This window comes from Cupriavidus sp. HY129, from assembly GCF_059492215.1.
This window is the reverse complement of sequence record NZ_CP083254.1, coordinates 2,059,584-2,117,254: the sequence shown is the minus strand read 5'-3', so window position 1 is coordinate 2,117,254 and position 57,671 is coordinate 2,059,584. Positions and strand designations below refer to the sequence as shown.

General features: G+C 63.7%; 48 protein-coding genes (2 of these 48 cut by a window edge). 26 read left to right on the top strand and 22 right to left on the bottom strand.

What is annotated here, in order from left to right; all coding sequences use genetic code 11:
* The 3 genes in view from rnr to K6G35_RS09550 are tightly spaced (at most 43 nt apart) and all read left to right on the top strand, a layout consistent with a single transcriptional unit that may run on beyond the window.
* Positions 1-205 carry the 3' portion of a ribonuclease R gene (gene rnr, locus K6G35_RS09560; protein WP_008643780.1) on the top strand. Its footprint begins 2,426 nt before the window's first position, so the window shows 205 of its 2,631 coding nt (coding positions 2,427-2,631); its start codon lies beyond the left edge, outside the window; it ends in the stop codon at positions 203-205.
* Positions 206-248: 43 nt separating this feature from the next.
* Positions 249-992: a 23S rRNA (guanosine(2251)-2'-O)-methyltransferase RlmB gene (gene rlmB / locus K6G35_RS09555; RefSeq protein WP_008643782.1), complete on the top strand. Its 744-nt coding sequence runs from the start codon at positions 249-251 to the stop codon at positions 990-992.
* 2 nt (positions 993-994) lie between these two features.
* Positions 995-1,729 (top strand): SIR2 family NAD-dependent protein deacylase, encoded by a 735-nt coding sequence (locus tag K6G35_RS09550; RefSeq protein ID WP_495675612.1) that lies wholly within the window; start codon positions 995-997, stop codon positions 1,727-1,729.
* Positions 1,730-1,792: 63 nt separating this feature from the next.
* Here the strand turns inward: K6G35_RS09550 and tal are convergent, their stop codons facing one another.
* Positions 1,793-2,749, bottom strand: a complete 957-nt coding sequence (gene tal / locus K6G35_RS09545; RefSeq protein ID WP_495675611.1) for a transaldolase — start codon at positions 2,747-2,749, stop codon at positions 1,793-1,795.
* Positions 2,750-2,868: 119 nt separating this feature from the next.
* Here tal and rpiA point away from each other — a divergent pair, with 119 nt between their 5' ends.
* Complete coding sequence (gene rpiA, locus K6G35_RS09540; RefSeq protein WP_286882170.1) at positions 2,869-3,555, top strand: ribose-5-phosphate isomerase RpiA; 687 nt, start codon at positions 2,869-2,871, stop codon at positions 3,553-3,555.
* Between the two features lie 60 nt (positions 3,556-3,615).
* On the opposite strand, the gene K6G35_RS09535 is transcribed toward rpiA, so the two are convergent.
* The gene (locus K6G35_RS09535; RefSeq protein WP_186425011.1) at positions 3,616-4,269 is read right to left on the bottom strand and encodes a response regulator; all 654 of its coding nucleotides are present in this window, start codon (positions 4,267-4,269) and stop codon (positions 3,616-3,618) included.
* A complete protein-coding gene (locus K6G35_RS09530; RefSeq protein ID WP_495675610.1) occupies positions 4,266-6,281 on the bottom strand; it encodes a type IV pili methyl-accepting chemotaxis transducer N-terminal domain-containing protein in 2,016 nt (671 codons plus the stop codon). Before K6G35_RS09530 ends, K6G35_RS09535 begins: the two co-directional genes overlap by 4 nt.
* Positions 6,282-6,533: 252 nt before the next feature.
* Here K6G35_RS09530 and K6G35_RS09525 point away from each other — a divergent pair, with 252 nt between their 5' ends.
* Entirely contained in the window at positions 6,534-6,980 is a 447-nt protein-coding gene (locus K6G35_RS09525) for a hemerythrin domain-containing protein (RefSeq protein ID WP_186425013.1), read from the top strand.
* A 16-nt stretch (positions 6,981-6,996) separates the two neighbouring features.
* Positions 6,997-8,331, top strand: coding sequence for a hypothetical protein (locus K6G35_RS09520; RefSeq protein ID WP_186425014.1), 1,335 nt, complete (start codon positions 6,997-6,999; stop codon positions 8,329-8,331).
* 3 nt (positions 8,332-8,334) lie between these two features.
* Here the strand turns inward: K6G35_RS09520 and K6G35_RS09515 are convergent, their stop codons facing one another.
* From K6G35_RS09515 to argA, 15 genes are all read right to left on the bottom strand, one after another.
* Positions 8,335-9,516, bottom strand: a complete 1,182-nt coding sequence (locus K6G35_RS09515; protein ID WP_008643802.1) for an NAD(P)H-dependent flavin oxidoreductase — start codon at positions 9,514-9,516, stop codon at positions 8,335-8,337.
* A 118-nt stretch (positions 9,517-9,634) separates the two neighbouring features.
* Positions 9,635-10,594, bottom strand: coding sequence for a radical SAM/SPASM domain-containing protein (locus tag K6G35_RS09510; protein ID WP_495675609.1), 960 nt, complete (start codon positions 10,592-10,594; stop codon positions 9,635-9,637).
* Between the two features lie 2 nt (positions 10,595-10,596).
* Positions 10,597-11,088, bottom strand: a complete 492-nt coding sequence (ahbB, locus tag K6G35_RS09505; RefSeq protein WP_286882164.1) for a siroheme decarboxylase subunit beta — start codon at positions 11,086-11,088, stop codon at positions 10,597-10,599.
* The gene (locus K6G35_RS09500; protein ID WP_008643806.1) at positions 11,085-11,534 is read right to left on the bottom strand and encodes an AsnC family transcriptional regulator; all 450 of its coding nucleotides are present in this window, start codon (positions 11,532-11,534) and stop codon (positions 11,085-11,087) included. The genes ahbB and K6G35_RS09500 overlap by 4 nt, the downstream gene beginning before the upstream one ends.
* Positions 11,535-11,536: 2 nt before the next feature.
* Positions 11,537-12,709, bottom strand: coding sequence for a cytochrome D1 domain-containing protein (locus K6G35_RS09495; RefSeq protein ID WP_495676341.1), 1,173 nt, complete (start codon positions 12,707-12,709; stop codon positions 11,537-11,539).
* Complete coding sequence (locus K6G35_RS09490; RefSeq protein WP_008643808.1) at positions 12,709-13,062, bottom strand: c-type cytochrome; 354 nt, start codon at positions 13,060-13,062, stop codon at positions 12,709-12,711. The genes K6G35_RS09495 and K6G35_RS09490 overlap by 1 nt, the downstream gene beginning before the upstream one ends.
* A 38-nt stretch (positions 13,063-13,100) precedes the next feature.
* A complete protein-coding gene (locus tag K6G35_RS09485) occupies positions 13,101-13,835 on the bottom strand; it encodes a carbonic anhydrase (RefSeq protein ID WP_495675608.1) in 735 nt (244 codons plus the stop codon).
* Between the two features lie 12 nt (positions 13,836-13,847).
* Positions 13,848-14,531, bottom strand: a complete 684-nt coding sequence (gene narI, locus K6G35_RS09480; protein WP_024570135.1) for a respiratory nitrate reductase subunit gamma — start codon at positions 14,529-14,531, stop codon at positions 13,848-13,850.
* 37 nt (positions 14,532-14,568) lie between these two features.
* On the bottom strand, positions 14,569-15,228 hold the full coding sequence (narJ, locus tag K6G35_RS09475; protein ID WP_186425021.1) for a nitrate reductase molybdenum cofactor assembly chaperone: 660 nt from the start codon (positions 15,226-15,228) through the stop codon (positions 14,569-14,571).
* A gap of 17 nt (positions 15,229-15,245) precedes the next feature.
* A complete protein-coding gene (gene narH, locus K6G35_RS09470) occupies positions 15,246-16,799 on the bottom strand; it encodes a nitrate reductase subunit beta (RefSeq protein ID WP_008643816.1) in 1,554 nt (517 codons plus the stop codon).
* The gene (locus tag K6G35_RS09465; RefSeq protein ID WP_495675607.1) at positions 16,799-20,557 is read right to left on the bottom strand and encodes a nitrate reductase subunit alpha; all 3,759 of its coding nucleotides are present in this window, start codon (positions 20,555-20,557) and stop codon (positions 16,799-16,801) included. The genes narH and K6G35_RS09465 overlap by 1 nt, the downstream gene beginning before the upstream one ends.
* A gap of 31 nt (positions 20,558-20,588) precedes the next feature.
* Positions 20,589-21,971, bottom strand: coding sequence for a NarK family nitrate/nitrite MFS transporter (locus tag K6G35_RS09460; protein ID WP_495675606.1), 1,383 nt, complete (start codon positions 21,969-21,971; stop codon positions 20,589-20,591).
* A 36-nt stretch (positions 21,972-22,007) separates the two neighbouring features.
* Positions 22,008-23,291: an MFS transporter gene (locus K6G35_RS09455; RefSeq protein WP_008643822.1), complete on the bottom strand. Its 1,284-nt coding sequence runs from the start codon at positions 23,289-23,291 to the stop codon at positions 22,008-22,010.
* A 264-nt stretch (positions 23,292-23,555) separates the two neighbouring features.
* Complete coding sequence (locus K6G35_RS09450; protein WP_008643825.1) at positions 23,556-23,831, bottom strand: oxidative damage protection protein; 276 nt, start codon at positions 23,829-23,831, stop codon at positions 23,556-23,558.
* Positions 23,832-23,930: 99 nt separating this feature from the next.
* Complete coding sequence (argA, locus tag K6G35_RS09445; protein ID WP_186425025.1) at positions 23,931-25,367, bottom strand: amino-acid N-acetyltransferase; 1,437 nt, start codon at positions 25,365-25,367, stop codon at positions 23,931-23,933.
* Between the two features lie 23 nt (positions 25,368-25,390).
* Between argA and hrpA the strand changes: the two genes are divergently transcribed.
* From hrpA to K6G35_RS09415, 6 genes are all read left to right on the top strand, one after another.
* Positions 25,391-29,341, top strand: coding sequence for an ATP-dependent RNA helicase HrpA (gene hrpA, locus K6G35_RS09440; protein ID WP_495675605.1), 3,951 nt, complete (start codon positions 25,391-25,393; stop codon positions 29,339-29,341).
* 133 nt (positions 29,342-29,474) lie between these two features.
* On the top strand, positions 29,475-30,461 hold the full coding sequence (locus K6G35_RS09435; protein ID WP_024570139.1) for a YVTN family beta-propeller repeat protein: 987 nt from the start codon (positions 29,475-29,477) through the stop codon (positions 30,459-30,461).
* Positions 30,462-30,474: 13 nt separating this feature from the next.
* Positions 30,475-31,350 (top strand): polysaccharide deacetylase family protein, encoded by an 876-nt coding sequence (locus K6G35_RS09430; protein WP_008644234.1) that lies wholly within the window; start codon positions 30,475-30,477, stop codon positions 31,348-31,350.
* Positions 31,350-32,345, top strand: coding sequence for a sterol desaturase family protein (locus tag K6G35_RS09425; RefSeq protein ID WP_035882340.1), 996 nt, complete (start codon positions 31,350-31,352; stop codon positions 32,343-32,345). Before K6G35_RS09430 ends, K6G35_RS09425 begins: the two co-directional genes overlap by 1 nt.
* A 111-nt stretch (positions 32,346-32,456) precedes the next feature.
* Positions 32,457-33,332 (top strand): EI24 domain-containing protein, encoded by an 876-nt coding sequence (locus K6G35_RS09420; RefSeq protein WP_008644236.1) that lies wholly within the window; start codon positions 32,457-32,459, stop codon positions 33,330-33,332.
* A gap of 23 nt (positions 33,333-33,355) precedes the next feature.
* Positions 33,356-34,156 (top strand): competence/damage-inducible protein A, encoded by an 801-nt coding sequence (locus K6G35_RS09415; RefSeq protein WP_035882341.1) that lies wholly within the window; start codon positions 33,356-33,358, stop codon positions 34,154-34,156.
* 28 nt (positions 34,157-34,184) lie between these two features.
* Here the strand turns inward: K6G35_RS09415 and K6G35_RS09410 are convergent, their stop codons facing one another.
* Entirely contained in the window at positions 34,185-34,649 is a 465-nt protein-coding gene (locus K6G35_RS09410) for a rhodanese-like domain-containing protein (RefSeq protein WP_035882342.1), read from the bottom strand.
* Between the two features lie 527 nt (positions 34,650-35,176).
* On the opposite strand from K6G35_RS09410, the gene K6G35_RS09405 reads away from it, so the two are divergent.
* The 4 genes from K6G35_RS09405 to ntrC all read left to right on the top strand — a co-directional run bounded on the left by K6G35_RS09405 (position 35,177) and on the right by ntrC (position 40,119).
* Positions 35,177-36,592: a 3-hydroxylaminophenol mutase gene (locus tag K6G35_RS09405; protein ID WP_008644239.1), complete on the top strand. Its 1,416-nt coding sequence runs from the start codon at positions 35,177-35,179 to the stop codon at positions 36,590-36,592.
* A gap of 121 nt (positions 36,593-36,713) precedes the next feature.
* Positions 36,714-37,295 carry a DUF4124 domain-containing protein gene (locus K6G35_RS09400; RefSeq protein ID WP_286882156.1) on the top strand — a complete coding sequence of 194 codons (582 nt, stop codon included), beginning with the start codon at positions 36,714-36,716 and terminating at the stop codon, positions 37,293-37,295.
* Positions 37,296-37,300: 5 nt separating this feature from the next.
* Positions 37,301-38,464, top strand: a complete 1,164-nt coding sequence (gene glnL / locus K6G35_RS09395) for a nitrogen regulation protein NR(II) (protein ID WP_035882344.1) — start codon at positions 37,301-37,303, stop codon at positions 38,462-38,464.
* A gap of 95 nt (positions 38,465-38,559) precedes the next feature.
* Complete coding sequence (ntrC, locus tag K6G35_RS09390) at positions 38,560-40,119, top strand: nitrogen regulation protein NR(I) (RefSeq protein WP_008644242.1); 1,560 nt, start codon at positions 38,560-38,562, stop codon at positions 40,117-40,119.
* 81 nt (positions 40,120-40,200) lie between these two features.
* Here the strand turns inward: ntrC and K6G35_RS09385 are convergent, their stop codons facing one another.
* The 3 genes from K6G35_RS09385 to K6G35_RS09375 form a co-directional block, all read right to left on the bottom strand.
* On the bottom strand, positions 40,201-40,509 hold the full coding sequence (locus K6G35_RS09385) for a hypothetical protein (protein ID WP_495675604.1): 309 nt from the start codon (positions 40,507-40,509) through the stop codon (positions 40,201-40,203).
* Positions 40,510-40,555: 46 nt separating this feature from the next.
* Complete coding sequence (locus K6G35_RS09380) at positions 40,556-42,259, bottom strand: M30 family zinc metallopeptidase (RefSeq protein ID WP_495675603.1); 1,704 nt, start codon at positions 42,257-42,259, stop codon at positions 40,556-40,558.
* Between the two features lie 118 nt (positions 42,260-42,377).
* Positions 42,378-43,184 carry an HAD-IIB family hydrolase gene (locus K6G35_RS09375; RefSeq protein ID WP_495675602.1) on the bottom strand — a complete coding sequence of 269 codons (807 nt, stop codon included), beginning with the start codon at positions 43,182-43,184 and terminating at the stop codon, positions 42,378-42,380.
* Between the two features lie 205 nt (positions 43,185-43,389).
* Here K6G35_RS09375 and ugpB point away from each other — a divergent pair, with 205 nt between their 5' ends.
* The 10 genes from ugpB to K6G35_RS09325 form a co-directional block, all read left to right on the top strand.
* Positions 43,390-44,700 carry a sn-glycerol-3-phosphate ABC transporter substrate-binding protein UgpB gene (gene ugpB, locus K6G35_RS09370; protein ID WP_008644248.1) on the top strand — a complete coding sequence of 437 codons (1,311 nt, stop codon included), beginning with the start codon at positions 43,390-43,392 and terminating at the stop codon, positions 44,698-44,700.
* A gap of 76 nt (positions 44,701-44,776) precedes the next feature.
* Positions 44,777-45,658, top strand: coding sequence for a sn-glycerol-3-phosphate ABC transporter permease UgpA (gene ugpA / locus K6G35_RS09365; RefSeq protein WP_008644251.1), 882 nt, complete (start codon positions 44,777-44,779; stop codon positions 45,656-45,658).
* A gap of 10 nt (positions 45,659-45,668) precedes the next feature.
* The gene (gene ugpE, locus K6G35_RS09360; protein ID WP_008644254.1) at positions 45,669-46,517 is read left to right on the top strand and encodes a sn-glycerol-3-phosphate ABC transporter permease UgpE; all 849 of its coding nucleotides are present in this window, start codon (positions 45,669-45,671) and stop codon (positions 46,515-46,517) included.
* A 9-nt stretch (positions 46,518-46,526) separates the two neighbouring features.
* Complete coding sequence (locus K6G35_RS09355; RefSeq protein ID WP_008644255.1) at positions 46,527-47,630, top strand: sn-glycerol-3-phosphate import ATP-binding protein UgpC; 1,104 nt, start codon at positions 46,527-46,529, stop codon at positions 47,628-47,630.
* Positions 47,627-48,364 carry a glycerophosphodiester phosphodiesterase gene (gene ugpQ / locus K6G35_RS09350; protein WP_008644256.1) on the top strand — a complete coding sequence of 246 codons (738 nt, stop codon included), beginning with the start codon at positions 47,627-47,629 and terminating at the stop codon, positions 48,362-48,364. Before K6G35_RS09355 ends, ugpQ begins: the two co-directional genes overlap by 4 nt.
* Positions 48,365-48,644: 280 nt before the next feature.
* Positions 48,645-51,497 carry a 2-oxoglutarate dehydrogenase E1 component gene (locus K6G35_RS09345; protein ID WP_008644258.1) on the top strand — a complete coding sequence of 951 codons (2,853 nt, stop codon included), beginning with the start codon at positions 48,645-48,647 and terminating at the stop codon, positions 51,495-51,497.
* 94 nt (positions 51,498-51,591) lie between these two features.
* A complete protein-coding gene (gene odhB / locus K6G35_RS09340; RefSeq protein ID WP_495675601.1) occupies positions 51,592-52,836 on the top strand; it encodes a 2-oxoglutarate dehydrogenase complex dihydrolipoyllysine-residue succinyltransferase in 1,245 nt (414 codons plus the stop codon).
* Positions 52,837-52,961: 125 nt separating this feature from the next.
* Entirely contained in the window at positions 52,962-54,386 is a 1,425-nt protein-coding gene (lpdA, locus tag K6G35_RS09335; RefSeq protein WP_008647468.1) for a dihydrolipoyl dehydrogenase, read from the top strand.
* Positions 54,387-54,470: 84 nt separating this feature from the next.
* Positions 54,471-55,568 carry a cell division protein ZapE gene (gene zapE / locus K6G35_RS09330; RefSeq protein ID WP_008647467.1) on the top strand — a complete coding sequence of 366 codons (1,098 nt, stop codon included), beginning with the start codon at positions 54,471-54,473 and terminating at the stop codon, positions 55,566-55,568.
* A gap of 146 nt (positions 55,569-55,714) precedes the next feature.
* Positions 55,715-57,671, top strand: the 5' portion of a protein-coding gene (locus K6G35_RS09325) for a heavy metal translocating P-type ATPase (protein WP_035882351.1). Its footprint extends 629 nt past the window's final position; only the first 1,957 of its 2,586 coding nucleotides appear in the window; the start codon lies at positions 55,715-55,717; its stop codon lies beyond the right edge, outside the window.

Sequence of the window (57,671 nt, the reverse complement as noted above, 5' to 3'; positions counted from 1 at the left end):
GGTCATCACGCCGCTCAAGCCGCGCGACGCCCATGTCGGGCATACGTCGCATGGCCGTGGGTCGGCGAAGAAGGCGCAGTCAGGCAAGCCCGCGAAGCGAGCGGCCAAGCCAAAGCCGACGCATTTGAAGACCGAACGGCAGCCGACGACCAAGCGCGCGCCCAAGCCCGCTGGCAAGAGCACGCGGCCAGCCCGCAAGCGCTAATCTGGCGCGTTTGAAGTTGGCCATGGCGGGTACAATGCGCGCCATGGCCAAACACAAACTCCTGATCGGCTTTCACGCCGTCAACGCACGCCTGCGCCAGAACGCGCAGAGCGTGTCCGATATCTACATCGAAGCGAATCGCCGTGACCGGCGCATGCAGGACTTTATCCGCCTGGCGGAGAGTCTTGGCGTGACGCTGCATCCGGTCGATGCCGAGCGCCTGCGCGGCATGGCCGGCACTGATCGCCACCAGGGCGTAGTGGCGCGGGCCGAAGATGTTTCGCTTGCGCTCAACCTCGACGAACTCCTGGATGGCATCGAAGGCACGCCGCTGTTGCTCGTGCTCGATGGTGTCACCGATCCGCACAACCTCGGCGCATGCCTGCGCGTGGCCGATGGCGCTGGCGCGCACGCGGTGATCGCGCCGAAGGACCGTAGCGTCGGTCTGAATGCCACGGTAGCGAAGGTTGCCAGCGGCGCGGCCGAAACCGTGCCGTACATCACGGTGACGAACCTTGCGCGCACGCTGCGCGAACTGCAGGAGCGTGGCATCTGGGTGATCGGTACGGCTGACGGCACCGAGAAAGCGCTGTACGACGTCGAGCTGAAGGGACCGACCGCCATCGTCATGGGCGCGGAAGGCGAGGGTATGCGCCGCCTGACGCGCGAAACTTGCGATGAATTGGTGGCGATTCCGATGGCGGGGGGCGTCGAGAGCCTGAACGTGTCGGTGGCCAGCGGCGTGTGCCTGTACGAAGCGGTGCGTCAGCGCCGTCTGCCGCGCTGATCATGGATAGCCTCGCCCTTGAGCAGGCGCGTGGCTGGGTTGCCGAGGCCCGTCAGATCTTTGTGCTGACGGGTGCCGGGATTTCCGCGGAGTCGGGTGTGCCGACGTTCCGCGATGCGCTGACCGGCCTATGGGAGCGCTTCGATCCCGAGGAACTGGCGACGGAAGAAGCGTACCGTCGTCAACCAGCGCTGGTGTGGCAGTGGTATCAGCATCGGCGCGAGCTGGTGGCGGCGGCCCGGCCGAATCCGGCCCACCATGCGCTTGCGGTGCTGGCCCGGCTGAAGCCGATGACGCTAGTGACGCAGAATATCGACGGCCTGCACCAGAAGGCGGGCAGCGAGCAGGTGGTGGAACTGCACGGCAACCTCTTCGCCAACAAATGGCTTGATGGCTGTGGTCGTTGCGACACCGTGCCGCCGATTCCGGGCGATCCTCCGCGATGCGCGATATGTGGTGCGATGATGCGCCCTGGCGTGGTGTGGTTCGGCGAGGACCTGCCGCGAGTGGCCCGTTTCCGCGCCGACCATGCGGCCGAGTCCTGTGACCTCAGCCTGGTTGTGGGCACGTCGGGGCTGGTGTATCCGGCGGCGGCGCTGCCGGGGGTGGCGAAGGAGAACGGCGCGCGCGTGATCGTGGTGAATCCGCAGCCGTCAGCACTGGACGAGACGGCGGATATCGTACTGGCCGCGCCGGCGGGTGAATGCCTGCCGTTGCTCTGGCCGCAGGCAGTCTGAACGACTGTTCGACTGCGGATCCGCGGCCCCCTCCAAGATGTTGGATAGAGCCGCGATCCCGACTCAACCGGCCAGTTCGCCGACGAGTTTTTCCAATTTCACCGCATCGGCCGCGAACAGGCGGATACCTTCGGAGAGCTTCTCCGTTGCCATCGCGTCTTCGTTGAGTTGCCAGCGGAAGGCGGGTTCATCTGCGGCGATTCGTGCGACGTTGCCGGCTTGAGCCTGCTCCACGGACAACTTGCGCGCAACGGCACCCTGTCCGCCTGCAAGCTGCTCGAGCAGTTCCGGACTGATCGTCAACAGGTCGCAGCCGGCCAGCGACAGGATCTGATCGGTGCTGCGGAAGCTGGCGCCCATGACCTCGGTCGCATAGCCAAACTTCTTGTAATAGTCATAGATCTGACGCACCGAGCGCACGCCGGGATCGTTATCGCCGCCGTTCGCCACGGGGTCCCATTTCTCGCCAGCCTGCTTCTTGTACCAGTCGAGGATGCGGCCCACGAACGGGGAGATCAGCTGCGCGCCGGCCTCGGCACAAGCCACTGCCTGCGCCAGCGAGAACAGCAGCGTCATGTTGCAGCGGATGTTTTCGCGTTGCAGGACCTCGGCGGCGCGGATGCCTTCCCATGTCGAGGCGATCTTGATCAACACGCGCTCGCGTGCCACGCCACGTTGCTCGTACAGGCCGATCAGGTGGCGCGCCTTGGCAACGGTGGCCTCGGTATCGAACGACAGACGGGCGTCGACCTCGGTCGACACGCGGCCGGGCACGATGGCCAGGATCTCGCAGCCGAATGCAATCAGGAGCTGGTCCATAACGCCATCGAGCCCCGAATTGCCGTGGTGATCGCGCACGGCCTGTTCCAGCAGCGGGCGGTATTCCGGCTTCTGTACCGCCTTGAAAATCAGCGACGGATTGGTGGTCGCGTCCTGTGGCTTGTATTGCTTCATCAACTGGAAGTCGCCGGTGTCGGCCACTACCGTGGTGAACTGCCTCAGTTGTTCAAGCTCGTTCATGATTGGGTTCCGTCGGAGGGAGAGGTCATTGTAACGGCGTGGCGCGTGGCGTAAACGTCGGAGATGGGGAACCAATCCGCTACACTACGCGTTTCCCCAACGCTTTTCTGGCTGTAGTCATGACTCAGGATGAACTCAAGGCGCTGGTCGCGCAAGCTGCCGCTGACTATGTGAAGCAGGAAGTGCCCGAAGGCGCCGTTCTTGGCGTGGGCACCGGCTCCACCGCCAATCTCTTCATCGACGCCGTGGCGGCGTTCAAAGAGCGCTTTGCGGGCGCGGTGTCGAGTTCCGAGGCCTCCACACGCCGCTTGCAACAGCACGGTTTCAATGTGCTCGATCTGAACGAGGTCGACAGCATTCCCGTCTATGTGGATGGCGCTGACGAGATCGACAACTCCGGCGCGATGATCAAGGGCGGTGGCGGCGCGCTGACGCGCGAGAAGATCGTTGCCTCGGTGGCGGATCGATTCGTGTGCATTGCCGACGGCAGCAAGCTGGTGCCGACGATGGGCGCATTTCCGCTGCCGGTCGAGGTGATCCCGATGGCACGCGCGGCGGTAGCCCGAAGCCTGGCGGCGCTAGGCGGTCAGCCGCGTCTGCGCATGACCAAGGAAGGCGGTATCTACAAGACCGACAACGGCAACGTCATTCTGGATGTCTCGGGCCTGAAGATCGAGAACCCGAGGGCGCTGGAGCAGCAAATCAACCAGCTACCCGGCGTGGTGACCGTTGGTCTGTTCGCCCTGCGCGGAGCAAATGTGCTGTTGCTGGGTACCGATCAGGGCGTGCAGCGCTCGGATTACTGAATCGCATGAGCGCCGTATAAGTGAGAGGCCGGGCGCCCATGGCCCCCGGCTTCGATTGCCTCACGCGGTGAGCCCATGCTCCACCGCGTAGACGGCCACTTGCACGCGGCTGGCCAGATTGAGCTTCTTCAGAATGTTCTGCACGTGAATCTTGACCGTGCTCTCCGCCACGCCCAGCGCGCGCGCAATCATCTTGTTGCTTTCGCCGCGTACCAGTCCGCGCACAATGTCCCGCTCACGCGCCGTCAGAGGGGCCGCGTCGCCACGCTCTAGCAGGGCAGGTGCGGCCGCCGGAGCCTTGAATTGCTGCACGAGCTTGGCGGTCATCGTGTCGGAGATCACCGGCTCCCCTGCGGCAGCCCGCCGGATCGCGCTCGTCAGCGCTTCGGTCTCGATGTTCTTGATCAGGTAACCCCGCGCGCCGCTGCGCAGGGCGCTGGCCAGTTCTTCTCCTTCCTCGGATACCGTCAGCACAATCACCGCGCATTCCGGCAGATCCTCCGTCAGCAGTTGAAGGGTTTCGAGTCCTGACAGGCCGGGCATATTCAGGTCGAGCAGAATCACGTCCGGTCGATGCTGCTTGGCCCGTTTGATGCCTTCCACGCCATCGGCGGCTTCGTCGACCACTTCGAAATCGCTCTGCCGCTGCAGCAGCGCGCGAACACCCGAGCGGAACAATGTGTGATCGTCGATCAGTAGGATACGGATGGTCATTGGGAAGACTCCTGCGCCGCCAGCAACTCGTCTGGCTGCGCCATGGTTTCGCCGCGCGGCAATGATAGGGCGACGCGGACGCCAGCCCCTGGGCGGGCGTCGATCGTCAGGGTCGCGCCAAGCCGCGATGCCCGTTCCTGCATGATGTGCAGACCGACGTGCGCGCTGTCCTGGCCGTCGAATTCGGAAGGATCGAATCCTTCGCCATCGTCCTGGACGACGAGTCGGAAGTCGCGCCCCTGCGTGAGCGAGATCGTGACATGCTCGGCCATCGCATGTTTGCGCACGTTCGACAACGCCTCCTGCAGGATGAACAGTACCTGTAGCTGCTGCTCCGGCTGCAGCGGCGGTCCGCTTCCTTCGATCGTCAATGTGGCGTCCGTGCGGCATTGACGGCGGAAGCGCGCGACGGTGTCCTCCACCGCTGGGCGCATGTCGCCCGTCGTCAGCCGGGAGCGGAAGTTGTGCAGCAGTTCGCGCACGTCCTGGTAACTTTCTTCCACGCCGTGTCGCAGCAGTGGCACGATCTCGCGCGTTTCCGCGTTGTCGTTCCGTTCCACCGCATCGCCGAGCAGTTGTACCTGAAGGTTCAGGAAATTCAGGCCTTGCGCGATGCTGTCGTGCAATCCTTGCGCCACCAGATTGCGCTCTTCGACGACCGCAAGCTGGCGCGCGCTGGCGGCAAGCCGCAGGTGCTCCAGTGCCGTGCCAAGGTGGCGGGCGAGGGTTTGGAGCAGTTGGCGATCGGAAGGTGGCAGTTCGCGCGGATTGCGGAAATGCAGCGTGAATGTGCCGAGCGTGCCGCGCGGAGAGTCGAGCCGGAACGCCGCCATGCCCGTGAAACCTTCGCGGCCACAGGGAGACTCCGGTGTTTCGGAGCCCTGACGCACGAACTGGCGCAGGTCCGTCACCGTAATCATGCCCGCTTCAGCTGCGGCCCCGCAGTGACAGTCATGGATCGCGCTACAGCGGCTGTTGTCCGCCAGTTCATCCGAAAGTCCCACTGATGCAAGTCGGTGGAGCTTCCCGTGCGTGGCATCGATCACACGAACGGTCCCGCCGTCGGCCTCGAACTGGCGCATCACGCGTTCCAGGAATCCGCGTGCCATCGCCTCGGCATCACTGGCCCGGTTCAGGAAGGCGGTCATGTCGTAGAGGGCTTCCAGATCCCGATTTTGCCGCGCCAACTCGGCAGTCTTGCTGTCCACGCGTGCCGCCAGATCCTGATAGAGCTCCTGAAGTTCGTCGGCCATGCGGTTGAAGCCGGCGTTCAGCGTGCCGAATTCATCACGTGTGGCGATGGGCAAGCGCAGCGAGAACTCGCGGGCAGCCATGCGCTGCAGGCCATCCTGCAGACGCAGCACGGGCAGAATGATCCAGAGATAGAGCAGATAGATCACAGCGACCGTGCCAACGCACGCGATGATCGCAAGGCTTGCCTGAGAGAGTCGCAGCAGATCGGTTTTACGCGCGTTATCGCGTTCGATCAGCTTTACCAGACTGTCGGCCTCATTGACGAAAACCGGCAGGGCATCGATGTAGGCGTTTGCAGGCGTGGTGCTTGCGGTGGCCACCGCAAGCGGCTTCAGGCGCTGCTGCCAGTCCGCGACGACGAGGTCAAGCTTGGCCCGGATCGCGGGTTCGTCGGGCAGGAATAGCGGGCGGGCCGGATTGCCACGGCGCAACTGCGCGAGCGTGGCGTCCAGCGCCGCGACTTGCCCTGCCAGATCGTTGGGACTGCCGCTCTGGGCACGGGTCAGTTCAATGGCGACCCGGTTTGCGCGCATCCGCAGGCTTCCGGCGTCGTTGATGGCGGCACCGGCTCCTTCCAGCTTCCAGGAGAGATACAGCGTGCCTGAAATCATTCCCAGCACCACCATCAGTGACGCGAACGACAGCAGGATGATCCGCGTGGAAAGCCGGTGGCGCAATGGTGTCAGCCGGACCGCTTCCGGCACGTGGCCGTTGTCAGGCAAGGGGGCGGTGGTATCTGGAGTCGTAGGGGCTAGCATTGGGAAGGTGCGGCCCGGCGGGTGATATTGCAGGGTGATGCTGCAGTATGAGTGTGGGGACGGGCGGCCCTGCCGCGGATTGTGCCAGCGTGTGATGGTGGCTCTACTGCGCTAGATCAAGGAAGTTTTTGGTTTCAATATGCTTAGCGAGGCACGTGGTAAGTCAGCGAGTTTTGGTCCCGATCAAATCCATGCCGTTAACGTGGCCCTAGCATCGTTGCCATATCAAACCATGAGATCGGGAGAAGCGATATGTCCACGACCATCACCACCCTGGTGCGGCAACACCGTGATTGCGACGAAGCCATCGAGCAGGTTGAAGCCTGCGTGCGCGCGAAAGACTGGGATGCCGCAGCCGGTGCGTTTGCGCGCTTGGAATCCGCCCTGCAGGGCAATTTCAGTACCGAAGAACAGCGCTTGTTTCCGGCGTTCGAACAAGCCGTGGGATTCAGCAATGGCCCCACCGCCGTGATGCGCCACGAACACGATGAGGTGCGTGGCCTGCTGGACAACGCGCGGGAATGGTTGGAACTGAAGGATGTTGGCGCGCTGGCGGCCGAACTCGATACCCTGGTCGTGCTTCTGCAGCAGCACAACGTCAAGGAAGAGAATGTACTGTTCCCGATGTGTCAGGCCCAGGTGAAGGGGCTGGATACGCTGTTGGCGGATTTCGCATCGGGACAAGCCGCTCACCCTTGAGACCTCGAATCGTGCCATGGTGAAAGCCGTCAACCTTGACTACGCGAGTGCGCCGCGTCCCGGCTTGGTGTTTGGCTGCCTGATGCCTGCCCCCTGGCTTGGCGTGGTAGCTGGCTTGCTGCTGGTACTTGGCCCGGTCGACGCGCTGCCGGATCGCTTTGCGCCATTGGCATTGGCGGCCGTCCACGCACTGGCGCTAGGGATGTTGTTGCCGGTCATGCTCGGCGCCCTGTTCCAGATGATGCCGGTCGTTGCGGGGGTATCCGTTCCGTTCGCGGGCTTGGTGTCACCATTCGTCGCCGTAGCGGGAGCCGGGACCGCCGCCGCGCTCGCGGCCGGATTCCTTGGTAGCGGCGCCACGGCATTTCGCTGGGCCGTCGCGACCGGCGGGACGTTCCTGACGCTCGTAGGCCTCTTGTTGCTGGCGGCGGGCTTCAGGGTCGCCGCAGTCGATGCAACCACGCGGACGTTGGCATGGATCGGCGCCCCGTTGATCGTTACGGCACTGGGCGGTGCGGCGCTGGCTGGCCTGTTCGGTGGAATGTGGACGGTGGCGCCCGAACAGGTGCTGGCGCTGCATGTCGCGTGGGGGCTAGGCGGCTGGCTGGCGGCGCTGGTGAGCGGCGTAGCCACCACCGTACTACCGATGTTCTGGCAGACGGAGCGTTTGCCGTCCTGGCTCGAACGCTGTTTGCCTTACGGGCATTGGCTACTGCTGCTGGTATTCAGCATCGTCGTGATTGCGCGGCCGGGCGGGGCGGTTGAGCGATTCGCGCTCGTGCCCTGGCTGCTGTTCGCCATGGTGCTCGGCGCCTGCGCATTGAAGGCCGCATGGCGCGCGAGGCGGCGACATGACCCACAGTGGGTGCTTTGGCCAGTGTCCGCCCTGAGCCTGCTGCTGGCTGCATTGCTGACGACTGCCAGCGCTCTGGCGCCGAATCAGATGCCGGCTGCAGCGCAGTGGTACATCGGCGTGCTGGCGCTGATTGGGGGAGGGGTGCTGCCCGTGAACGCGATGCTGGGCAAGATCGTGCCGTTCCTCGTCTGGTTGCATCTACGCCGGCTGTTGCCGCCGCGCGCGCGCGTCCCGGCGATGCAGGTGATCATCTCGCCGGACAGTCAGAAGAGGCAGGGGTGGATGGTGCTGGCGGCATTCCTCGTGCTGCTGGCCGTGCCGTTGGCGCCGGGGTTGCTGGCGAAGGTTGGCGGTGTGCTGTTCGCCATCGCGAACGGATGGCTGGGCGTGCAGTTGTTGCGTGCCTTGCGCTGTATGCGAGTCATGCGCAAACAGGGTGGGCTGCCACCACGGGTGGCGGCAGCCGTGGCGGAACATGGCGTCCCGCCGAACTGAGCATCAGGCCATGCTGACGGCGCGGGCGGTATCTTCCGTCAGATCCGCCGGCTTCTCGCCTGTCAGCAGATAGTGCATCAGGTCCGCAACCGGACGGATCGCCTCGCCGAAGGGTAGCGTGCCCTTGCCACGGAAGAACAGGCCACGCTCCACATCGCCGCGCACTGCCTGCGCCAGTTTGAGATCGATGCAGAACTGGCCGATACGGGCGATACCATCGCGCAGGCCGCACGCCTGCAGACAATCGAATCCTTCCAGACAATCGCGCGTTTTCGCGCGGCGCTGCAAGCGGCTCTCTGTTGACAGGTACTTCGCCAGCCAGGGCGTCAGCACGGCACGAGCGGGCAGACCGGCTACGCTGGTGAATTCGCGCAACGTTTCCGGGCGCGCCGTGGCCAGAACGTGCTTGAAGGCTGGATGCGCGTCGGATTCCTCTGTGACGGCGAAGGCGGTGCCGACCTGCACCGCGGCAGCGCCTTTGTCGAGCCAATGCCGGATCTTGGTGTGGTTGTTCATGCCGCCGGCAAGAATCAGCGGGATGCTGCCCCACGTCAGGCCCAGCGTCTTGAACAACTCGCGGCACTCGTCCAGTACACGGTCGAACGAAAAGCGGTCGTCGCCAATATCCTCGATGGCTGACGCACCGAGGTGGCCACCCGCATGGGCGGGATGCTCGACCACGATGGCGTCCGGCAGTCGGCCTTTCTTCATCCAGCGGCGGATCACCAGCCCGATGCCGCGCGATTCCGAGAGGATCGGAATCAACGCAACTTTCGGGTGGTCGGCGGCGAGATCGGGCAGGTCCAGCGGTAGGCCGGCACCCATGACGATCGCGTCGGCGCCGCTCTCGCAAGCCTGGCGAACCAGTTGCGCGTGCGAGCCGACGGCCTTCATCACGTTCACGGCGATCAGGCCGCGTCCTTCCGAGAGTTCGCGCGCGGCGCGGATTTCGCGGTCCAGCGCCACCAGGTTGGCGGCCTCGATGCGTGCCTTGTCACGCGTACCGGCGGTTTGGGCCATCAGGTCGGGATGATGGTGGCGCAAGTCGATACTGGCAATGGTGCCAACGCCGTTCTGACTGGCAACGGTTCCCGCCAGCCTGTGCGCCGAAATGCCGATGCCCATGCCGCCCTGCACGATCGGCAGCAATCGCCGGCCGGCCAGCGTCAACCAATGCTCTGTCATGTTGAGTTCACCTTGTATGCGTAGTAGTGACGGGCAAGCGTGGCACAGGCTCCGTGTCCCACTCTTGTCGAATATCAAAGTAGATGCTGGCGCGTACGATCGGCGTAGCTCTGGGGAACTACGCGTGGATCAAGCGTTGCTCGGCGATGTCGCTGAACGGTCGTTCGCGTACATTGCCGCACGTTTCATCGAGCCGGGCCGAGCCCCGATGGACGTGGCCGAGCGCATCGATCAGAAGGATGCCAGCGCCCTTGGCCTTGCTGGCGCACGCGATACGCTCGCGAATGGCCGCCAGATGGTGTGGCACGCGTGTTGAGGCCCAATGCAGCAGATAGGCGCTGCTGGCCGCGTGCTGGCTGGTGACGAAGTCGCCTGCATTGCCTTTCTGCGCTCGCATCCACACATAATCGAACAGCCACTCGAGCGAAGCACGCGTCATGTCACGAAGTGATGTGTTCTGGGTGGAGTCGTGCGCGCAGTCCGCAGGGCAGGGCTGAGAGAGGTGAAACCTGTCGATACGCTCGCTGTCCGCCAGGGCCACCACCGCGGGCAACTCCGCCGCGTTCATCGGGCTCAGTGCAATGCGCATCCCGACTCTCAGGTGGGCGTTGCGGGCAGCGCGCAGGCCGCGCAAGGCACGTTGGTAGGCGTGGCGGGAGCGTTGCACATGGTTGTGCGTGTACTGCAGACCATCAATCTGGATACCGACGTAGTCGAGACCATAGGCGGCCAGCTTGACGGCGTTCATGCCTGTCAGGCGGCTACCGTCGGTGGACAGCAGCACATTGAGGTCCAGCTCGCGGGCCCGGGCGATGATTTTGAAGAAATCGGAGCGTGCCATCGGATCGCTGCCGGAGAGGATCAGCGAGCGGACCCGGGCGAGATGGAGTTGCTCGAGCAACGCCAGGGCCTCGGTGGTATCGAGTTCGGTGCCGGTGCCGGTGCCGGCCGTGGACGGGTCGTGCGCACACGGATGCCAGATGACAACGGGGCTTTCATCATTCCGGCGATCGCGGGGCAGTGCGGAGGTTGGCGCGCCGTCACACAGCGCTTCCATGAATCGGGACACGCGGAGCATGATCAGACGTTTCCTGTGGCTGGCAGCCGAAGACCGGTTTTCTTGAGGATCCGGGTCGACCAGAGTACGTCGTGGGCCCGGCAGGCATCACCCAGCAACGCTGCGATCCGGGCGACGAGTTCCTGTGCTTCCTCCCGCGTATGCGCGTGGACCATCGCGAACAGGTTGTACGGCCAATCCGGGGTGTGGCGCGTGCGGCGGTAGCAGTGACTCACGAACGGCAGCGCGCCAACGCGTTCGCCGAGCGTGTCGATATGCATGTCGTCAACGTCCCAAACGGTCATGCCGTTGGCCCGCCAACCCAGCAAGTAGTGATTGGGCACCGCGCCGATGCGGCGCAAGGTGCCAAGTGTCAGCATGGCCTGCAGCCGCGCAATGACCTCGCTTTCGTCGATGCCGAGCGACGCGCCGATGGCGGCAAAGGGTTCAGGCACGAGTGGCAGCCCTTGTTGCGTGGCGCGAATCAGTGCGAGGTCGAGCGAATCGTGGGTCATGTCGGGAGATGGAGGTGCACGAAGTACTCGCGTTCCTTTGGAAACGGCAGGATCTTCACGCCCGCGGCCACCTCGATGCGTTCCAGGGTGGGGGTGACATCCTCCGCGCGCGCGACAGCCAGCACGAACCAAAGGTTCAGATGATGTGTGCGCTCGTAGTTGTGGGCGACTTCGGGAAAGGCATTGATGGCTTCGATCACGGCTTCCAGGCGATCGACGGGGGCATGGCATGCGCAGAGCATGAAACGCCCCCCAACGCGCTCGACCTGGTACATCGGCCCGAACCGGGTCAGGATTCCCGCATCCAGCAGCGCCTGCAGCCGGCCAAGCAACGTGCCCTCGTTGATGCCGAGCGACTGCGCCGCGTCGGCGTAGGGCCGAGGCGTAATAGGCAGTCCAAGCTGCAAGGCGTCGATGATGCGGCGGTCCAGGTCGTCCAGCGTCATGGTCACATCCCGAAGCGCTGCGCGCGCGAGGTGAAGAAGATGCCGCTTGGATGGTCCGCCGGCAGCGTGGTCAACGGCTCGTAGGTAGTCGTGTCGTAGACCACCACGCGATTGTCGTCGCGGCACGACAGCCAGACTGCCTCGCCTTTGGGCGTGAACTCCATGTGCAGCACGCCACGGCAAGGCTTGAGCGTGCGCACGACCTTCCGGGTGGCTGTGTCGATGACCTGGACGGTTTCGTTGTTCGGGAACGCGAAGTTCACCCAGACCTGTCGTCCGTCCGGCTGCGCCATCACGAACACCGGCTGGCCCGCAACTTCCACGCGTCCGGCTTCCTGCCAGGCGTTGGCGGTATCCGCGATGAGCACTTCATGACGCCCGATGGCGGGCAGCCAGGCCTTGCCCTGCGCCATGGCCCAGCCGCGCAGGTGCGGCATCTTGTAGACGGGCAGCGGCGCGGAGCCACGTCCGTAGCCGGACAGGACATGCCGCGCGGCGGGCGGGGTTTGCCACAGGTCCACCAGCGCCAGGCCATCTTCCCCGAATAGTCCCGCCAGATACCAGCGGCCGTCCGGCGTTACCAGCCCGTCATAAGGCTGCTTGCCTGCCGGCAGCTTGGTGACTTTGGGGTGGCGCGGATCGGCCACGTCGATGATCCAGATCTCGCCTGCGTCGAACAGGCTCGCCGCCAGCCGCTTGCCGGGCAGGTCGGCCAGACCGACAACCTTCGAGCGTCGCCCGTCCGGGCCGATGGCGGGGATGTCGGCGAGCGGTTCGAGCGTGGCGGCATCGAACAACCGGATGCCACCGGGCTCGTAATTCTGCGCGGCCACCACGCAGCCATCCTGGGTAATAGCGCCGCCGATGCTGTTGCCTGCCTGGATGGTACGGTGGGTCACCTTGGCATCCAGCAGGTCCACGCGGGTCAGGCCACCGTCGCGGCCGAAGACGTAGGCGTACCGGCCGTCTCGCGCGAAGACCACGCTGGCGTGCGACAGGTCACCGAAGCCATCTATCGTCGCCAATCGGGTCATGCCCGAGGTTTCCACGACCTGGATGCGGCCGGCGGCGCGCTCGACCACGACGCCCATATCGCCGGTGCCACGTACTGCGGTGGCGCAGCCGGAGAGCAGCACGCTCAGTGCCAGCACGACGGGAAGTGCGGTGCGGCGCATCATGGTTTCGGTACGGCGGGCACGTGCCCGGATTGGAGTCGATCGATCAGCCATCGTGCTTCGTCCTGTGTCATGAATGGTTGCCACGGCGGCATGGCGGTTCCCGGCCTGCCCTGAAGCACCGTGGCGACGAGTCCGTCGCGCGGTTTGTCGGCCAGCGCCGCAGCCGTCAGCGGTGATCCGAGCCCTCCCTGCAGCGTCATGCCATGACAGGCGCCGCAGTCATCGCGCAGCAGGCGGAAAAGCTCGGCTTGTCTGGCAGGCGCCGGGGTGGCCGCGGGTGGTTCGGCGGCGATAGCCGTGGCGGTCATACACGAAAGGATGGGAATGCAGATCCAGCGCAGGGTTGGCATGGGGTCGCCAGCAAGTGGGGCAAATGCCGACATCATTATTAAGAACCCAGTATTTCGGCTTGACCGCTGTCAATGCTGGGGCGATTCGACGGTTGACGATGCGGGCGCGCCTCCAGTGTCAGAGGGCAGACCAGCGGCAGGAAATCGTCTGCCCTTTCCGAGTAGGCCAGCAACGCGCCCGCCTGGAGGTCGAAGTACCAGCCATGCAGCGTGAGCGCACCGCGCTCGCAGGCCTCGCGGACGAACGGAAAACTCTCGAGATTGCGCAGCGACACCAGGATCGCTGCCTGTTCGCATGCGCGCTGCCGTTCAGCGGGACTGGCGTTGGGCAGCGTCTGCTCGACCATGCGCCGGGCAGGGCCTGCAATGCGGACCCAGGGCCCGATGAAGTCCTGCGGCGCGTTCGTAGCGGCGTCTTGCGGACGGGCCAGCAAAGCACGGATGCCGCCACACCCCGCGTGGCCCATGACGATGATTCGGGCCACATGCAACTGCTCCACGGCGAACTGGATCGCCGCCGAGACACCGTGGAGCCGCCCGCTGGCGCCATCCCCGCACGGCGGTACGAGGTTGGCGACGTTGCGTACCGTGAACAGCTCTCCCGGATCGCAGCCGAGCAGCAGGCCCGGGTCCACGCGCGAATCGCTACAGCCGATCAGCAGCGTCTGGGGGTTCTGACCCGTGCGCAGGGCATCGAAGAGTTCCGGCCTGGCCTCGAAGTAGCGCCGCTGGAACCGTTCGAAGCCCTTGAGCAGACGTTCGATCTCGTGCATGGGGACACGGCCTTACCGGCCCCGGACGAGTTGCCAGGCGCGTCCCAGGTAGGTCACCGAGGCAAAGCCGCTCCAGACGTGCACCAATCGCGTGAACGGGAAGATCGCGAACAGCGAGATGCCCATGAACAGGTGCGCCTTGAAGAGCAGCGGGGCCTCGGCCACATAGCTGGCCGCATCCGCGCGCAGCGTGACGATGTGCTGTGCCCAGGTCATCAGTTGCACCATCATGTGGCCGTCCATGTGGCTGGCCGACTCGAAGATCGTCGACAGACCCAGCAGCAGCGTGACCAGCAGCCACAGCAGCAGGACCTTGTCACCGAAGCGCGTGACGGCGGACACGCGTGCGTTGGTCAGGCGACGATGCAGCAGGATCAGCAGGCCGGCCAGGCACATCGTGCCCATGACGCCGCCGGCGCTCATGGCGATGGCCTGCTTGAGGCCATGCGACACGCCAAGCGTGTCCCACACCACGACCGGCGTCAGCAGGCCGACGAGATGGCCGAAGAACAGGCCAAGGATGCCCACGTGGAACAGGATGTTGCCCGTGCGCAGGTTACCGCGATAGAGCATCTGCGAACTGTCCGACTTCCAGGTGTACTGCTCGCGCTCGAAGCGCGCCAGGCTGCCGAACAGGAAGATGGCGGCTGCGATGTAGGGATAGATTCCGAAGATAAATTGATGGACCAGGTTCATGGTAGTGGCTCTGGTTGGTTCCTTGTAATGGACGGGCTCACGGGCGAGGGGACGGCGCGGCGCGCTTATGGAACGTGATCACGTCGACGGCTGGCTTCACGCCAAGCAGCGGTTCCACGCCATCGGCGCCGGGGCCGAACGTTTCCATGGCTTCATCCATGTCACGCACCGGAGGATCCTGCTGCGCGACGGGCTGCACATCGGTCAGCGTGCGCAGCACCCTGAAGACGGCGGCATATGGACTTTCCTTGCGGGCCAGGCGGTCGCCGATGGCGGCCAGCACGTGGATCGCGTCACCGAGCAACTGCTCCGCGCGCTCTTCCTTGCCATCCAGCGACAACGCGCCGAGATACTCCAGGAACAGCGGTACGTAGTCGGGCAGTTCGGTCTCCAGCGGCTCGAAGCCGTCACGACGGTACTCGTCGATCAGGTCGACCATGGCCTGGCCACGGTCGCGGCTTTCGCCATGCACATGCTCGAACAGATGCAGCGAGTGGGACGGGCTGCGATCGAACGTGGCGACGTAGTTTTCCTGCAGCTCGATCAGCGGGCGGCTGCGCAGCTCGTCGAGCAGCGGCGTCAGCATGTCCCGCGCCTGCGGCCATTCGACCAGCGCGAGGTTGGCTTCCTCGAGGCTGTCGAGCCATTCCTGTTCGGGGTAGCAGAGCAGGGTGCTGAGTACCTGATGAATGGGCATGATTCGAACTCCTTCCTTTAACCGGTGATGGCCTTGCGGCGCGAGCGCGGCAAGTCGGCGTACGACACTTCTGGCTTGGGCTTCTTCGTGCCGAACAGCGAGCCGTCCGACGTGCCACCCGAGCAGCCGTTGCCGAAGCTGAAACCGCAGCTTCCCTTCTCGTCGAAGCTGTCTTCCGCCATTTCCTTGTGGGACGACGGCACGACGAAGCGGTCCTCGTAGTTGGCGATGGCCATGATCTGGTACATGTCCTCGACCTGCGCGGGCGTCAGCCCCACCTGTTCGAGCACGGCCAGGTCCTGCAGGCCGTCTACCGATTCAGAGCGCTTGTATGCGCGCATCGCCAGCATGCGTTCCAGCGCGGACAGCACCGGATTCACATCGCCTGCGGTCAGCAGGTTCGCAAGATACTTGACCGGAATGCGCAGGCTCTTCACGTCCGGGATCACGCCGTTCATGCCCATGAAGCCAGATTCGGCGGCCGACTGGATCGGCGAGAGCGGCGGGATGTACCAGACCATTGGCAGCGTGCGGTATTCCGGGTGCAGCGGGAAGGCCACCTTCCACTCGCAGGCCATCTTGTAGACCGGCGACTTGACCGCGGCGTCCAGCCAGCTCTGCGGGATGCCCTGACGCAGCGCCTCGGCCTGGATCTTCGGATCGTGCGGATCGAGGAAGACGTCGAGTTGCGACTGGTACAGATCGCGCTCGTCAGCCACTGACGCGGCCTGCTCGATGCGGTCGGCGTCATAGAGCATCACCCCGAGATAGCGGATGCGGCCCACGCAGGTTTCCGAGCAGACCGTCGGTTGCCCGGCCTCGATACGCGGATAGCAGAACACGCACTTCTCGGCCTTGCCGGTCTGCCAGTTGAAGTAGATCTTCTTGTACGGGCAGCCCGACACGCACATGCGCCAGCCGCGGCACTTGTCCTGATCGACCAGCACGATGCCGTCTTCCTCGCGCTTGTAGACCGAGCCGGAGGGGCAGGACGCCACGCAGGTCGGGTTCAGGCAGTGCTCGCATAGGCGCGGCAAATACATCATGAAGGTGTTCTCGAACGTCGAGTACATGTCCTTCTGGATGTCTTCAAACAGCTTGTCGCGGCTGCGCTGGTCGAACTCGCCCCCGAGGTCGTCTTCCCAGTTCGGACCCCATTCGATCTTCTCCATCTTCTTGCCGGTGATCGCCGATACGGGACGCGCCGTGGGCGGCGTCTGCATCAGCGGGGCATTCTGGAGATGCTCGTAGTCGAAGGTGAACGGCTCGTAGTAGTCGTCGATCTGCGGCAGGTTCGGGTTGGCGAAGATGTTCGCCAGGATCTTCGCCTTGCCGCCCTGACGGGGCGTGAGGCTGCCGTCGGCATTGCGCTTCCAGCCGCCTTGCCACTTGTCCTGGTTCTCCCATTCCTTTGGGAAGCCGACACCGGGCTTGGTCTCGACGTTGTTGAACCATGCGTACTCGACACCTTCACGGCTTGTCCATACGTTCTTGCACGTCACGGAGCAGGTGTGGCAGCCGATGCACTTGTCGAGGTTCAGCACCATGGCTACCTGGGCACGAATCTTCATTACCTTGCTCCTTCGATCTTTTCTGCTTCGTTTGCAGAGGTACGTTCTTCTCGTAGCGGCTGGTCGAGCCAGTCCACCTTGTTCATCTTGCGCAGGATCACGAACTCGTCGCGGTTGCTGCCGACGGTGCCGTAGTAGTTGAAGCCGTAAGCCAGTTGCGCGTAGCCGCCGATCATGTGCGTGGGCTTGGTCACCGCGCGGGTGACCGAGTTATGGATACCGCCGCGCATACCGCTGGTCTCGGCCCCAGGCACGTTCACGATCTTTTCCTGGGCGTGGTACATCAGGCACATCCCTTGCGGAACGCGCTGCGATACGACCACCCGCGCCGTCAGCGTGCCGTTGACGTTGAAGACCTCGACCCAGTCGTTGTCGCGAATGCCGTTGGCCTTGGCTTCCACTTCCGAGATCCACACGTGCGGGCCGCCGCGCGACAGCGTCAGCATCCGCAGGTTGTCGGAGTACGTGGAGTGGATGCCCCACTTCTGGTGCGGGGTGATCCAGTTCAGCACCAGTTCGGGGTTGCCGTTCGGCTTCTTGCCGAGCATCGGGCTGATCGTCTTGGTGTCGATCGCCGGCTTGTACACGCACGCGCCTTCGCCGAAGTCGAGCATCCAGCGGTGATCCTGGTAGAACTGCTGACGGCCCGTCAGCGTGCGCCATGGAATCAGCTCGTGCACGTTGGTATAGCCGGCGTTGTAGCTGACTTCCTCGGACTCGAGTCCTGACCACGTCGGCGCCGAGATGATCTTGCGCGGCTGGGCCTGCACGTCGCGGAAGCGGATCTTGTCGTGCTCGCGGCCGACAGCCAGGTGCGTGTGGTCGCGGCCGGTGATCTTCGACAGCGCGTCCCAGGCCTTGACGGCCACGTGGCCGTTGGTTTCGGGCGCGAACGTCAGGATCATCTCCGCGGCGTCAATCGCGGTTTCCAGGCGCGGACGGCCCTGGCTGACGCCCGGCTCGGTCACCGTCTTGCTCAGGTGGCCGATCTCGTGCACTTCGTGCTCGGTGTTCCAGTTGATGCCCTTGCCGCCGTTGCCAAGCTTGTCGAGCAGCGGGCCGATCGACGTGAACTTCTTGTAGATGTCGTGATAGTTGCGTTCCACCACGGTCATCGACGGCGCGGTCTTGCCTGGGATCAGGTCGCACTCGCCGTGCTTCCAGTCCTTCGGCTCGAACGGCTGGCCCAGCTCACCCGGGGTGTCGTGCAGCAGCGGGGTGCAGACCAGATCCTCGCGTGTGCCAAGGTACGGGCCGGCAATCTCGCTGAATGTTTTCGCGATCGCCTTGTAGATTTCCCAGTCCGTCTTGCTTTCCCAGAGCGGCTGCACGGCTTCCGAGAGCGGGTGGATGAACGGGTGCATGTCGGACGTGTTCAGGTCGTCCTTTTCGTACCACGTGGCCGTCGGCAGCACGATGTCGCCGTAGAGGCAGGTGGTGCTCATGCGGAAGTCGAGCACGGTCAGCAGGTCGAGCTTGCCTTCGGCGGCCGGCCGAACTGTGACTTCGCTGGGCTTGATCGCATCGTTCTCATCGCCGAACACGGCGTTCTGCGTGCCGAGCAGGTACTTGAGGAAGTACTCGTGGCCCTTGCCGGAGCTGCCGAGAATATTCGAGCGCCACACAAACATGTTGCGCGGGAAGTTGGCGGGATTGTCAGGGTCGTCGCAGGCGAACTGCAGCTTGCCGGACTTCAGTTGCTCCACGGTATCCGCGATCGGGTCCTTGCCGGCGGCGCGGGCCTCGGCCACCACATCGAGCGGGTTCCGGCCCAGTTGCGGCGCGGAAGGCAACCAGCCCATCCGTTCGGACTTGGCGTTCAGGTCGAGCAGCGACAGCTTGTCGTAGCGCGCGCGGTCGGCAGTCGGCGCGAGGATTTCGTCGACACCGAGCTTCTCGTGACGCCACTGGCTGGTGTGGTTGTAGAAGAACGACGTGCCGTTCATATGGCGCGGCGGGCGCGACCAGTCCAGCCCGAACGCCAGCGGCGCCCAGCCGAACTGCGGCCGCAGCTTTTCCTGGCCGACGTAGTGTGCCCAGCCGCCACCGCTCTTGCCGATGCAGCCGCACATCATCAACAGGTTGATGATGCCGCGGTAGATCATGTCGTTGTGGTACCAGTGGTTCAGCGCGGCGCCAACGATGACCATGCTCTTGCCCTGCGTGCGGTCGGCGTTGTCGGCGAATTCGCGGGCGACCTGGATGACGAGGTTGCGCGGCACGGACGTGTGCTTTTCCTGCCAGGCAGGGGTGTAGGGCACATCGTCGTCATACGACGTGGCGACGTTCGGGCCGCTAAGGCCCTGGTCGACGCCGTAGTTGGCCATCTGCAGGTCATAGACGGTGGCCACGTGAACCGTGGTGCCGTCGGCCAGCGTCAGGCGGCGCGTGGGCACGCGGCGCTTGAGCAGGGCATCGTGTTCGCCACCGAAGTACGGGAAGCCGACTTCGACCACTTCATCCTCATGACCGATCAGCGACAGACGCTGGTCGATCTCGCGGCCACTGCCGCCATCCTTCATCTCCAGGTTCCAGCGGCCGACCTTCGCGCCGTTGTCGTGGGCGGCCTCGCCCCAGCGGAAGCCGATCGAACCATTCGGCGCGACGATTTCGCCCGTGGCGTCGTCGATCGCCAGCGTTTTCCATTCGGGATGGTTCGCCTGGTCGAGATTGCCGTCCAGGTGCGAAGCGCGGAGGAAGTGATCGGGCACCAGCGTGCCGTCCTGCTCGCGCAGCAGCACCAGCAACGGCATGTCGGTGTACTGCTTCACATAGTCGCGGAAGTAGGCCGACTTGCCGGTGGTGTGGAACTCCTTGAGCACCACGTGGCCCATGGCCATCGCCAGGGCGGCATCGGTACCTTGCTTCGGCGCGAGCCAGATGTCACCGAACTTGACCATTTCGCCGAAGTCCGAAGACACAGCCACGGTCTTGGTGCCCTTGTAGCGCACCTCGGTGTAGAAGTGGGCGTCCGGCGTGCGCGTCTGCGGCACGTTCGAGCCCCACACCATCAGGTAGGTGCTGTTGTACCAGTCGGCGGATTCCGGCACGTCGGTCTGCTCGCCCCAGATCTGCGGGCTGGCCGGCGGCAGATCGCAGTACCAGTCGTAGAAGGACAGGCAGGCGCCGCCGATCAGGCTCAGGTAGCGCGCGCCGGCGGCGTACGACACCATCGACATGGCCGGAATCGGCGAGAAGCCGATCACGCGGTCGGGGCCATACTGCTTGATCGTGTAGGCATTGGCCGCCGCGATGATCTCGGTGGCAGTCTGCCAGTCCGCGCGGACGAAGCCGCCCTGGCCGCGCACGCTCTTGTAGCGGCGGGCCTTCTCCGGGTTCTGGCTGATCGATTCCCAGGCGGAAATCGGGTCCATCGTCTTGCGGGCCTCGCGCCACATTTCCATCAGGCGGCCGCGAATCATGGGGTACTTCACCCGCTGTGCGGAGTAGACGTACCAGCTGTACGACGCGCCACGCGGGCAGCCGCGCGGTTCATGGTTGGGCAGATCGGGGCGCGTGCGCGGATAGTCGGTCTGCTGGGTTTCCCAGGTAATCAGGCCGTTTTTGACGTAGACCTTCCACGAGCAGGAACCGGTGCAGTTGACGCCGTGCGTCGAGCGCACGATCTTGTCGTGCTGCCAGCGGCCGCGGTACGTGTTTTCCCACTTGCGGTCCTCGTTGACCACCGCGCCGTGTCCGTCCGAGTAGGTGGACTTCACGCGCGACAGGAACTTCAGTCGATCGAGAAAGTGACTCATTTTGTAGGGTTCTCCTGTGGGGTTCGTTCTGTCAGCACGGCATTGCGGCGTTGCGGCGGGCGTAGAACCACCACGTCACGAGCACACAGGTCACGTAGAAGACGATGAAGCAGTAGAGCGCGGCAAGGGGCGAACCAGTCAGGTCCAGCGAGGTGCCGAAGCTCTTGGGGATGAAGAAGCCGCCGTAGGCGCCGATCGCACCCGAGAAGCCGAGCACGGCGGCCGATTCCTTGCCGGCGTCCTGCACGGCCTGCCGCTGCGAGGCGGCGTCCTTGCCGGCCGCGCGCTGGCGCTCTGTCAGGAAGATCACGGGGATCATGCGGAACGTCGAACCGTTGCCGATGCCGGTCAGGGCGAACAGCACGATGAACGCGCCGAGGAAGGCGGGGAAGCTGCCCGCGCCGCCATCGGCGGGCAGGGCGGCCAGCACGGCGCCGACTGCGAAGATCATGCCGATGAAGGTCCAGAGCGTGACGCGGGCGCCGCCGAGCCTGTCCGAGATCCAGCCACCAACCGGGCGGGTCAGTGCGCCAACGAGCGGTCCGAGGAAGGCGTAGGCCGTCGGGTTGACACCGGGGAACTGCGACTTGGTCAGCAGCGCCAGGCCGGCCGAGAAGCCGATGAACGAGCCGAACGTGCCGATATAGAGCCAGCACATCAGCCAGTTGTGCTTGCGTGTGAAGATCACGGCCTGTTCGGCGAACGATGCGCGCGCGTCGGCGATGTCGTGCATGCCGAACCATGCCGCCAGCGAGGCGACGATGATGAACGGCACCCAGATGAAGCCGGCGTTCTGCAGCCAGAGTTGTTGGGTGGCGTCGGCCGCCTTGTAGGTCTGCGGTTCACCGCCGAGCGCGCCGAACACGGCCACCGAAACCACCAGCGGCGTGACGAACTGCACCACGGAGACGCCCAGGTTGCCGATGCCGGCGTTCAGGCCGGTGGCCAGGCCTTTCTTTTCCTTCGGGAAGAAGAAGCTGATGTTGGCCATCGACGAACTGAAGTTCGCGCCGCCCAGGCCGCACAGCAGCGCCAGGATCAGCAGCGTGGGGTAGCTGGTGGACGGGTCGCGTAGCGCGAAGCCCATGCCCAGCGCCGGAATCAGCAGCAGCGCCGTGGAGATGGCCGTGAAACGGCGGCCGCCGAAGATCGGCACCAGGAACGAGTAAAAGATGCGCAGCGTGGCGCCGGACAGCGCGGGCAGTGCGGTCAGCCAGAAGAGCTGGTTCTTGGTGAACTGGAAGCCGGCGCGGTCGAGGTTGACCGCCACCACGCTCCAGAGCATCCAGATCACGAACGCCAGCATCAGCGCGGGGATCGAAATCCAGAGGTTGCGGTAGGCGATGCGCTCGCCCTGGTCGCGCCAGAAGGCCACGTTCTCGGGCTCCCAGCGGGTCAGTACGGAACTTGACATGATATGCAGTTAGGTTGGTTTGCGAGGAGACCGAACTCAGGCGGTTTGCAGGGTTTCGGGCGTCGGCCTGGCGTTTGCCGCGCGCTGGCTGTAGTGCATCCACACCAGACTCACGCAGACCGCGCCGTACATCAGCATGAAACAGCTGGTGCGGATGCCGGTCAGGTCGGCCAGTGCGCCGAACAGGATCGGGAGGATGAAGCCACCGAGGCCGCCGGCCAGACCGACTACGCCGGAGACCGCGCCGATGTTGTGTGTGAAATCGTTCGAGATGAACTTGAAGACAGAAGCCTTGCCGACCGCGAACGCGATACCGACCACGAACATCAGGATGGTGAACACCGTCGGCGAGAGCGCGATATGGAAGCTCTCCGGGCCGTTGGCGGTGTGGATCGTGAAGTCGCTCCTCGGGTAGCTGAGCAGGAAGAACGTGACCCAGCTGACCCACATGACCCACCACGTGGTGCGGTGCGCGCCGTAGCGGTCCGAGATCCAGCCGCCGATTGCTCGGAGCACGCCACCTGGCAGCGAGAAGCAGGCAGCGAGGAACGCGGCCGTCTTCATGTCGAAGCCGTACTCACCGATGTAGTACTTGGTCATCCACAGCGAGAGGCCAACGTAGCCGCCGAACACGACCGAGTAGTACTGCGAATAGCGCCAGACACGCGGATCACGCATGACGGCAAGTTGCGCACGCCAGCTGGTGGCCGACGAAACGCGGTGCGCGGGATTGCTGCGCGAGAACAGCCAGAACACGATGGCGGTGATCAGCATCGCCACCGAGTACACCTTCGGCACGATTTCCCAGGTGCCGGCGGCCAGAATCAGAGCGGGCGCGACGAACTTGGTCAAGGCGGCGCCCGAGTTGCCGGCACCGAAGATGCCCATGGCCAGGCCCTGGCGCGAGCGCGGGAACCAGCGGGCGACATACGGCGTGCCCACCGAGAACGAGCCGCCCGCCAGGCCGACGAACAGCCCGAGCACCAGCAGTTGCCACAGCGTATGCGCGTACGAGATCAGCCAGATGGGGATCACCGTCAGCAGCATCAGCACGAAGAACACGACGCGGCCGCCGTAGCGGTCCGTCCAGATGCCGAGCGGCACGCGGATCAGGGAGCCGCTCAGCACCGGCGTGGCTGCCAGCAGGCCGAACTCGGTGTCATTCAGGCCGAGTTCCTTCTTGAGCGGAATGCCGAGCACGGCAAACAGCATCCAGACGGCGAAACAGATCGTGAAGGCGAAAGTGCTGGACCAGAGCGTCGTCCAAGCACCGGAAGGGACGGGTTCTGGCTTGCTGGAGGGGAGGTTTGGGGTGGCCATGGCCGGGTTCCGAAGTCACTTTGGGGAGTGACGCCAGATTAGGCCTGTGGCGATTTGCCGACTATTCGCCGGGCGTAGAGGTAGGTGGGGGAGAGGCTATGCGGGACGGACTAGTCCGATCGGCATATGGACGGCGGGAAGTGATGGGGGAGTCGGCCAATTCCGGACCGTGCGGCCGGTGAATCCCGGCAAAGCGGGATTCGACGTGGCGGCCGTTTCCCCCGGCTCCCCTCCCGCAGGCGGGAAAGGAGCGAGCGGCAGTGCTTAAGCCGCCGGCGGGGGCACGTAGCCTGCGGCCTGGTCGGCGCCGTCGCCGAAGAAGTACTTCTCGGTCTGCTTGATCAGGTACTGGCGCGCCCGCGGGTCGGCCATGTTCAGGCGGTTCTCGTTGATCAGCATGGTCTGATGCTTGAGCCAGCCGGCCCAGGCTTCCTTGGACACGTTTTGCCAGATCTTCTTGCCGAGATCGCCCGGCAGCGGGGGGAAGTCGAGGCCTTCGGCTTCCTTGTTCAGCTTGATGCAATGGACCGTGCGGGCCATGAGGGACTCCTTGTTCGTTTGGCCGCTATTGTAGCCAAGCTGGCCGGCCGGGCGGGAGTATCCGCCCATGCCCCTGCCGACCTTGTTGTTACTGCGGCGTCAGAGCTTCTTCATCAGGACCATCGACTTGCGCTGCCAGTTGTAGAGCTTGCGCTTGTCTTCGGGCAGATCGTCGACCGTGGCGTGGACGAACCCCCGCTTGAGGAACCAGTGTTCGGTGCGCGTGGTGAGCACGAATAGGCGTTCCAGGCCCAGCGCGCGGGCGCGGCGCTCGATCCGCTTGAGCAGCCGTTCGCCGTCGCCGGTGCCCTGGGCTTCCTGCGATACGGTAAGGCAGGCCATCTCGCCCATGTTCTCGCGCGGGAATTCATAGAGCGCGGCGCAGCCGAACAGCACGCCGTCGTGCTCGATCACCGAGAACTTGTCGATGTCGCGCTCGAGCAGATGGCGGCCGCGGGGAACCAGCGTGCCATCGGCCTCGAGCGGGGCGATGAGCTGCAGAATGCCGCCGACGTCGTCGAGCGTGGCTTCACGCAGGCTTTCCAGATCGCTGTCGGACAGCATGGTGCCCACGCCGTCGTGCAGGAACAGCTCCAGCAGTACCGAACCGTCCAGCGAGAACGGGATCAGGTGCGCGCGCGGCACGCCGCCCTTGAGCGCCTTGACCAGATGCTGGAGGTAGTACGCGACGTCGGGCGGCAGATGGTTGTTCTGGAGCCGTTCCACGGCGGTGCGCAGCGACATTTCCTTCATCAGCTTGCCCACCTGGTCGGGCACGCCGGGTACCTCGGTGATGAAGATCAGCTTGTCCGCCTTGAGCGCGCTGGCCGTGGCGCTGGCCACGTCCTCCATCGACAGGTTGAATGCCTGGCCGGTCGGCGAGAAGCCGAGCGGCGACAGCAGCACCACCTTGCCGTGCGATAGCGACATGCGCATCGAGTCGCCGTCGATCTTGCGGACCAGACCGGTGTGCTGATAGTCCACGCCATTGACGATGCCCACCGGGCGCGCGGTGATGAAGTTGCCCGACACCACGGAAAGCTGGGCGCCAGCCATCGGCGTGTTGGGCAGCCCCTGGCTGAACGCGGCCTCGATGTCGAGGCGCAGTTCGCCGGCGGCTTCCTTGGCGCATTCCAGCGCGGCGTTGTCGGTGATTCGGATGCCTTCCGCGTACTGCGACTGGACATTGCGCAGCGCGAGCTGTTCTTCCACCTGCGGTCGGGACCCGAACACCAGCACAATCTGCATGCCCATCGCGTGCAGCAGCGCCACGTCGTTGACCAGTCCGTTGAGCACCCCGGCCTTGACCAGTTCGCCGCTGAAGGCGATCACGAAGGTCTTGCCCCGGAAGGCATGGATATAGGGCGCGACCGATCGCAGCCAGTCGACGAACTGCTGCTGGTCCGGGCCGGCGGGCTCGGCAAGCTCCGTGGCGACGGGCGGCTTCTGGGTGTCGGGCGCGGCCTTTACGGGCAGCGGGAGCGGGGCGGAGGCAGGATCGGGGTCCTGCTGCGGGGAGTCGGTTCTGGCGTTCATGCGGCGGATTATAATCCCGGCCAATGTCAGCACAACGCCCCGCCAAACCTGTTCCGTCCCGGCCCGCCGAGGCCAAGACTTCCCCGGTTCCTCCGAATCCCGCCAAGCGGCCGGCGGAGGCCGCCGCGCGCGCGCCTCGCCCGCCCGGCGGGCCTCGCCAACCCCGTGCGCCCCAGCCGGCACGGCTTGCCAATCCGATACCGGAAATTACGTTTCCGGAGGCCTTGCCCGTCTCGGCACGGCGCGAAGAGATCGCCCGGGCACTGCAGGCCAACCAGGTCATCATCGTTTCCGGCGAAACCGGCTCGGGCAAGACCACGCAGCTGCCGAAGATCGCGTTGTCGATCGGGCGGGGCCCGGCACGCGAGGGCAAGCCCGGCGGCGGGCTGATCGGCCACACCCAGCCGCGCCGAATCGCGGCAACCTCCACGGCCAAGCGCGTCGCGCAGGAACTGGGCACGCCGCTGGGCGAGACGGTCGGCTATCAGGTCCGGTTCAACGACACGATGTCGGCCGGTGCATCGGTCAAGCTGATGACCGACGGCATCCTGCTGGCCGAGACGCAGAATGATCCGCTGCTGCGCGCCTACGACACGATCATCATCGACGAGGCGCACGAGCGCAGCCTCAACATCGACTTCCTGATCGGCTACCTGCGCCAGATCTTGCCGAAGCGGCCGGATCTGAAGGTGATCATCACGTCGGCAACCATCGACGCCAAGCGCTTTGCCGAGCATTTCGCGCGCAACGGCAAGCCGGCGCCCGTGATCGAGGTCAGTGGCCGACTCTATCCGGTAGAGGTGCGCTACCGGCCGATCCAGGCGGATGCGCCGGCCGACGGCGCCCCGCGTACCGAGAAGGCCCGGGAGCGCGATCTGTACGACGGCATCGTTGACGCCGTGGACGAACTCTGCCGGGTCGGGCCCGGCGACGTGCTGGTGTTCCTGCCGGGCGAGCGGGAGATCCGCGAGGCCGCCGAGGCGCTGCGCAAGCATCATCCGCCGCATACGGAAATCCTGCCGCTGTTTGCGCGGCTGTCCGTGCAGGAGCAGGAACGGGTGTTCAAACCGTCGAACGCGCGGCGCATCGTGCTGGCCACCAACGTGGCGGAGACGTCGCTGACGGTGCCTGGCATCCGCTACGTGGTGGATACGGGGCTGGCGCGCGTCAAGCGCTATTCGTACCGCAACAAGGTCGAGCAACTCCAGATCGAATCGATCTCGCAGGCGGCAGCCAACCAGCGTGCCGGCCGATGTGGCCGGGTGGCGAACGGTGTCTGCATCCGCCTGTACGAGGAAAGTGATTTCCTGGGCCGCGTGCGCTTCACCGATCCGGAAATCCTGCGCTCGTCGCTGGCAGCGGTCATCCTGCGCATGAAAGCGCTGCGCCTGACCGATATCGAGGCGTTCCCGTTTATCGAGCCGCCGCTGGGCCGTGCCATCGCCGACGGCTACCAGTTGCTGCAGGAACTGGGCGCGTTCGACGAGGCCAACCAGCTCACCGGCGTTGGCCGCCAGTTGTCCAAGCTGCCGCTCGACCCGCGCGTGGCGCGGATGATCCTGGCCGCGCGCGACCAGCAATGTCTGCGCGAGGTGCTGATCATCGCCAGCGCGTTGTCCGTGCAGGACCCGCGAGACCGCCCGCAGGAGGCCCAGGAGGCCGCCGACCAGGCACATCGCAAGTTCATGGACGAGAAGTCCGAGTTTCTGGGCTGGGTCAAGCTGTGGAAGTGGTTCGAAGAAGCCGTCGCGCACAAGAAGACCAACCGGCAGTTGCAGGAGCAGTGCCGCGCCAACTTCCTGTCGCATGTGCGCCTGCGTGAATGGCGCGACGTGCATTCGCAACTGCTGACCACGGTAACGGAGCAGGGCTGGCGCCTGAACGAGAGCGAGCCGACCTTCGAGCAGGTGCACAAGGCGCTGCTGACCGGCCTGCTCGGCAACGTTGGCCTGAAGCTGGACGAGTCCGACGGCAAGGGGCGCGAGTACCTGGGGGCGCGCGGCATCAAGTTCCACCTCTGGCCGGGCTCGCTCATCGCGCGCAAGGTGGGGCGCTGGATCATCGCGGCCGAATTGGTGGAAACCAGTCGCCTGTACGCGCGCACGCTGGCCCGCGTCGAGCCGGAATGGGTCGAGCAGGTAGGCAGCCATCTGCTCAAGGTGAGCTGGAGCGAGCCGCACTGGGAGAAGAAGGCCGGGCAAGTGCTGGCGCTCGAGCGCGGCACGCTGTACGGCTTGCCCGTGTACCAGCATCGTCGGGTGCACTTTGGGCCGATGAACCCGGCCGAGGCACGCGAGCTGTTCATCCGCCACGCACTGGTGGAAGGCGAGTTCGACACACGGCTGCCGTTCTTCGCCCATAACCAGCGTCTGGTGCGCGAGATCGAGAACCTGGAGCACAAGTCGCGCCGTCAGGACGTGCTGGTGGACGACGCGCTCATTTTCGCGTTTTACGATCGCGCGATTCCCGCCGACATCCACAATCAGGTGGCGTTCGAGAAGTGGTATCAGGCGGAGTCCGCGAAGGATCGCAAACTCCTGTACCTGAATCGCGACGAGTTGATGCGGCACGAAGCGGCAGGTATCACGACGGACCTGTTCCCGAAGATCCTGTCGATCGCCGGGATCGACATGGCGCTGACGTACCACTTCGAACCTGGCAGCCATCGCGATGGCGTGACGCTGACGGTGCCGCTGTACGCGCTCAACCAGGTACGACCCGAGCGCACCGAGTGGCTCGTGCCGGGCATGATCAAGGAGAAGGTGCATCTGCTGCTGAAATCGCTGCCACAGAAGCTGCGCCGCCACTGCGTGCCGCTGCCCGACTACGCGGCTGGGTTTGTCGACCGCCAGCCGTTCGGGGAGGGAGATCTGCTCGATGTGCTGATCGCCGACGTCCGCGAGCAGACCGGCACGATGATCAAGCGTGCGGACTTCAAGCTCGAGACGCTGCCTGCCCACCACGCGATGAATTTCAAGGTGATCGACGAGCACGGCCGCCAGCTGGACATGGGCCGCAACCTGGCCCAGTTGCGTGCGGAGTTCGGCGGTCAGGCGCAGCAGTCGTTCCAGAACATTGCCGCGCGCGATGTGCCTGCGGCGGAAGCCGGTCAATTCGAGAACCTGACCTCGTGGTCGTTCGGCGAGTTGCCCGAACTGCTTGAGATCCGCAAGGGCAACCAGACGCTGTTTGGCTATCCGGCGCTGGTTGACCACGGCGATCACTGCGATGTGGAAGTCTTCGACGATCCGCAGGAGGCCGCGCGTATCCACCATGCCGGGCTGCGCCGGTTGTTCGCACTGCAACTGCGCGAGCAGGTCAAGTTCATCGAGAAGAACATTCCGAACCTGCAGCAGATGGCGATGCAGTACATGACGCTGGGCACGCAGGAGGAGTTGCGTAACCAGATCGTCATGATGGCGCTGGAACGCGCCTGCCTGCAGGCGCCCCTGCCGCGCAACGAAGCCGAGTTCAATACCCGCAAGGAAGAAGGGCGGGCGCGGCTGTCGCTGCTGGCCCAGGAAATCGCGCGGCTGGTGGGCACGATCCTCGCCGAGTTTGCGGGGCTGCCGCGCAAGCTGCTCCAGGCCAAGCCGTTCGGCTCGGCCTATCAGGATCTGGAAGGCCAACTGGCACGCTTGATGACGAAGTCTTTCGTGATCGATACGCCATATGTCCAGCTGACGCACTTTCCGCGCTACCTGAAGGGCATGGTGATGCGGGTGGACAAGCTCAAGGGCGATCCGGCCCGTGACAGCCAGCGCATCCAGGAAATGACCCCGCTGGTGCAACAGTGGCAGCGTGCGGAGAAGCAACTACGGTCGCAGGGCCGGGGCGCTGCTGATGCCCGCCTCGACGAATTCCGCTGGATGCTTGAGGAATTGCGGGTGGCCTTGTTCGCGCAGGAACTGCGCACGCCACAGCCAATGTCGGTCAAGCGGCTTCAGAAAGTCTGGGAGTCCATGCAGCGATAGGCCGGTGTCCAGGAGGGGGCTGTCCAGATTATTTGTATCTAATTGTGATATGCCCTCAAGTTTGATGATTCACGTCATCGTACTGGTCGATTGAAACGTTAGAATGCGCGATTCGTCATGATTTAACGGTCTTATGCTCGCATTGCGTCGTGTTGTGGCTGGCGCTGTTTCGGTCGGCACCCTGGCATTGGCATTGGTGTCCGCACCCGCCCGCGCGGAAGTTGTAGTAATCCTGAATTCAGGTGACGCAAGCGTTACTTTGATCGACAAGGACACGCAGAAGGTGTTGGAGACGTTCCCGATCGGGAAGGAACCCCATCACCTGATCGCCACCCCCGACGACAAATCGCTGATCGTCGCCAATGCGGTTGGCAACGATCTCGTCTTCCTCGACCCGGTGACCGGCAAGGTGCAGCAGCGCGTGCCGAACATCGACGACCCATACCAGATCGGCTTCTCGCCCGACCAGAAGTGGTTCATCGCCACCGGCAACCGGCTGGACCGGGTCGACGTCTATCGTTGGGATGGCCGCCAGCTCAAGATCGCCAAGCAGTTCCCGCTGGCCAAGACGCCGAGCCATATCGCGTTCACGGCCGACAGCAAGATTGCATTCATCACGCTGCAGGATTCGAACCAGATCGCCGCGATCGATCTGACCACGCTGACCGTGCTCTGGACCATGGAGGCTGGCTCCGCGCCGGCCGGTATCTGGGTCACGCCAGACCAGAAGTACTTGCTGGTGGGCATGACGGGGGCTGACTACGTCGCCGTGATCGACTGGCGTACCCGGACAGTGGTCAAGCAGATCCAGACCGGCAAGGGCGCGCACAACTTCCGCGCCGTGGGCGACAAGCGGCACCTGTTCCTGAGCAACCGGGTGTCTGGCTCGATAAGCATCATCGACCAGCAGACGCTGTCGAAGGTCGGCGAGATAACGGGTCTGCTGCCGGGCCCGGACGACATGGAACTGACTGCCGATGGCAAGACGCTCTGGGTGACGTTCCGCTGGGCGCGCTCGGTTGGCCTGATCGATGTGGCCAGCCGCAAGATGATCAAGACGATCCGTGTCGGCAAATCGCCGCATGGCATCTACTTCCGCACGCGCGCGCCGCTCTATTAAGAAGGTCAGCGCCATGCGCAACTGGATGATCCGGATCGGGGTAGCTGCGGCGGGGTTGCTGGCGAGCGCCTCGCTTGCTCTGGCGGCCGACGCCAGCCCCGGAGCCTGCCGAGCCGGCACGCTCTATCTGACGTTTGACACTGGCAGCATGAGCCAGGCGGAACTGATCGCTCGCACGTTGCGCAAGCACCATATCCGCGCGACGTTCTTCCTGGCCAACGAGCCCACGGTCAACCACGACAATTCGCTGGATCCAACCTGGGCGGCTTACTGGAAATCGCTGGCTGCCGACGGTCATGCCTTTGGCACCCACACGTTCGACCATGTCTACCTTCGCAGCGCGAAGGGTGGCGAGGGCGGCAAGGTCGTCATGCGGCCGCAGTTCGGGGCGCAGGGAGGCAAGGACGTGGCGATGACCGAGGAATCGTTCTGCACGGAACTGCGCCGGAGCGCGCAGGCCTTCCAGTCGATGACCGGTCAGCCGATGGTGCCGCTGTGGCGCGCTCCGGGTGGCCATACGTCACCGAAGACGCTGGCATGGGCCGAGCAATGCGGCTTCAAGCACGTGGGCTGGGCGCCGGCCGGTTTTCTCGGCGACGAACTGTCTTCCGAGCGCTACCCTAACCAGGTGTTGCTCGAACGCGCGCTGCGCGATCTGCGCGATGGCGACATCACGATGGCCCACCTGGGTATCTGGTCGCGCAAGGACCCCTGGGCGCCGGGCGTGCTGGAGCCGCTGATCAGCGGGCTCGAGCAGAAGGGCTTTTGCTTCGCCACGCTGCGCGAGCATCCGCAGTACAAGCACTGGATTGCCCAGCGTGGTCCGGTGCGAGTGGAGCAGGCGGGGGAACAACCTCAAACATCGTCTGTATCGGGAGCGAAACGGTAATGTGGGACGCGCTCGCCAACTGGCTTAACCTGTGGGTGGGCCAGATCGAAGCCACGGTCTTTCAGAACGTGGTGTTGCCCGTGGTTTATAACCTCGGCTTCGGTGGCTATGCCGAAGACGCGTTCACCGGCACGGAATGGCTGCTGGTCGGGTTGGTCCAGATCGCCGTGATGGTGCTGATCCTCGGTCCGCTCGAGAGACTGCGGCCCGTTGAGGCCGTGACCGACCGCGCGGCCATCCGCACCGATATCCTCTATACGCTCATCCATCGCCTGGGGCTGTTCCGGCTGGTGATGTTTTTCCTGCTGGCACCGTTGATGGATGGCATCGAAGGCCATCTGCGACTGCTGGGATGGCAGCGTGTCAACGTCGAGGACTGGTGGCCCGGCGTGACGTCGATCCCGCTGATCAGCTTTTTCCTCTATCTGGCGCTTTTCGACCTGCTCGACTACTGGTATCACCGGCTGTCGCATACGTACCGCTGGTGGTGGAGCCTGCACGCGGTGCACCACAGCCAGCGCCAAATGACGCTCTGGAGCGACAACCGCAATCATCTGCTCGACGATATCCTGCGCGATTTCGTTTTCGCGGCCGTTGCGCTGGCGGTGGGGGTCGAGCCGTCGCAGTACGTCCTGCTTGTGGCGCTGTCGCAACTGCTGCAGAGCCTGCAGCACGCCAATCTGCGCCTGCACTTCGGCTGGTTGGGCGAGCGCCTGCTGATTTCGCCGCGCTTCCATCGCACGCACCACGCGGTGGGGCTCGGCCATGAAAAACGCGCCACGGCGGACAAGCCCGCACGGCTCGGCGGGTGCAACTATGGCGTGATCTTCCCTTGGTGGGACATGCTCTTTGGCACTGCGGACTTCACCGACGCCTATCATCCGACCGGCATCCGCGACCAGATGCCGCCACCTGCCGGGCGTGCGCGTAGCTACGGCGATGGCTTCCTGTCGCAGCAATGGCTTGGCATCAAGCGGTTGCTTCGCCTGGGGTAGGTTTCTTTCTGCTCGGCTCCAGCGCCACTTCGCGCGCATTTCCGAGGGTTTCCGGAAACACGACCGCCGGGCTGTGCTAGGCTCCGAGGGCTTCTTTCACCTCTTTGCCGCATGAACGATATCTTCCGCTCGTTTGGCCGCGCACTGGTCAGTCAGATGCATCCACGGATGCTGATGCTGACCATCGTGCCATTCGTTCTCGCTACCGTCCTCTGGGGCGGCCTGATCTGGTGGGGCTGGGAACCAATCATGGGGACGGCCCGCGCCATCCTCGAAGGCTCGGTGTTCACGAGCTGGATCTACTCGATGCTCGACTGGCTCGGTCTGCAGTCGCTGCGCAGCGTGGTGGCGCCGCTCTTCGTGCTGACCCTGGCGATCCCGCTGGTCATTGCGTCGATGCTGATCTTCATCAGCTTGTTCTCGGTGCCGGTGGTGGTCAGGCAGCTCGAACGCAGCTATCCGGATCTGGCCAAGTCTCATGGGGGCAGCATCGTTGGCAGCGTCTTCCAGACGCTCGGCAGCACGCTGATCTTCCTGTTGCTGATCCTCATCACGCTGCCGTTATGGCTGATTCCGCCGTTCTTCGCGCTGATTCCGCCGGTATTGTGGGGCTGGCTGACGTACCGGGTGATGACCTACGACGCACTGGCGGAACATGCCACGGCCGAAGAACGCAAGACGCTCATGAAGCGCCATCGGGTGCCGCTGCTGATGATCGGTGTGGCGGTTGGCTTGCTCGGGTCCGCGCCGACGTTGCTGTGGGTCTGGTCCGCTGTCATCATCTTCCTGTTCCCGCTGGTGCTGGCCGGCACGCTGTGGCTCTACGTGCTGATCTTCATTTTCTCGGCACTGTGGTTCGGCCACTTCTGCCTGCGCGCGCTGGGGGATCTGCGTGCGGAGCGCGCGGCCGCCGCGCCGCCACCGCCCCCGGCTACCGACGTGATCGAGCTGGCGCCCTCTGATGTGCGCCGCATCGAGCCTTCCTGAAAACAATTCTGAGCGAGCGCATCATGGGTTTTGGTTTGATTGTCATCGGCGACGAGATTCTCTCCGGTCGGCGCGAGGACAAGCACATGCGCCGTGCCATCGAGCTGCTTGGCGCGCGCGGGCTGGCGCTGGACTGGGCCGAGTACATCGGGGATGACCGCGAGCGCATCACGGCCACGCTACGCCGCACGCTGGCGGGCGCGGATATCGTCTTCTGCACGGGTGGCATCGGCGCCACGCCTGACGACCACACGCGCCAATGCGTGGCCGCGGCGCTGGGCGTGGATCTGGCCTTGCACCCCGAGGCGCGCGAACTGATCGCATTGCGTATTGCGGAAACGGCCAATGGCGATCCGGTCAAGGCGGATCTGAACCAGCCAGAGAACCAGCATCGTTTCAAGATGGGGGAGTTCCCGGTCGGTGCCCGGATCATTCCGAACAGCTACAACCGCATTCCGGGTTTCTCGGTGGCCGATCACCATTTCATGCCGGGCTTCCCGGTCATGGCGTGGCCGATGATGGAGTGGGTGCTGGACAACCGGTACGCGCACCTGTTCCATCAGGATACCGAGGTGTCGCGCGCGTTCTACGTGTTCGAGGCGCCCGAATCGACGCTGACGCCGTTGATGGAGCAGGTGGAGGCGTCGTTCGCCGGTATTCGCGTGTTCAGCCTGCCATCAGTCGGGGATGCCGCGCGCGGTGACAAATTCGTGCGGCGCCATATCGACCTCGGTGTGAAGGGCCCGGCCGACATGGTCGGGCCGGCTTACGCGATGCTGCTCGACGGGGTCCGGACGATGGGCTTCGAGATCGTCGAGCAGTAAGCGGCGTATCAATGATTCGTGGCGCTGCTCAGGCGCCATGCCACGGCAGGCCGCGCACGCACCAGCCCTCCACCGTCTTGCGGTGATGGTGGTCGTCGCGGTTGCCTTCGAAGCCTTCGAGTACATCCATCGCCAGCAGGTAACCGTTTTCCGTCGCCACGCGCGCCGCGTGTTTCGAGCGGGCGGCGCTGCGGCACAGGAACAGCACCGGCGCGTCGGCCGGTACCCGGGCCTTCAGTTCAGCCACAAAGTTGGCGTTCTGGGCGCCGCCGGGATACGACATCCATTCGATATGGGCGAACTGCTCGTCGGGCAGATCCACGCCGCCCACCCAATCCAGTTCTGCCTGCGTGCGCACGTCGACCAGTACGGCCTTCGGCTCGGCCTGCAGCAGCGCATAGGCCTCTTGCGGCGTGAGGGCGCCGAAATAGGAGAGTTCGCCTTGCTGCTTGCGCGTCTGGGCGGCCTGGAGGAGTTCGTCTCGGGTAGTCATCTTTTGTGACGGAGTCAATAAGAATGGAGGGAAAGCGGGGGCTGGCCTGAGCAGGGGCAACAAGGCCAACGCGGCACTGGGAAGCCGGCTGAATCGGCGTTATTCTAGCGCGGCCATTGTGGCAGACCCGAAAAATGTCCAAGCAAGGCGCGGTGGTGGTGCTATGCGATTGCACCCATATGGTGCCTAATTTCGAGGTGAGCACATAAACGGTGCAAAACCTTGGATTGCGCACCGTTATGGTGTTTGATTGGGGTGAGCGGCGTGCGCGGGCAGTGCACTTCGCCGTGGCATCAGGTTGGCCGGCTGGATTGCATGCAATCCGATGTTTTCGCTCCGGTGCGCGCCAATCCAAGCCAGTGCACGTTTTTCGGGAAGTCGGGAGTCTGGCAGGCGGAAAGGTGGCTTCGGCTGGCACGCTTTCTGCTAACATTCGACGTCCCTTTTGGGGCGGTCCAGACAGATGACCGCACCAACTTTGGCTTACCCACTTTCCCAGTTTCAGCCCGAATTTCCAGGAGATAGGCATGGCGCAGAGCGTTGCAGATGTGATGAAGCTCGTGAACGAAAACGACGTGAAGTTCGTCGATTTCCGTTTCACGGATACCAAGGGCAAAGAACAGCACGTCTCGGTGCCGGTGTCGCACTTCGACGAAGACAAGTTCGAGAGCGGCCACGCCTTTGATGGTTCGTCCATCGCAGGCTGGAAGGGTATCGAAGCCTCCGACATGCTGCTCATGCCGGATTCGGGTACCGCCTACATTGACCCGTTCTACGAAGAGCCGACGCTGGTGCTGAGCTGCGACGTGATCGAGCCGTCGGACGGCAAGGGCTACGACCGCGATCCGCGCTCGATCGCCAAGCGCGCTGAAGCCTACCTGAAGAGCACCGGCCTGGGCGACACCGCCTTCTTCGGTCCGGAACCCGAGTTCTTCATCTTCGACGGCGTGACCTGGAACATCGACATGCAAGGCTGCTCGGTGAAGATCCAGTCGGAAGAAGCACCGTGGTCGTCGGGCAAGGAATTCGAGCACGGCAACAGCGGTCACCGTCCGGGCAAGAAGGGCGGCTATTTCCCGGTTGCCCCGATCGACACGTTCCAGGACATGCGTTCGGAAATGTGCCTGATTCTGGAATCGCTGGGCATCCCCGTTGAAGTGCACCACCACGAAGTGGCTGGCCAGGGCCAGAACGAAATTGGCACGCGCTTCAGCACGCTGGTGCAACGCGCCGACTGGACCCAACTGCAGAAGTACGTGATCCAGAACGTCGCGCACACCTACGGCAAGACCGCCACGTTCATGCCGAAGCCGATCGTGGGCGATAACGGTTCGGGCATGCACGTTCACCAGTCGATCTGGAAGGACGGTCAGAACCTGTTCGCGGGCAACGGCTACGCCGGCCTGTCGGAATTCGCGCTGTACTACATCGGCGGCATCATCAAGCACGCTCGCGCGCTGAACGCCATCACCAACCCGGGTACGAACTCGTACAAGCGTCTGGTGCCGGGCTTCGAAGCACCGGTGAAGCTGGCCTACTCGGCTCGCAACCGTTCGGCTTCGATCCGTATTCCGTACGTGGCCAACCCGAAGGGTCGCCGCATCGAAACGCGCTTCCCGGATCCGCTGATGAACCCGTACCTGGGCTTCTCGGCACTGATGATGGCCGGTCTGGATGGCGTGATGAACAAGATCCACCCGGGCGAAGCTGCCGACAAGAACCTGTACGATCTGCCGCCCGAAGAAGACGCGAAGATCCCGACCGTCTGCTCGAGCCTGGATCAGGCCCTGGAGTACCTGGACAACGACCGTGAGTTCCTGACCCGCGGTGGTGTGTTCTCGAACTCGATGCTCGACGCCTATATCGAACTGAAAATGGAAGAAGTCACGCGTTTCCGCATGACGACTCACCCGATCGAGTTCGACATGTACTACTCGCTGTAAGCCGAGTGAGTTGCCGGGTTGTGGCCGGGCAACAGTTGCACCAGGAAGGGGCGGCTTCGGCTGTCCCTTTTTGTTTTGAGGCCACGTTGATCGCTAGAATGGGGCTCTTTTCCTAACCTACATGTCGATGTTCATGGAAGCGATCTCGAGCAGGGTCTTCAGCAATGCCAGCGGTGCGTTGCCGCACCAGATGCGTGTGGGCTTCCCCATTTTGGTGATGGTCGCGGCCATGGCGTTGCCATGGGCCCGGCCTGCCGCCGCGCAGTCGTCCGACGTGTACATGTGCAAGGGCGCCGATGGCGTGCCCGAGTACCGCAATGGCAATCCTGGCAACAGCAAGGACTGCAAGCGGCTGAACCTGCCGGATGTGGTCACCGTACCCGGCTCGCGTGCTGGCGGCGCGTCTTCGGGTGGCAAGTCGGTGGCGTCCACGTCGCCGACCAGCTTCCCGCGCGTGGATAGCGCTACGCAAAAGAGCCGTGACAGCGAGCGCCGCACAGTGCTGGAAACCGAACTGCAAACTGAGGAGGCCAGGTTGGCCGGTCTGCGTGCCGAGTACAACAACGGCGAGCCGGAGCGTCAGGGCGGCGAGCGCAATTATCAGAAGTACCTGGATCGTGTCGCGCGGCTTCGTGACGACATCACCCGCAGCGAAGCCAACGTGGCATCGCTGCGCCGGGAGCTTTCCGGCCTGAAGGATTGAGTTGAATGCGCCGCCTGATTCGAGAAGTGTCCCGCAAGGTAGCTGGAACAGACCGCAAGCCGGACGCCGGCGAGCCGGCCGATCGTGATGCGGACATCCTGCCGTTGGGCGGCGCGGCCCTGCATCCGGGCCTGGATGTAGTGGCCAACCCTGTGCTGCTGGTGCGCCAGCCGGGCCTGCGGGTGATTTACGCGAACCCGGCGGCGGAGGCCAGCTTTGCCGTGTCGCGCAAGGCCATGGTGGAACTGTCCCTGCCGGACCTTTTCGGGGCGTCGGAAGAGCTCGACAGCATGTTCGAGACGGTGATGGCCCGGCAGGTGGACGTGCGCAGGCAGGATCTGGTCCTGCGGCCGCCATTGCAGGAACCGATGCACGCGCACGTGGTAATCGGTGGCGTGGAAGGCTACCCGAACACAGCAGTGGTCGAGGTGCTGCTTAACGAGCAGAAGGTGCGCAGTGACCGCGAGGAGCGCATTCTTGACCTGACCTCGGCGAACAAGGAACTGATCCGCAATCTGGCTCACGAGATCAAGAACCCGCTGGGCGGGATTCGCGGCGCGGCCCAGTTGCTCGAATTCGAGTTGCCCGAGCGTGCACTCCGGGAGTACACGCAGGTCATCATCAAGGAGTCGGACCGCCTGCAGACGCTGGTGGACCGCCTGCTGGAGCCGCATCGTCATCCGCACATCGTCTCGGACCTCAATATCCACGAGGTGCTGGAGCGAGTGCGCTCGGTGGTGCTGGCCGAGTTTCCTAACGGGCTGGAAATCGTGCGCGACTACGATGCCAGCCTGCCCGAATTGCGCGGCGACATGGAGCAACTGATCCAGGCCGTGCTGAACATCGTCCATAACGCCGCCCAGGCGCTGCACGAGCGTATTGCGCGCGGCGATGCGCAGATCATCCTGCGGACCCGGGTGGCCCGGCAGGTCACGATCGCCAAGCGGCTTTTCAAGCTGGCATTGGATTTGCATGTGATTGACAACGGCCCGGGAATCCCCGAGGACATTCGCGAGCGCATCTTCTATCCGTTGGTTTCGGGCAGGGATGGCGGTAGCGGGCTCGGTCTCACACTCGCTCAAACCTTCGTGCAGCAACACGAGGGCTTGATCGAATGCGAGAGCAAGCCGGGCTGTACCGACTTCCGTATCCTGTTGCCATTGCACTAACCGCCCGATCGGCGAGACGGTGCGAGCGGCGCAGGGCCCTGCCATCAGCAGGGAATACGGGAGACCACATGACACCGAGCAGACAAGCGACGCACATGAAGCCGATCTGGATAGTCGACGACGATCAATCAATCCGCTGGGTCCTGGAAAAGGCCCTTGCCCGTGAAAGCCTGCTCTCCCGCAGTTTTACCAACGTGCGCGACGTGCTCGCGGCGCTGGAAGAGGACGAGCCGCAGGTCCTGATTTCGGATATCCGAATGCCCGGCGGTTCTGGCCTGGATCTGCTGCAGGCCATCAAGGCGCGGCATCCGGGCCTGCCCGTTATCGTGATGACGGCCTATTCGGACCTGGATAGCGCCGTGGCCGCGTTCCAGGGGGGCGCGTTCGAGTATCTGGCCAAGCCATTCGATGTCGACAAGGCAGTCGAGTTGATTCGCCGGGCGCTCGAGGAAAGCCTGCGCGAGGAGGAAATGGACGATCGCTTGGTCGATGCGCCGGAAATCCTCGGCCAGGCCCCGGCGATGCAGGACGTGTTCCGCGCGATCGGTCGTCTGTCGCAATCGAACGTCACCGTGATGATCACCGGCGAGTCCGGTACCGGCAAGGAACTGGTGGCGCGTGCGTTGCACAAGCACAGCCCGCGCGCGAATGGTCCGTTCATTGCGCTGAATACGGCGGCGATTCCCAAGGATCTGCTCGAATCGGAGCTGTTCGGCCATGAGCGTGGCGCGTTCACCGGCGCGCAGACCATGCGTCGCGGTCGCTTCGAACAGGCCGAAGGTGGCACGCTGTTCCTCGACGAAATCGGCGATATGCCATTTGATTTGCAGACGCGCCTGCTGCGTGTGCTTTCGGATGGAAATTTCTATCGGGTGGGGGGGCATAATCCGTTGCGCGCCAATGTGCGCGTCATTGCCGCCACGCACCAGAACCTCGAGACGCGCGTCAAGGAAGGGCTGTTCCGCGAGGATTTGTTCCACCGTCTCAATGTGATTCGCCTGCGCCTGCCGCCGCTGCGCGAGCGGCCGGAGGACATCACGCTGCTGGCCCGCCATTTCCTGCAGAAGAGCGCGAAGGAGCTTGGCGTCGAAACCAAGCGCATGTCCGATGACGCACTGGCCTACGTCAGCACGCTGCCGTTCCCCGGCAACGTACGCCAGCTCGAGAACCTTTGCAACTGGCTGACCGTCATGGCGCCGGCGCAGACCATCGAGGTCAAGGATTTCCCGCGCGAGATGATCGAGGCGGGGTACGGCGAAAGTAGTGTGTCGCCGATGCGTTCACCGAGCGAGTCGAGGTCGTCGGGAGAGTACGAGGCCGCGGAAGTTTCTGACTACGGCACGCATGCCGCGGGCGAGGGTGACACGATGGTCGCCACGAGACCGCCCATGGTCTCTTCGGCCACGTCGTCAGCGTCGGCATTTGCGGCGAGCGCCGTTTCGGCAAGCTGGGAAACGCTGCTGGCTGGCGAGGCAAAGTCGATGCTCGAATCGGGGCAGCCCGAAGTCATGGATGCGCTGACGCGGCGATTCGAGAAAGCGGTGTTGGAAGCCGCGCTCGGTGTCACGCGCGGACGTCGCGTGGAGGCCGCGACGCGGCTCGGCATCGGTCGGAACACCATTACCCGCAAGCTGCAGGAGCTTGGGTTCGACTGATCGCAGACCCGTAAGTCTGTGGCCCTGAATCGAGAGGCCTCGCGTTCGCGGGGCCTCTCTTTTTTGCTTGGTGGTTTCCATTCAGGGACTAACCAGCTCGGGCACGCTGTCGACGCGCAGCGACGGGAGCCAGACATCGGGGCCCGGCGGCCGCTCGATTTTCCCCCGCGCCGTCACGCGTTTGCCCGTCAGCGCACGAGCGTCCGCGATGGCAACGCCGCTCAGCTCCCAGAAGGTCATGTCACTGGTCTCGAGCATGACGGTCGGGAAAGGGTCGTTCCCCTTGACGTAGATCTCACCCACCAATGTCTGACGCGCGACTGCCGGCGAGTTTGTCGCACATGCTGCGATGCTGATTGCGGCGAGCAGCGCGCCGAGGCTTGCTCTCATGCGGTGTCTCCGGAAATGCGGGGCCGCTGCGCAGCCCCCGTATTCACTATTGAATCACGACAGACAGCGTGGAGCCGGCAGGAACCTTCACGGTTTCGCTGTATGCACCGCTCACTGCGGAACGGACCACCGGCAGGTTAGCGTATGCCTCGAGAGTGGCAGGTATCGATTGCGTCAGTGTCCGGAGGGGCAGGAGCGCTTGCGGATCGATCAGCGGAAGCGTGAACGGGCCGTCTTGTCGTTCCGGGAAGCCAAAGCCGGCAGGGCTAGGGGATTTCATCAGCGCGCCCGAAGTCGCGCCGAACCGACGTAGTTGCTCTCCGAGGCTCGATTCCGGCTGCACCGAGCGAATGGCGGAGTCGAGTACGGCCACTGAGTTGCTGCTCGTGTCGGTCAGCAAGATCTTGTAGAAATCGAGTCCGAGTTGTCGGTTCAGGAATCCGCCGAGCGAGCCGGAGACCGAGTAGCTGTCGCATGACGCGGCGAACGGTGTCCACGTTGTCAGGCCGCAGTTGTAAGAGCCGGCCTTGTAGCCAATGTAGTCCCGGAAACGAACGTCGCGGATTGCGTTGTAGTTTGCGTCGATCGAGAGGCTTGCGAGGTCCTCCATCATCATGGCCGAAGCCTCTTCCAGCCACTCGTCGAAGCTGTACTTCGGACCCATGAGCATCCCGCGACGGTAGAAGTTCTGCGCGTGCACGGCCTCGTGCGCCATGGTCAGCAGCATTGTCCTCATGCCAACTTCGCCGCCCAGATAGAGCGTCTCGGCATCCAGATACAGGGATACGGATTCGTTGCTGTATGGATTGGTTCTCGCCGCTTTTTTGATGGCGTTTCGTCCGTAGAAGTAGCCGATTCCACCAAACGGCTTCTCATTGTGGTCGAAGTTCAGGATGACGATATCGATCGGCTGTCCGGTGGCGGAGATCACGTCGAAGTAGGCGTGTGGCCCCCAGAGCGGGCCACCCACCGACTTCAGCATGTCGTAGATCTTTCCTTTCGAGGCGAAGCCGTCTGCGAGGCGGGCAACGATGTCCGAATGTACCTTGGTGGCATCGTTCTCCGACTCTTCAACCCAGACGTTGATTGTGGTGCCATCGGAGGCTGCCTGCTGACGCACAAGTATGGCTGACCGCTCGGAATTGTCAGCGTGGTACCAGGTCCTCACATCACCCACCGCAGCAGGAGTCGGCTCGCTTGTAGTGGAATAGTGGGGTGTGCTGCCACGCGTGCCGGCGAGCGCGACCCAGCCTTCACGGTTGAAGTCGGAAATGCGGCGCTTGGTTTCCTGTGTGCCGTTGTCCCACCGCAGCGCGCTAGCGACGATGCTCGGCATTTGCGAAGTCGTCAGCGAGATGTTCGGCATGGTCCGCGCAATGCCGGTGTGGTTGGTGAAGACTAGCGTCACGTCCTGGCCCTTCAATCCCGAAATGTGAATTGGCATATCCACAGTGTCTGCAGTGGCATTGATGCCGTGCCAGACGCCCACCCCGGTCCCCGCGTAGTTGTCCGCATCGACCACTCCGCAATGACTGCAGGCCGGTGTCATGACGTTGGTTGGCTTGGGCGGAGAGGGTTCCGGAGCCGAGGGCAGAGAGGGTTCCGGAGTCGAGGGCGCACCGGACGTGGTCACGGGCTGGGAGGATTGATATCCGTCGCCAGCGCCTCCGCAAGCGCTCAGGGCAATGGCCGCGAGCAGCGCCACAGCAGCGTACCTCGCGCGCGGCGATGTGCGAGATTTGTTCGTCATTGATTGTTCTCCTGGAGTATTGGCATTCCACGCCGTTGCGGCGCAGCAATGCTTATACGGGCGAGAATCTTGAGATAGCTACCCGCTCCAGGAGAACTTCAGCCTTGCTTGACGACCGTCAGGCCAACTGCCTCAGTCCCAATAACCTTTCCGCCATTTCGGCGAAACCCTCGCCACCGGATGCATTGGTGACGTAGGCCGGTTTGTGCGGCAGCAGGTGGAGGATGTCACTCACGTTGGCAACGCCGACCGACAGCGGGAAGTGGCCGAACATCGCGACGTCGTTGGCCGAGTCGCCGATGAACAGCCATTCGTCGCGATTGGCGTCGATGTCGTCACCGAGGAGTTCCTCTACACACAGCCGGCTCATCGATAGTTTGTCGTGGTGCCCAAACCATCCATTCACATGGATCGAACTGATCGTTGCTGTCATGCCAGCCTCGCGCATCATCTCGGCGATCCGGTCGACTGCTCGTTGCGGCAGCGGCGGGACGTCCTCGGCATGGTCGATCGCGAGATCGGCAGCATGCCATGCCTGGTCCGATGCCAGTGCGCAGCCGGGGACCTCGCGCAGGATTTCCTGGCCGAGCGCGTGGATGCGAAACAGGTTGGCATCGCGCGTTTCCGCCTCGTCCAGAAAACGGGTAACCAGCTTGCCGTTACGCAGATGCGAGTAAAAGGCGCCGTTTTCGCCGATGATTGCGTCAACCGGCCACAGACGAGTCAGAATCTCCGCCCATGCGATGCATCGCCCAGTTACCGGAATCACATGCAGCCCGGCACGGGTGAGGCGATCCAATGCCAGATACGTGGCCGCGGGCAGGCGGCCATCGGTGGTCAGCGTGCCGTCAATGTCGGTCAGGATGCCGCGCACGCGGCGCAGGGCGGCGTCGGGCAGGGCGGAGAAAGGTTGGGGCGAGGTCATGGCGGCGAATTGTATCTGCGTCCTTGTTGCAAGGGCGATGGTTGCGCAGTGTCAATATGCCGCAACAATCTCTTCGGCAAGGCGGGTTTGCCCTGTTTGCCGTGACATAAGAGCGGCGTAACATGCCTGTCACAAAAAATGCATACAGTCGGTCGCTTTTTCAAAAAAATTGGTCGGACCGAACACAGCCTCAGGAGAAATGCCAATGTCTTTTCCACGCACCGCGTTGAAGCTCGCCGCCGTTGCAACCCTGGCCTTGGCCGGTACGGCCCATGCCGCTGTTGAGATCCAGTGGTGGCACGCCATGCAGGGCGCGCTGAACGACAAGGTCAATGAGATTGCCGACAAGTTCAACGCCAGCCAGTCTGACTACAAGATCGTGCCGGTCAACAAGGGCAATTACGACGAGACCATGGCAGCCGGCATTGCGGCGTTCCGCGCGGGCGGCGCGCCGGCCATCCTGCAGGTATTCGAGGTGGGTACCGCGACGATGATGAGCGCCAAGGGCGCCATCAAGCCGGTGTCGCAGGTGATGAAGGACGCTGGCGAAAAGTTCGACCAAAAGGCGTACATCCCGGCAGTGGCGGGTTACTACACGTCGTCGAAGGGCGAGATGCTGTCGTTCCCGTTCAATAGCTCGACGACTGTCTTCTATTACAACAAGGATGCCTTCAAGAAGGCGGGCATTTCCGCCCCGCCCAAGACCTGGCCCGAGGTGATGCAGTATTCGGCCAAGCTCAAGGCGTCGGGCCAGAGCTGCGCCTATACCACCGACTGGCAGAGCTGGGTGCACCTGGAGAGTTTCTCCGCCTGGCACAACACGCTCTTCGCCACGAAGAACAACGGTTTTGGCGGCACCGACGCACGGCTGGTCTTCAATAGCCCGCTGCACGTAAAGCACATCACGAACCTGCAGGAGATGGTGAAGAAGGGCTACTTCAGCTACGGCGGCCGCAAGGCGGAGTCGCAGGCCAAGTTCTACAACGGCGAGTGCGCGATGTTCACGGGCTCGTCCGCATCGCTGGCCAATATCCGCAAGAATGCCAAGTTCCAGTTTGGTGTGTCGCAACTGCCGTACTACCCGGACGTGCCGGGCGCGCCGCAGAACACGATCATCGGCGGTGCATCGCTGTGGGTGATGGGCGGCAAGAAGGCCGACGAGTACAAGGGCGTGGCCAAGTTCTTCACGTTCCTGTCGCGGCCCGAGATCCAGTCGGACTGGCACCAGGCCACTGGCTACCTGCCGGTGACGATGGCTGCGTATGAGATGACGAGGAAGTCGGGCTACTACGACAAGAACCCGGGTGCCGATGTGTCGGTCGAGCAGATGGTTGTGAAGACCACCGACAAATCGCGCGGCGTGCGTCTCGGCAACCTCGTGCAGATCCGTACCGTGATCGACGAGGAACTCGAAGCGGTGTGGGCTGGCAAGAAGGAGCCGAAGGCCGCGCTCGACAACGCCGTGGCGCGTGGCAACGAACTGCTGGAGCGTTTCCAGAAGACCGCCAGGGAATAAGCCCCTGCGGTGATGAAGCTGAAGCGGGCGGCGGCACAATCGTCGCCCGTTTGCGTTTGTTTTGGGAAACCCCTCGATGGAAAAGCGCGTCGTCTTTCGCTCTCCGTGGTTGCCGTATCTGCTGGTGCTGCCGCAGATCGCCATCACGCTGATCTTCTTCTTTTTGCCCGCTGGGCAAGCGCTGTGGCAGTCGATGCTGCAGCAGGATGCCTTCGGCATCCATCTCGAGTTCGTCGGACTCGATAACTTCGTTACGCTGTGGAAGGACCCGCAGTACATCGAGTCCTTCCAGACCACCGCGATCTTCGCCATTGGCGTGACGGTGGTGGGCCTGTCCGTGGCGCTGTTGCTGGCGTACTTCGCCGATCGTGTCGTGCGCGCCGCCACTGGCTACAAGACCCTGCTGATCTGGCCGTACGCGGTGGCGCCTGCCGTGGCCGGCGTGCTCTGGATGTTCATGTTCAACCCAACCCTGGGTGTGGTGTCCTACGCGCTGCGCAAGGCAGGCGTGGACTGGAACTTCCTGCTCAATGGCAACCAGGCACTGCTGCTGGTGGTGCTGGCCGCGGCATGGAAGCAGGTCAGCTACAACTTCCTGTTCTTCCTGGCCGGGCTGCAGAGCATTCCGAAATCGCTGATCGAGGCCGCGGCCATCGACGGCGCGGGCCCGTGGAAGCGCTTCTGGTCGATCGTGTTCCCGCTGCTGTCGCCTACCACCTTCTTCCTGCTCGTGATCAACATGGTCTACGCCTTCTTCGATACCTTCGCGATCATCGATGCGGTGACCCACGGCGGCCCGTTCAACTCGACGAACACGCTCGTCTACAAGGTGTTCCATGACGGCTTCCGTGGCATGGATATTGGTGGCTCGGCCGCGCAGTCGGTGGTGCTGATGGTGATCGTGATCGCGCTGACCGTGGTGCAGTTCCGATTCGTGGAACGCAAAGTCCAGTATTGAGGAGCCAGCCATGGTAGAACGACGTCCCGTACTCGACTTTATTACCCACCTCGTGCTGATCGTCGGCATCGCGGTCGTGGCATTTCCGGTGTACCTGACTTTCGTCGCGTCGACGCTGACGGCCGAGCAGGTACTCGATGCACCGATGACGCTGATCCCGGGCAGCCATCTGATCGAAAATTATCGCACCGTGCTGTTCCAGGGCGTGGGCGAGGCCGCTTCGCCGGTCTCGACCATGATGAAGAACAGCCTGATCATGGCGTTGGGCATTGCGCTGGGGAAGATCGCGATTTCGATCATTTCCGCCTTCGCGATCGTCTACTTCCGCTTTCCGCTGCGCAAGACGTTCTTCTGGATGATCTTCATCACGCTGATGCTGCCGGTGGAAGTGCGTATCCTGCCGACCTACAAGGTGGTGTCTGACCTCGGCATGCTGGATAGCTACTTCGGCCTGACGATTCCCATCATCGCATCGGCCACCGCCACGTTCCTGTTTCGGCAGTTCTTTCTGACGATCCCGGATGAACTGGCCGAAGCCGCCCGCATCGACGGGGCCGGGCCGCTGCGATTCTTCTGGGATGTGGTGCTGCCGCTGTCGCGCACCAGCATCGCCGCGCTGTTCGTGATCCAGTTCATCTATGGCTGGAACCAGTACCTCTGGCCATTGCTGATCACCACGCAGAAGTCGATGACACCCGTGGTGGTGGGCGTGACACAGATGATTTCCCGCTCGGGCGATGCCGCTACCGACTGGAACCTCGTGATGGCCACCGTGATGCTGGCGATGATTCCGCCGGCAGTGGTGGTGGTGCTGATGCAACGCTGGTTCGTCAAGGGCCTCGTGGAAACGGAAAAATAAGGTCATTCCATGGCAAAGCTGTCTCTTCGCAACGTTCAGAAAACCTATGCCGGGGGCACGCAGGTCGTGCACGGCATCGACATGGAAATCGCCGACGGCGAGTTCATCGTGATCGTCGGGCCGTCCGGCTGCGGCAAATCCACGCTGCTGCGCATGGTGGCGGGCCTCGAGACGATCACCGGTGGTGAGATCCATATTGGCGACAACGTCGTCAACGATCTGGAGCCGGCCGCGCGTGATATCGCGATGGTGTTCCAGAATTACGCGCTCTATCCGCACATGAGCGTGTACGACAACATGGCGTACGGGCTGAAGATCCGTGGGATGTCGAAGGGCGAGATCGAGCAGCGCGTCAAGCACGCGGCGGGCATCCTGGAACTTGCGTCGCTGCTCGAGCGCAAACCGCGCGCGTTATCCGGCGGACAGCGGCAGCGCGTGGCGATGGGCCGTGCGATCGTGCGCGAGCCATCGGTGTTCTTGTTCGACGAACCGCTGTCGAACCTCGACGCCAAGCTGCGCGTGCAGATGCGGCTGGAGCTCAAGGATCTGCACCGCCGACTCAAGACGACCAGCCTCTATGTGACGCACGACCAGGTGGAGGCCATGACGCTGGCGGACCGCATGATGGTGCTCAATGGCGGCCGGGTGGAGCAGATCGGCACGCCGCTGGAAGTCTATGCGCGACCGGCCAGCACGTTCGTCGCCGGCTTCATTGGTTCGCCGCCGATGAACCTGGTGCCGGTGGCGCGGAACGGAAGCGGGCAGGGCGGGGCGCAAATGCGGGTCCAGCCCAAGGACGGGCAGACGGCGGCAACGCTGGGACATCTGCCGATGGGGCTGCATCTGCCCGAGCAGGCGCTGATGGGATTACGTCCCGAACACATCGAGCCTTGTGCCGTGCATGAGGCAATCGCCGAACTGGATGTGCGGGTGGTAGAAGCGCTCGGCGCGGATTCGTTCGCTTACGGTTCGCTCGGTGGCCAGCCCATCGTGGTCAGGCTCGACAGCCAGATGCAGGTGCGTGCCGGCGACAAGCTGCCGATCACGGCGTCGGCCGAGCATCTGCATTTCTTTGACGTGCAGTCGGGCAAGCGTATCGAGGCTCAGGCATGACGAATTGGCCCTATCCCCGCTTTATCGCCCATCGCGGCGCGGGCAAGCTGGCTCCCGAAAACACGCTGGCCGCGTTTCGGCACGGTGCGTCGTTCGGCTACCGGATGTTCGAGTTCGACGTGAAGCTGTCTGCCGACGGCAAGCCGATCCTGATGCACGATGCGACGCTGGATCGCACTACGACCGGCAAAGGGCGTGTCGATGCGCTGACGCTGGGCGAACTGGCGGCGCTGGATGCTGGCGGCTGGCACAGTCCCGCGTACGCAGGCGAGCCGGTGCCGACGCTGGCGGCCATTGCTCGCTATACGCAGGCCAATGGCTTCATGGTCAATATAGAAATCAAGCCGGTGCCGGGGACCGAGTATCGGACCGGTGCTGCCGTGGCGCTTGATGCACTTTCGATGTGGAAGGGTGCTGGCACGCCGCCATTGCTGTCCTCGTTTTCGGAGGTGGCGTTGGAGGCGGCGCATCAGGTGGCGCCAGACCTCCCGCGTGCCTTGTTGCTGGATACATTGCCTGCAGATTGGCTCGAGCGGCTGCGCCGGCTGGAATGCGTGGCGCTTGACGCCAACCACCGCGAACTCGATGCCGCTGTCATCGGCGCCGCGCATTCAGCCGGGTTCAAGGTGCTCTGCTACACGGTCAACGATCCGGCGAGGGCAGCGAACCTGCTGTCATGGGGGCTGGATGGCTTGATCACCGATGCGGTCGATCAGATCGCGCCACAGTCCTGAACAGTCCGTCTTGTTTTGCATCACGAAAAGTCCCTACGAGTTCTGGGCAAACGTGCTATGCTTCGCGAGTGAAGACTTAGGTCCTTCCCCGCACAACTTGCCCTTTCGGGTCTGGCGGCGAGACCGAAAACTAGCGGCACCTGACAAGGTGCCGTTCGTTCAAGGTGGTAACCGTTGGGCCCCCAAGAGTTGTTTGCAATCCGCTAACCGGTCGAGCCGTGTCGCGGAAGGTTGATGAACCCGCTTAACTCCGGCATTCCCGGAGAATAGTGAGCGCCCCATGATGCAGCAGTATCAAAGCAATTCGTACCTCTTCGGCGGCAACGCCCCCTATGTGGAAGAGCTGTACGAGGCCTACCTCCAGAATCCCAGCTCGGTTCCCGACAACTGGCGCGCGTATTTCGACGCGATGCAGAATGTCCCGGCTGCGGATGGTTCCAACGCCCGCGATATTCCCCACGCACCGATCGTCGCCTCGTTCGCCGAGCGCGCCAAGCAGGGCCCCATCAAGACCATTGTTGCCTCGGCCGATTCCGATATGGGCCGCAAGCGCGTCGCTGCCACGCAGCTGATCGCCGCTTACCGCAACATCGGCTCGCACTGGGCAGACCTCGACCCGCTCAAGCGCCAGGAGCGTCCGCCCCTGCCTGACCTGGATCCGGCGTTCTACGGCTTCTCCGAGGCTGACCTCGATATCGTCTTCAATGCCAGCAACACGTACTTCGGCAAGGAGTCGATGAGCCTGCGCGAGCTGCTCAACAACCTGCGCGAAACGTACTGCGGCACCATTGGCGCCGAGTTCATGTACGTGAGCGACCAGGCGCAGAAGCGCTGGTGGCAGGAGCGCCTGGAAACCACGCGTTCCAAGCCCGTGTTCACGCTGGAGAAGAAGAAGCACATCCTCGACCGCCTGACCGCGGCCGAAGGCCTGGAGCGATTCCTCCACACCAAGTACGTCGGCCAGAAGCGCTTCTCGCTCGAAGGTGGCGAGAGCTTCATCGCCGCGATGGACGAACTGATCCAGCACGCCGGCACCAAGGGCGTGCAGGAAATCGTGATCGGCATGGCTCACCGTGGCCGTCTGAACGTGCTGGTCAATACGCTGGGCAAGATGCCGGCCGACCTGTTCGCCGAATTCGAAGGCAAGCACGTCGACGACCTGCCGGCCGGTGACGTGAAGTACCACAAGGGCTTCTCGAGCGATGTCTCGACGGAAGGCGGCCCGGTTCACCTGTCGCTCGCGTTCAACCCGTCGCACCTGGAAATCGTCAACCCGGTGGTCGAAGGCTCGTCCAAGGCTCGCCAGGAACGCCGCGGCGACGTCGGCCACAAGGAAGTGCTGCCGGTGCAAGTGCACGGCGACGCGGCCTTTGCAGGCCAGGGCGTGGTGATGGAAACGCTGAACCTCGCGCAGACCCGCGGCTACGGCACGGGTGGCACGATGCATCTGGTTATCAATAACCAGATCGGTTTCACCACGTCGGACCCGCGTGACGCCCGTTCGACGCTGTATTGCACGGACGTGGTCAAGATGATCGAGGCGCCGGTGCTGCACGTGAACGGCGACGATCCCGAAGCCGTGGTGTACGCCATGCAGCTGGCCGTTGATTTCCGCATGGAATTCAACAAGGACGTCGTGGTCGACATCATCTGCTTCCGCAAGCTGGGCCACAACGAGCAAGACACGCCGGCCATGACGCAGCCGCTGATGTACAAGAAGATCGGCCAGCATCCGGGTACGCGCAAGCTGTACGCCGACAAACTGGTGGCGCAGAACCTGACCGCAGCCGAGTTCGGCGACGAGCTGGTCAAGGACTACCGTGCCGCCATGGATGCGGGCAAGCACACGGTGGACCCGGTCCTGTCGAACTTCAAGAACAAGTTCGCCGTGGACTGGATGCCGTTCCTGAACCGCAAGTGGACGGACGCTGCCGACACCGCCGTGCCGATGACGGAACTGAAGCGTCTGGCCGAGCGCATCACCACGATTCCCGAGCACTTCAAGCTGCACCCGCTGGTGGAGAAGGTCGTCAAGGACCGCTCCAACATGGGCCGTGGCGAGCAGATGCTGGACTGGGGCATGGGTGAGCACCTGGCCTTCGCTTCGCTGGTGGCCTCGGGCTACCCGGTGCGTATCACCGGCCAGGACGCCGGCCGCGGTACCTTCACGCACCGCCACGCCGTGCTGCATGACCAGGCTCGCGAGCGCTGGGATGCCGGCTCGTACGTGCCGCTGCAGAACGTGTCGGAAAACCAGGCACCGTTCACGGTGATCGACTCGGTGCTGTCGGAAGAGGCCGTGCTCGGCTTCGAATACGGCTACTCGACCGCCGAACCGAACGCGCTGGTGATCTGGGAAGCCCAGTTCGGCGACTTCGTCAACGGCGCCCAGGTTGTGATCGACCAGTTCATCTCGTCGGGTGAAGTGAAGTGGGGTCGCGCATCGGGCTTGACGATGATGCTGCCGCACGGCTACGAAGGCCAGGGTCCGGAACATAGCTCGGCCCGTATCGAGCGTTTCCTGCAGCTCTGCGCCGACCACAACATCCAGGTTGTCCAGCCGACCACACCGGCCCAGATCTTCCACCTGCTGCGTCGCCAGATGATCCGTCTGTTCCGCAAGCCGCTGGTGATCATGACGCCGAAGTCGCTGCTGCGTAGCAAGGATGCCGTGTCGCCGCTGTCCGATCTGGCCAAGGGTCATTTCGAGACCGTGATCCCCGATCACGAGGAACTGAATGCCAGCAAGGTCAAGCGCGTGATCATGTGCTCGGGCAAGGTCTACTACGACCTGGTCAACACCCGCCGTGAGCGCGGTGCCACCGACACGGCGATCATCCGCATGGAACAGCTGTATCCGTTCCCGCACAAGGCTGTTGCCGCGGAACTCAAGAAGTATCCGGGCGCGACCGAAATCCTGTGGTGCCAGGACGAGCCGCAGAACCAGGGTGCCTGGTTCTTCGTGCAGCACTACATCATGGAAAACATGACGGAAGGCCAGAAGCTCGGTTATGCCGGTCGTCCCGCCTCGGCTTCGCCGGCGGTGGGCTACTACGCAAAGCACAACGAGCAACAGAAGGCGCTGCTGGACGCTGCGTTCTCCAAGCTCAAGGGCTTTGTTCTGACCAAGTAATTCGTCGGCACCCGCGGGCCGCGCACAAGGATGCGCGCCGCGGGTCAGCCTACCCGCAACGAAACACACGCATACATCGAGGAATTTTCAAACCATGGCTATTGTTGACGTCAAGGTTCCCCAATTGTCGGAATCGGTCGCCGAAGCGACCATGCTGAACTGGAAGAAGAAGCCGGGCGAAGCCGTTGCTCAGGACGAGATCCTGATCGAAATCGAAACGGACAAGGTTGTGCTGGAAGTGCCGGCACCGTCGGCCGGCGTTCTGTCGCAGATCATCAAGAACGACGGCGATACCGTCGTGGCCGATGAAGTGATTGCCAAGATCGACACGGCAGCCACTGCAGGCGCCGTTGCACCGGCCGCCGCCGCTCCGGCTCCCGCCGCAGCAGCACCGGCCCCGGCAGCCGCCGCCAGCGCTGGCGCCATCGCCATGCCGTCGGCTGCCAAGCTGATGGCCGAGGGTGGCCTGTCTGCTTCGCAAGTGGCTGGCACTGGCAAGGACGGCCGCATCACCAAGGGTGACGTGCTGGCAGCCGGCTCGGCTCCCGCTCCGGCCGCCAAGGCTGCTCCGGCTCCGGCCGCCGCCAAGCCGGCCCTGCCGCAAGTGTCGGCCCAGGTTGACTTCGCTGCGCTGGGCGATCGCCCGGAAGAGCGCGTGCCGATGAGCCGCCTGCGCGCCCGGATCGCCGAGCGTCTGATCCAGTCGCAATCGACCAACGCCATCCTCACCACCTTCAACGAAGTGAACATGAAGCCGGTGATGGATCTGCGCGCCAAGTACAAGGATCGCTTCGAGAAGGAACACGGTGTGAAGCTGGGCTTCATGTCTTTCTTCGTGAAGGCCGCCGTGCACGCGCTGAAGAAGTACCCGGTCATCAACGCCTCGGTGGACGGCAACGACATCGTCTACCACGGCTACTTCGACATCGGTATCGCCGTGGGCTCGCCGCGTGGTCTGGTGGTGCCGATCCTGCGCAACGCCGACCAGATGAGCCTGGCCGACATCGAGAAGAAGATCGCCGAGTACGGTACCAAGGCGCGTGACGGCAAGCTGTCGCTGGAAGAGCTGACCGGCGGTACGTTCTCGATCTCGAACGGCGGTACGTTCGGCTCGATGCTGTCGACCCCGATCATCAACCCACCGCAGTCGGCCATCCTGGGCGTGCACGCCACCAAGGACCGTGCCGTGGTGGAAGACGGCCAGATCGTGATCCGTCCGATGAACTACCTGGCGATGTCCTACGACCACCGTATCATCGACGGCCGCGAAGCCGTTCTGGGTCTGGTGGCCATGAAGGAAGCGCTGGAAGATCCGGCTCGTCTGCTGCTGGACCTGTAATTCAGGCCAGACCTCCGTCTATCGTTTGTCGTCGTCCCCGCGCTTCGCGTGCGGGGACCCGGCCGCCACATCGCCGCCGGACGCCCGCCCTTGCGCGGGCATGACGCACCAGAGAGAAATTTCCCATGAGCAAACAATTCGACGTGCTGGTGATCGGCGCCGGCCCCGGCGGCTATATCGCCGCCATCCGCGCTGCCCAGTTGGGCCTGAACGTGGCTTGCCTGGAAGGCAATGCCTATGACGATCCGAAGGGCGAAGCACGCCTGGGCGGTACCTGCCTGAACGTAGGCTGCATTCCGTCCAAGGCACTGCTGGCTTCCTCGGAAGAGTTCGAGAACGCTTCGCATCACCTGGCCGACCATGGCATCACCGTGGGCGACGTCAAGGTCGACGTGGCCAAGATGCTCAAGCGCAAGGACGACATCGTCAGCAAGATGACGAAGGGCATCGAGTTCCTGTTCCGCAAGAACAAGGTGACCCTGTTCAAGGGCTACGGCAAGTTCACCGGCAAGGCTGCAGAAGGCTTCCAAGTGGAAGTGAACGGCGAAACGCTGACCGCCAAGCAAGTCATCATCGCCACGGGCTCGAAGGCTCGCCATCTGCCGGGCATCGCTGTCGACAACAACCTGATCAGCGATAACGAAGGCGCGCTGAAGTTCGGTACCGTGCCGAAGAAGCTGGGCGTGATCGGCGCCGGCGTGATCGGCCTGGAACTGGGCTCGGTGTGGCGCCGTCTGGGTGCCGAAGTGACCGTGCTGGAAGCGCTGCCCGCATTCCTGGGCGCAGCCGACGAAGGCGTGGCCAAGGAAGCGCAGAAGCTGCTGACCAAGCAGGGGCTGCAGTTCCATCTGAGCGTCAAGGTCGACGAAGTGAAGACCGGCAAGGACAACGTCACGGTCAACTACACCGACAAGGACGGCAAGGCACAGACGCTGGAAGTCGATCGCCTGATCGTGTCGGTGGGCCGCGTGCCGAACACCGACAACCTCGGCCTCGACGCCGTGGGCCTGGGCGTGGACCAGCGTGGCTTCATCGAGGTGGACGATCACTGCCAGACCAAGGTGCCGGGCATCTGGGCAATCGGCGACGTGGTGCGTGGCCCGATGCTGGCGCACAAGGCCGAAGACGAAGGCGTGGCTGTGGCCGAGCGTATCGTTGGCCAGAAGCCGCACATCGACTTCAACACGGTTCCCTGGGTTATCTACACGTTCCCGGAAATCGCGTGGGTCGGCAAGACCGAGCAGCAACTCAAGGCCGAAGGCCGCGAGTACAAGTCGGGCCAATTCCCGTTCATGGCCAATGGCCGTGCGCTGGGCATGGGTGCTTCGGACGGTTTCGTGAAGATGCTGGCCGATGCCAAGACCGACGAGATCCTGGGCGTGCACATCGTGGCCGCGAATGCTTCGGACCTGATCGCCGAAGCCGTGGTGGCGATGGAGTTCAAGGCTGCGAGCGAAGATATCGGTCGCGTTTGCCACCCGCACCCGTCGATGTCGGAAGTCATGCGCGAAGCCGCGCTGGCCGTCGACAAGCGTCAGCTCAACATGTAAGGCATTTGCCTCGCAAAGTGTGAGCACCGGCGCGCCGCCATTCGCGGCGCGCCGTTTTCACTTGCAGCCCCCGGTTGAACCCACATGAACGTCACCGAGTTTTACGAACACGAACTCAAGCAGCGCGGCTATCAGTCTGATGAGGCGCAGCGTCGCGCCGTGGAGCGGCTCCAGCAATGCTATGACGAGTGGGTGGCCTACAAGGGCCGTCGAAACAGCACGCTGAAGAAGCTGCTGGTACACCCCGAGGTGCCGAAGGGCGTCTACATGTGGGGTGGAGTGGGGCGCGGCAAGTCGTTCCTGATGGATAGTTTCTATTCCTGCGTGCCGGTGGTGCGCAAGACGCGGCTCCACTTCCACGAGTTCATGCGCGAGGTGCATCGGGAACTCGAGGAACTGCGCGGCCGGGCAGACCCGCTGGACGAACTGGCGAAACGCATTGCGCGCCGCTTCCGGCTGATCTGCTTCGACGAGTTCCACGTCAATGATGTGGCGGATGCGATGATCCTGCATCGTCTGCTGCAGCAGTTGTTCGAAAACGGTGTGCAGTTCGTGATGACGTCGAACTATCGCCCGGATCTGCTTTACCCGGACGGCCTTCACCGTGATCGGGTGCTGCCGGCTATTGCGCTGCTGCAGCAAAAACTCGATGTGCTCAATGTCGATGCCGGCATCGACTACCGCAAGCGGGCGCTGGAACAGGTGCAGGCCTACCATACGCCGCTGAACCGGGAAGCCAGCGCCGCGCTGCGCGATGCGTTCGTGTCCATCGCGGGCACGGCGGATGAGTCTCCGATCCTGCATATCGAACATCGCGAGATCAAGGCGCTGCGCAAGGCCAACGGCGTGGTCTGGTTCGATTTCGCGACCTTGTGCGGCGGCCCGCGCTCCCAGAACGACTATCTGGAGATTGCGTCACAGTTTCATACGGTGATCCTGTCGGATGTGCCGAAGATGACGCCGCGGATGTCCTCGGAGGCGCGCCGTTTCACCTGGCTGATCGACGTTTTCTACGATCACAAGGTCAAGCTGTTGATGTCCGCCGAGGTGCCAGCCGACGAACTCTATACCGAAGGCCAGATGGCGAACGAGTTTCACCGGACGGTGTCGCGGATCATCGAGATGCAGTCGAGGGAGTACATCGAGTCCGAACGTCGTACCGTCGACACCTCGTTGACCTGACAGGCTGGCAGGGGAGTCTGAGGGCCATTCGAATCGGCTCCCCTGTCTGCACCGCCCGGCCCTGACTCCATTTTTGGAAGTTTGATCTTTATCAAGGCATATGGCGCGCTGGTTACCTAGTATTCGCTGGGTACTAAAAGCGCACTATGCCGTCCCTGCACGCCAGCCCCCTCGCGCCCGATGGAACGTCCGTTCCGTCCAATCCGAGCGCACAACTTGGTTCCGCCGCAGCCCTTGCCTCGGGCACACGGCCTGGGTCGGCGTCTCTATCCACATCCACTGTTCATTGTTTTCATTGCGGCCAGCCTCTCGGGCGCGATGTCACGCCGCTCGTCGCTGATATCGACGGGCAGCGCCGCACGTTCTGCTGTGGCGGCTGCCAGGCGCTGGCACAGACACTCTATTCAGCAGGTTTCGGGCATCTATATAGCGATGTCACGCGATTCGCGCGGCCGATAGATGCCCAGGCGCGGCGCGAGGCGGAACCTGTGTGGGCCGCCTACGATACCCCTGAGCTGCGCAACCAGTTCGTTCGCGAACTGGGCGATGGCCGGGCGGAGATTACGCTAGCACCGGAAAACATCCGCTGCGCAGCCTGTGCCTGGCTGATCGAGCAGCACCTCGGACAACTGGATGGGGTCGAGTCGGCCGTGGCGAACGTGGCTACGCGCCGCGTGGTGGTGCGCTGGCAAGAGAACAAGCAGGGCGTGGCAGGGCTGCTGTCCACGCTGGCCGACATCGGCTACCAGGCATGGCCGTTCGAGGTGTCGCGTGGCGACCAGCACGATCGCCGTGAGCGGCGCGGCCTGCTGATGCGCATGGCGGTGGCGATGCTCGGCATGATGCAGGTGATGATGTATGCATGGCCGCTCTATACGCACGAAGCCACGATCGACCCCGGCCAGCTTCAGTTGATGCGCTGGGCGAGCTTTGCGCTGACGATCCCGGTGGTTCTTTACTCTGCCTCACCGATTTTCGCTGGCGCATGGCGTTCATTGCGGCAACGGCATATGGGCATGGACGTGCCTGTCGCGATCGGTGTGCTGGCTGGCTTCTTCGCGAGCGCTGTGGCAACCGTGCGGGGCGTGGGGGAGGTCTACTTCGATTCCGTGACGATGTTCGTCGCGTTCCTTCTGTTGGCCCGCTATCTGGAGTTGCGTGTCCGGCAGGCCTCGCGCAGTGGCGCCGAGATGCTGGCGCGCCAGCTGCCCGCGACCTGCGAGCGGCTGGTGGAGGCGAGCGGCGTCGGCGAGCGGATTCCGGTTGCGCGACTGAATGCCGGCGACCGGATTCGCGTGAAGGCGGGCGAGATCATGCCGGCCGACGGTGTCGTGGTGGCCGGTGTCAGCGAGATCGACGAGTCGATGCTGACAGGGGAGGCGCGGCCGGTGAAGCGCGCCATTGGTGACACGGTGCTGGCGGGTTGCTTCAATGCCGCCAGTCCGCTCGAGGTGAGCGTGCGCCGGATCGGCGCGCAGACCCGTCTCGCCGAGATCGTCGCCGTGCTGGATCGCGCGCTGGCGGACAAGCCCCGCCTGGCCCAGTTGGCGGATCGCGTGGCCGGCTGGTTTGTCGCCACCCTCTTGATTCTGGCCGCAATCACCGGGCTGGTCTGGGCGATCTGGATCGATCCATCACGCGCACTGCTGGTTACCGTCGCCGTGCTCGTAGTGAGCTGTCCTTGCGCGTTGTCGCTGGCTACTCCGGCGGCGCTGGCCGCTGCTGGCGCGGCGTTGTCGCGGCGCGGCGTGCTGGTGACCCGCGCGCATACGCTCGAAGCGCTTTCGGGGGTCACGGACGTCATGCTCGACAAGACGGGCACGTTGACCGAGGGGCGCTTTGCGCTCGTGTCGACGGAGATCGCGGGCAATCTGGATGCGTCAACTTGCCAGAGTCTTGCCGCCGCCATGGAGCGTGGTGGGGAGCATCCAATTGCCAGGGCCCTGGTTGACGCCGCGACGGACCATGCCGAACGGCTGGTGGCTGACCTGCACAACGTTCCCGGGCAAGGGTTGCAGGCAATTGTCGACGGCCGGTCGATGCGGCTGGGGCGTAGAGAGTTCGTCGCGGAACTGGCACCGGCAGCGGCCGATATCCGCCGCA

Bases quoted from the DNA above. Each gene is read 5' to 3' on its own strand.
- rlmB (WP_008643782.1), top strand. From the start codon at position 249: ATGGCCAAACACAAACTCCTGATCGGCTTTCACGCCGTCAACGCACGC.
- K6G35_RS09550 (WP_495675612.1), top strand. From the start codon at position 995: ATGGATAGCCTCGCCCTTGAGCAGGCGCGTGGCTGGGTTGCCGAGGCC.
- tal (WP_495675611.1), bottom strand. From the start codon at position 2,749: ATGAACGAGCTTGAACAACTGAGGCAGTTCACCACGGTAGTGGCCGAC.
- rpiA (WP_286882170.1), top strand. From the start codon at position 2,869: ATGACTCAGGATGAACTCAAGGCGCTGGTCGCGCAAGCTGCCGCTGAC.
- K6G35_RS09535 (WP_186425011.1), bottom strand. From the start codon at position 4,269: ATGACCATCCGTATCCTACTGATCGACGATCACACATTGTTCCGCTCG.
- K6G35_RS09530 (WP_495675610.1), bottom strand. From the start codon at position 6,281: ATGCTAGCCCCTACGACTCCAGATACCACCGCCCCCTTGCCTGACAAC.
- K6G35_RS09525 (WP_186425013.1), top strand. From the start codon at position 6,534: ATGTCCACGACCATCACCACCCTGGTGCGGCAACACCGTGATTGCGAC.
- K6G35_RS09520 (WP_186425014.1), top strand. From the start codon at position 6,997: ATGGTGAAAGCCGTCAACCTTGACTACGCGAGTGCGCCGCGTCCCGGC.
- K6G35_RS09515 (WP_008643802.1), bottom strand. From the start codon at position 9,516: ATGACAGAGCATTGGTTGACGCTGGCCGGCCGGCGATTGCTGCCGATC.
- K6G35_RS09510 (WP_495675609.1), bottom strand. From the start codon at position 10,594: ATGCTCCGCGTGTCCCGATTCATGGAAGCGCTGTGTGACGGCGCGCCA.
- ahbB (WP_286882164.1), bottom strand. From the start codon at position 11,088: ATGACCCACGATTCGCTCGACCTCGCACTGATTCGCGCCACGCAACAA.
- K6G35_RS09500 (WP_008643806.1), bottom strand. From the start codon at position 11,534: ATGACGCTGGACGACCTGGACCGCCGCATCATCGACGCCTTGCAGCTT.
- K6G35_RS09495 (WP_495676341.1), bottom strand. From the start codon at position 12,709: ATGCGCCGCACCGCACTTCCCGTCGTGCTGGCACTGAGCGTGCTGCTC.
- K6G35_RS09490 (WP_008643808.1), bottom strand. From the start codon at position 13,062: ATGCCAACCCTGCGCTGGATCTGCATTCCCATCCTTTCGTGTATGACC.
- K6G35_RS09485 (WP_495675608.1), bottom strand. From the start codon at position 13,835: ATGCACGAGATCGAACGTCTGCTCAAGGGCTTCGAACGGTTCCAGCGG.
- narI (WP_024570135.1), bottom strand. From the start codon at position 14,531: ATGAACCTGGTCCATCAATTTATCTTCGGAATCTATCCCTACATCGCA.
- narJ (WP_186425021.1), bottom strand. From the start codon at position 15,228: ATGCCCATTCATCAGGTACTCAGCACCCTGCTCTGCTACCCCGAACAG.
- narH (WP_008643816.1), bottom strand. From the start codon at position 16,799: ATGAAGATTCGTGCCCAGGTAGCCATGGTGCTGAACCTCGACAAGTGC.
- K6G35_RS09465 (WP_495675607.1), bottom strand. From the start codon at position 20,557: ATGAGTCACTTTCTCGATCGACTGAAGTTCCTGTCGCGCGTGAAGTCC.
- K6G35_RS09460 (WP_495675606.1), bottom strand. From the start codon at position 21,971: ATGTCAAGTTCCGTACTGACCCGCTGGGAGCCCGAGAACGTGGCCTTC.
- K6G35_RS09455 (WP_008643822.1), bottom strand. From the start codon at position 23,291: ATGGCCACCCCAAACCTCCCCTCCAGCAAGCCAGAACCCGTCCCTTCC.
- K6G35_RS09450 (WP_008643825.1), bottom strand. From the start codon at position 23,831: ATGGCCCGCACGGTCCATTGCATCAAGCTGAACAAGGAAGCCGAAGGC.
- argA (WP_186425025.1), bottom strand. From the start codon at position 25,367: ATGAACGCCAGAACCGACTCCCCGCAGCAGGACCCCGATCCTGCCTCC.
- hrpA (WP_495675605.1), top strand. From the start codon at position 25,391: ATGTCAGCACAACGCCCCGCCAAACCTGTTCCGTCCCGGCCCGCCGAG.
- K6G35_RS09435 (WP_024570139.1), top strand. From the start codon at position 29,475: ATGCTCGCATTGCGTCGTGTTGTGGCTGGCGCTGTTTCGGTCGGCACC.
- K6G35_RS09430 (WP_008644234.1), top strand. From the start codon at position 30,475: ATGCGCAACTGGATGATCCGGATCGGGGTAGCTGCGGCGGGGTTGCTG.
- K6G35_RS09425 (WP_035882340.1), top strand. From the start codon at position 31,350: ATGTGGGACGCGCTCGCCAACTGGCTTAACCTGTGGGTGGGCCAGATC.
- K6G35_RS09420 (WP_008644236.1), top strand. From the start codon at position 32,457: ATGAACGATATCTTCCGCTCGTTTGGCCGCGCACTGGTCAGTCAGATG.
- K6G35_RS09415 (WP_035882341.1), top strand. From the start codon at position 33,356: ATGGGTTTTGGTTTGATTGTCATCGGCGACGAGATTCTCTCCGGTCGG.
- K6G35_RS09410 (WP_035882342.1), bottom strand. From the start codon at position 34,649: ATGACTACCCGAGACGAACTCCTCCAGGCCGCCCAGACGCGCAAGCAG.
- K6G35_RS09405 (WP_008644239.1), top strand. From the start codon at position 35,177: ATGGCGCAGAGCGTTGCAGATGTGATGAAGCTCGTGAACGAAAACGAC.
- K6G35_RS09400 (WP_286882156.1), top strand. From the start codon at position 36,714: ATGTCGATGTTCATGGAAGCGATCTCGAGCAGGGTCTTCAGCAATGCC.
- glnL (WP_035882344.1), top strand. From the start codon at position 37,301: ATGCGCCGCCTGATTCGAGAAGTGTCCCGCAAGGTAGCTGGAACAGAC.
- ntrC (WP_008644242.1), top strand. From the start codon at position 38,560: ATGAAGCCGATCTGGATAGTCGACGACGATCAATCAATCCGCTGGGTC.
- K6G35_RS09385 (WP_495675604.1), bottom strand. From the start codon at position 40,509: ATGAGAGCAAGCCTCGGCGCGCTGCTCGCCGCAATCAGCATCGCAGCA.
- K6G35_RS09380 (WP_495675603.1), bottom strand. From the start codon at position 42,259: ATGACGAACAAATCTCGCACATCGCCGCGCGCGAGGTACGCTGCTGTG.
- K6G35_RS09375 (WP_495675602.1), bottom strand. From the start codon at position 43,184: ATGACCTCGCCCCAACCTTTCTCCGCCCTGCCCGACGCCGCCCTGCGC.
- ugpB (WP_008644248.1), top strand. From the start codon at position 43,390: ATGTCTTTTCCACGCACCGCGTTGAAGCTCGCCGCCGTTGCAACCCTG.
- ugpA (WP_008644251.1), top strand. From the start codon at position 44,777: ATGGAAAAGCGCGTCGTCTTTCGCTCTCCGTGGTTGCCGTATCTGCTG.
- ugpE (WP_008644254.1), top strand. From the start codon at position 45,669: ATGGTAGAACGACGTCCCGTACTCGACTTTATTACCCACCTCGTGCTG.
- K6G35_RS09355 (WP_008644255.1), top strand. From the start codon at position 46,527: ATGGCAAAGCTGTCTCTTCGCAACGTTCAGAAAACCTATGCCGGGGGC.
- ugpQ (WP_008644256.1), top strand. From the start codon at position 47,627: ATGACGAATTGGCCCTATCCCCGCTTTATCGCCCATCGCGGCGCGGGC.
- K6G35_RS09345 (WP_008644258.1), top strand. From the start codon at position 48,645: ATGATGCAGCAGTATCAAAGCAATTCGTACCTCTTCGGCGGCAACGCC.
- odhB (WP_495675601.1), top strand. From the start codon at position 51,592: ATGGCTATTGTTGACGTCAAGGTTCCCCAATTGTCGGAATCGGTCGCC.
- lpdA (WP_008647468.1), top strand. From the start codon at position 52,962: ATGAGCAAACAATTCGACGTGCTGGTGATCGGCGCCGGCCCCGGCGGC.
- zapE (WP_008647467.1), top strand. From the start codon at position 54,471: ATGAACGTCACCGAGTTTTACGAACACGAACTCAAGCAGCGCGGCTAT.